Annotated in this window: 51 protein-coding genes (1 of these 51 running past the window's edge); 23 read left to right on the forward strand and 28 right to left on the reverse strand. The window is 64.6% G+C overall.

The genetic code is table 11. The features are described from left to right. Positions 1-100: 100 nt before the first annotated feature. Complete coding sequence (locus V6590_RS18585) at positions 101-943, forward strand: SMP-30/gluconolactonase/LRE family protein (protein ID WP_335425194.1); 843 nt, start codon at positions 101-103, stop codon at positions 941-943. After that, a complete protein-coding gene (locus V6590_RS18590) occupies positions 940-2841 on the forward strand; it encodes a beta-galactosidase (RefSeq protein WP_335425195.1) in 1902 nt (633 codons plus the stop codon). Before V6590_RS18585 ends, V6590_RS18590 begins: the two co-directional genes overlap by 4 nt. Here V6590_RS18590 and ruvA read toward each other — a convergent pair whose 3' ends face one another. Both ruvA and ruvC read right to left on the reverse strand, forming a co-directional pair. Further along, positions 2842-3528 carry a Holliday junction branch migration protein RuvA gene (gene ruvA / locus V6590_RS18595; protein WP_335425196.1) on the reverse strand — a complete coding sequence of 229 codons (687 nt, stop codon included), beginning with the start codon at positions 3526-3528 and terminating at the stop codon, positions 2842-2844. After that, entirely contained in the window at positions 3525-4043 is a 519-nt protein-coding gene (gene ruvC / locus V6590_RS18600; protein ID WP_335425197.1) for a crossover junction endodeoxyribonuclease RuvC, read from the reverse strand. Before ruvC ends, ruvA begins: the two co-directional genes overlap by 4 nt. 323 nt (positions 4044-4366) lie before the next feature. On the opposite strand from ruvC, the gene V6590_RS18605 reads away from it, so the two are divergent. Next, positions 4367-4579, forward strand: a complete 213-nt coding sequence (locus V6590_RS18605; protein WP_335425198.1) for a DUF1127 domain-containing protein — start codon at positions 4367-4369, stop codon at positions 4577-4579. Between the two features lie 183 nt (positions 4580-4762). Here the strand turns inward: V6590_RS18605 and V6590_RS18610 are convergent, their stop codons facing one another. The 4 genes from V6590_RS18610 to V6590_RS18625 all read right to left on the reverse strand — a co-directional run bounded on the left by V6590_RS18610 (position 4763) and on the right by V6590_RS18625 (position 8119). Beyond that, positions 4763-5104, reverse strand: coding sequence for a hypothetical protein (locus tag V6590_RS18610; protein ID WP_335425199.1), 342 nt, complete (start codon positions 5102-5104; stop codon positions 4763-4765). Between the two features lie 85 nt (positions 5105-5189). Further along, positions 5190-6062, reverse strand: a complete 873-nt coding sequence (locus tag V6590_RS18615; protein WP_335425200.1) for a 50S ribosomal protein L11 methyltransferase — start codon at positions 6060-6062, stop codon at positions 5190-5192. Positions 6063-6152: 90 nt separating this feature from the next. Then, positions 6153-6812 (reverse strand): peptide-methionine (S)-S-oxide reductase MsrA, encoded by a 660-nt coding sequence (gene msrA, locus V6590_RS18620; RefSeq protein ID WP_335425201.1) that lies wholly within the window; start codon positions 6810-6812, stop codon positions 6153-6155. A 53-nt stretch (positions 6813-6865) separates the two neighbouring features. Then, on the reverse strand, positions 6866-8119 hold the full coding sequence (locus V6590_RS18625) for an MFS transporter (protein WP_335425202.1): 1254 nt from the start codon (positions 8117-8119) through the stop codon (positions 6866-6868). Between the two features lie 147 nt (positions 8120-8266). Between V6590_RS18625 and V6590_RS18630 the strand changes: the two genes are divergently transcribed. The 6 genes from V6590_RS18630 (at position 8267) to V6590_RS18655 (ending at position 14774) form a co-directional block, all read left to right on the forward strand. Next, the gene (locus V6590_RS18630) at positions 8267-9169 is read left to right on the forward strand and encodes a LysR family transcriptional regulator (RefSeq protein ID WP_335425203.1); all 903 of its coding nucleotides are present in this window, start codon (positions 8267-8269) and stop codon (positions 9167-9169) included. Positions 9170-9300: 131 nt separating this feature from the next. After that, positions 9301-10461 (forward strand): ABC transporter substrate-binding protein, encoded by a 1161-nt coding sequence (locus V6590_RS18635; RefSeq protein ID WP_335425204.1) that lies wholly within the window; start codon positions 9301-9303, stop codon positions 10459-10461. A gap of 120 nt (positions 10462-10581) precedes the next feature. Continuing rightward, a complete protein-coding gene (locus V6590_RS18640) occupies positions 10582-11586 on the forward strand; it encodes an ABC transporter ATP-binding protein (RefSeq protein ID WP_335425205.1) in 1005 nt (334 codons plus the stop codon). Continuing rightward, on the forward strand, positions 11583-12533 hold the full coding sequence (locus V6590_RS18645; protein ID WP_335425206.1) for an ABC transporter permease: 951 nt from the start codon (positions 11583-11585) through the stop codon (positions 12531-12533). The genes V6590_RS18640 and V6590_RS18645 overlap by 4 nt, the downstream gene beginning before the upstream one ends. After that, positions 12523-13329 (forward strand): ABC transporter permease, encoded by an 807-nt coding sequence (locus V6590_RS18650; protein WP_335425207.1) that lies wholly within the window; start codon positions 12523-12525, stop codon positions 13327-13329. Before V6590_RS18645 ends, V6590_RS18650 begins: the two co-directional genes overlap by 11 nt. Before the next feature lie 20 nt (positions 13330-13349). Beyond that, positions 13350-14774 (forward strand): gamma-aminobutyraldehyde dehydrogenase, encoded by a 1425-nt coding sequence (locus V6590_RS18655; RefSeq protein WP_335425251.1) that lies wholly within the window; start codon positions 13350-13352, stop codon positions 14772-14774. A 39-nt stretch (positions 14775-14813) separates the two neighbouring features. On the opposite strand, the gene hspQ is transcribed toward V6590_RS18655, so the two are convergent. Further along, a complete protein-coding gene (hspQ, locus tag V6590_RS18660; RefSeq protein ID WP_335425208.1) occupies positions 14814-15140 on the reverse strand; it encodes a heat shock protein HspQ in 327 nt (108 codons plus the stop codon). Between the two features lie 207 nt (positions 15141-15347). On the opposite strand from hspQ, the gene V6590_RS18665 reads away from it, so the two are divergent. Next, entirely contained in the window at positions 15348-15935 is a 588-nt protein-coding gene (locus tag V6590_RS18665; protein WP_335425210.1) for a transglycosylase SLT domain-containing protein, read from the forward strand. Here V6590_RS18665 and V6590_RS18670 read toward each other — a convergent pair whose 3' ends face one another. Together V6590_RS18670 and V6590_RS18675 are read right to left on the reverse strand one after the other, a co-directional pair. Then, positions 15936-16535, reverse strand: coding sequence for a LolA family protein (locus tag V6590_RS18670; RefSeq protein WP_335425211.1), 600 nt, complete (start codon positions 16533-16535; stop codon positions 15936-15938). 80 nt (positions 16536-16615) lie between these two features. Then, positions 16616-19210, reverse strand: a complete 2595-nt coding sequence (locus V6590_RS18675) for a response regulator (RefSeq protein WP_335425212.1) — start codon at positions 19208-19210, stop codon at positions 16616-16618. A 158-nt stretch (positions 19211-19368) separates the two neighbouring features. Between V6590_RS18675 and V6590_RS18680 the strand changes: the two genes are divergently transcribed. Both V6590_RS18680 and pbpC read left to right on the forward strand, forming a co-directional pair. Beyond that, entirely contained in the window at positions 19369-24813 is a 5445-nt protein-coding gene (locus V6590_RS18680) for an alpha-2-macroglobulin family protein (protein ID WP_335425213.1), read from the forward strand. Beyond that, a complete protein-coding gene (pbpC, locus tag V6590_RS18685) occupies positions 24810-26855 on the forward strand; it encodes a penicillin-binding protein 1C (RefSeq protein WP_434063285.1) in 2046 nt (681 codons plus the stop codon). Before V6590_RS18680 ends, pbpC begins: the two co-directional genes overlap by 4 nt. Positions 26856-26862: 7 nt before the next feature. On the opposite strand, the gene V6590_RS18690 is transcribed toward pbpC, so the two are convergent. Then, complete coding sequence (locus V6590_RS18690; protein ID WP_335425215.1) at positions 26863-28038, reverse strand: acetyl-CoA C-acyltransferase family protein; 1176 nt, start codon at positions 28036-28038, stop codon at positions 26863-26865. Here V6590_RS18690 and V6590_RS18695 point away from each other — a divergent pair. Beyond that, the gene (locus V6590_RS18695; protein WP_335425216.1) at positions 28028-29293 is read left to right on the forward strand and encodes an MFS transporter; all 1266 of its coding nucleotides are present in this window, start codon (positions 28028-28030) and stop codon (positions 29291-29293) included. The two genes, V6590_RS18690 and V6590_RS18695, sit on opposite strands and share 11 nt — an antisense overlap. Before the next feature lie 21 nt (positions 29294-29314). Here V6590_RS18695 and V6590_RS18700 read toward each other — a convergent pair whose 3' ends face one another. The 8 genes from V6590_RS18700 to V6590_RS18735 all read right to left on the reverse strand — a co-directional run bounded on the left by V6590_RS18700 (position 29315) and on the right by V6590_RS18735 (position 37866). Beyond that, positions 29315-29482: a hypothetical protein gene (locus V6590_RS18700; protein WP_335425217.1), complete on the reverse strand. Its 168-nt coding sequence runs from the start codon at positions 29480-29482 to the stop codon at positions 29315-29317. 143 nt (positions 29483-29625) lie between these two features. Next, positions 29626-30357, reverse strand: a complete 732-nt coding sequence (locus V6590_RS18705) for a metallophosphoesterase (RefSeq protein WP_335425218.1) — start codon at positions 30355-30357, stop codon at positions 29626-29628. Between the two features lie 137 nt (positions 30358-30494). Next, positions 30495-32090 carry a phosphoglycerate dehydrogenase gene (gene serA, locus V6590_RS18710; protein ID WP_335425219.1) on the reverse strand — a complete coding sequence of 532 codons (1596 nt, stop codon included), beginning with the start codon at positions 32088-32090 and terminating at the stop codon, positions 30495-30497. Between the two features lie 101 nt (positions 32091-32191). Beyond that, entirely contained in the window at positions 32192-33337 is a 1146-nt protein-coding gene (locus V6590_RS18715) for a phosphoserine transaminase (protein ID WP_335425220.1), read from the reverse strand. A 128-nt stretch (positions 33338-33465) separates the two neighbouring features. Beyond that, complete coding sequence (locus tag V6590_RS18720; RefSeq protein ID WP_335425221.1) at positions 33466-34719, reverse strand: glycerate kinase type-2 family protein; 1254 nt, start codon at positions 34717-34719, stop codon at positions 33466-33468. A gap of 56 nt (positions 34720-34775) precedes the next feature. Beyond that, positions 34776-35903, reverse strand: a complete 1128-nt coding sequence (locus V6590_RS18725) for an acyl-CoA dehydrogenase family protein (RefSeq protein WP_335425222.1) — start codon at positions 35901-35903, stop codon at positions 34776-34778. Continuing rightward, the gene (locus V6590_RS18730) at positions 35903-37087 is read right to left on the reverse strand and encodes an acetyl-CoA C-acyltransferase (RefSeq protein ID WP_335425223.1); all 1185 of its coding nucleotides are present in this window, start codon (positions 37085-37087) and stop codon (positions 35903-35905) included. The genes V6590_RS18725 and V6590_RS18730 overlap by 1 nt, the downstream gene beginning before the upstream one ends. Before the next feature lie 11 nt (positions 37088-37098). Then, entirely contained in the window at positions 37099-37866 is a 768-nt protein-coding gene (locus V6590_RS18735) for a 3-hydroxyacyl-CoA dehydrogenase (RefSeq protein ID WP_335425224.1), read from the reverse strand. Between the two features lie 99 nt (positions 37867-37965). On the opposite strand from V6590_RS18735, the gene V6590_RS18740 reads away from it, so the two are divergent. The 9 genes from V6590_RS18740 (at position 37966) to V6590_RS18780 (ending at position 47525) form a co-directional block, all read left to right on the forward strand. After that, positions 37966-38982, forward strand: coding sequence for an AraC family transcriptional regulator (locus V6590_RS18740; protein WP_335425225.1), 1017 nt, complete (start codon positions 37966-37968; stop codon positions 38980-38982). Positions 38983-39146: 164 nt separating this feature from the next. Continuing rightward, positions 39147-39317, forward strand: coding sequence for a hypothetical protein (locus V6590_RS18745; protein WP_335425226.1), 171 nt, complete (start codon positions 39147-39149; stop codon positions 39315-39317). A 328-nt stretch (positions 39318-39645) separates the two neighbouring features. After that, positions 39646-40689, forward strand: coding sequence for a hemin-degrading factor (locus tag V6590_RS18750; RefSeq protein ID WP_335425227.1), 1044 nt, complete (start codon positions 39646-39648; stop codon positions 40687-40689). After that, entirely contained in the window at positions 40686-41513 is an 828-nt protein-coding gene (locus tag V6590_RS18755; protein WP_335425228.1) for a heme/hemin ABC transporter substrate-binding protein, read from the forward strand. The genes V6590_RS18750 and V6590_RS18755 overlap by 4 nt, the downstream gene beginning before the upstream one ends. Position 41514: 1 nt before the next feature. Then, positions 41515-42567 carry a FecCD family ABC transporter permease gene (locus V6590_RS18760; RefSeq protein ID WP_335425229.1) on the forward strand — a complete coding sequence of 351 codons (1053 nt, stop codon included), beginning with the start codon at positions 41515-41517 and terminating at the stop codon, positions 42565-42567. Next, the gene (locus tag V6590_RS18765) at positions 42560-43372 is read left to right on the forward strand and encodes a heme ABC transporter ATP-binding protein (RefSeq protein WP_335425230.1); all 813 of its coding nucleotides are present in this window, start codon (positions 42560-42562) and stop codon (positions 43370-43372) included. Before V6590_RS18760 ends, V6590_RS18765 begins: the two co-directional genes overlap by 8 nt. A gap of 107 nt (positions 43373-43479) precedes the next feature. After that, the gene (locus tag V6590_RS18770) at positions 43480-44469 is read left to right on the forward strand and encodes a calcium-binding protein (protein ID WP_335425231.1); all 990 of its coding nucleotides are present in this window, start codon (positions 43480-43482) and stop codon (positions 44467-44469) included. Positions 44470-44530: 61 nt separating this feature from the next. Further along, a complete protein-coding gene (locus V6590_RS18775; RefSeq protein ID WP_335425232.1) occupies positions 44531-46462 on the forward strand; it encodes a TonB-dependent receptor domain-containing protein in 1932 nt (643 codons plus the stop codon). Between the two features lie 19 nt (positions 46463-46481). After that, entirely contained in the window at positions 46482-47525 is a 1044-nt protein-coding gene (locus tag V6590_RS18780) for a calcium-binding protein (RefSeq protein ID WP_335425233.1), read from the forward strand. 24 nt (positions 47526-47549) lie between these two features. Here the strand turns inward: V6590_RS18780 and V6590_RS18785 are convergent, their stop codons facing one another. Genes V6590_RS18785 through V6590_RS18825 form a run of 9 tightly spaced genes read right to left on the reverse strand, consistent with a single transcriptional unit; the run spans position 47550 to position 56602 of the window. Continuing rightward, positions 47550-48317, reverse strand: coding sequence for an aldolase/citrate lyase family protein (locus V6590_RS18785; RefSeq protein ID WP_335425234.1), 768 nt, complete (start codon positions 48315-48317; stop codon positions 47550-47552). A gap of 8 nt (positions 48318-48325) precedes the next feature. Next, positions 48326-49114 (reverse strand): 2-oxo-hept-4-ene-1,7-dioate hydratase, encoded by a 789-nt coding sequence (gene hpaH, locus V6590_RS18790; protein WP_335425236.1) that lies wholly within the window; start codon positions 49112-49114, stop codon positions 48326-48328. Beyond that, positions 49111-49965, reverse strand: coding sequence for a fumarylacetoacetate hydrolase family protein (locus V6590_RS18795; RefSeq protein WP_335425237.1), 855 nt, complete (start codon positions 49963-49965; stop codon positions 49111-49113). Before V6590_RS18795 ends, hpaH begins: the two co-directional genes overlap by 4 nt. Before the next feature lies 1 nt (position 49966). Continuing rightward, the gene (locus V6590_RS18800; protein WP_335425238.1) at positions 49967-51361 is read right to left on the reverse strand and encodes a pyridoxal phosphate-dependent decarboxylase family protein; all 1395 of its coding nucleotides are present in this window, start codon (positions 51359-51361) and stop codon (positions 49967-49969) included. Further along, positions 51361-52815, reverse strand: a complete 1455-nt coding sequence (locus V6590_RS18805) for an NAD-dependent succinate-semialdehyde dehydrogenase (protein ID WP_335425239.1) — start codon at positions 52813-52815, stop codon at positions 51361-51363. The genes V6590_RS18800 and V6590_RS18805 overlap by 1 nt, the downstream gene beginning before the upstream one ends. Before the next feature lie 16 nt (positions 52816-52831). Further along, the gene (gene hpaD, locus V6590_RS18810; protein WP_335425240.1) at positions 52832-53812 is read right to left on the reverse strand and encodes a 3,4-dihydroxyphenylacetate 2,3-dioxygenase; all 981 of its coding nucleotides are present in this window, start codon (positions 53810-53812) and stop codon (positions 52832-52834) included. Positions 53813-53819: 7 nt separating this feature from the next. Then, positions 53820-54674, reverse strand: coding sequence for a 3,4-dihydroxyphenylacetate 2,3-dioxygenase (gene hpaD / locus V6590_RS18815; RefSeq protein WP_335425241.1), 855 nt, complete (start codon positions 54672-54674; stop codon positions 53820-53822). 36 nt (positions 54675-54710) lie between these two features. Beyond that, positions 54711-56216 (reverse strand): 5-carboxymethyl-2-hydroxymuconate semialdehyde dehydrogenase, encoded by a 1506-nt coding sequence (hpaE, locus tag V6590_RS18820; protein WP_335425242.1) that lies wholly within the window; start codon positions 56214-56216, stop codon positions 54711-54713. Further along, complete coding sequence (locus V6590_RS18825) at positions 56213-56602, reverse strand: 5-carboxymethyl-2-hydroxymuconate isomerase (RefSeq protein WP_335425243.1); 390 nt, start codon at positions 56600-56602, stop codon at positions 56213-56215. The genes hpaE and V6590_RS18825 overlap by 4 nt, the downstream gene beginning before the upstream one ends. A gap of 103 nt (positions 56603-56705) precedes the next feature. On the opposite strand from V6590_RS18825, the gene hpaR reads away from it, so the two are divergent. Next, positions 56706-57161 carry a homoprotocatechuate degradation operon regulator HpaR gene (gene hpaR / locus V6590_RS18830; RefSeq protein ID WP_335425244.1) on the forward strand — a complete coding sequence of 152 codons (456 nt, stop codon included), beginning with the start codon at positions 56706-56708 and terminating at the stop codon, positions 57159-57161. A gap of 19 nt (positions 57162-57180) precedes the next feature. Here hpaR and V6590_RS18835 read toward each other — a convergent pair whose 3' ends face one another. Continuing rightward, on the reverse strand, positions 57181-57671 hold the 3' portion of the coding sequence (locus V6590_RS18835; RefSeq protein WP_335425245.1) for an enoyl-CoA hydratase. Its footprint extends 295 nt past the window's final position; the window shows 491 of its 786 coding nt (coding positions 296-786); its start codon lies beyond the right edge, outside the window; its stop codon occupies positions 57181-57183.

Consider the following 57671-nt stretch of genomic DNA (forward strand, 5'->3'; position numbering starts at 1 on the left):
CCCTACCTCCCGTCATCATGTTCTTCACAATGCAAAAACACTTCATCGCAGGACTAACCCTCGGAGCCGTCAAGTGAACCACCCCAGAAAGGGAACAGGCATGATCTTTGATACCCGGCCCTGCCTGCATGGCGAAGGTCCGCTCTGGCATCCGCTGCGCGACCAGTTGTTCTGGTTCGATGTGATGGGCCAAAGCCTCATGTCGCGCGACAAGGACGGGCCGCAGCTCTGGCGCTTTCCCGAAATGGTGTCGGCGGCGGGCTGGGTCAGCCGTGATGTGCTGCTGATCGCCGGGGAGCGCGACCTGTTCCTGTTCGACCTGAACACAGAACAGACCGAGACACTGGTGGAGCTTGAGGCAGACAACCGCGTGACCCGGTCGAATGATGGTCGGGCCGATCCGCAGGGCGGGTTCTGGATCGGCACCATGGGCAAGCGGGCCGAACCGGGGGCGGGGGCGATCTACCGCTGGTATCGCGGTGAATTGCGCTGCCTCTATCCGGGGCTGACCATTCCCAATGCGATCTGCTTCACCCCGGATGGGCGGACGGCACAATTCACCGATACTGTCACCCGCAAGGTCTTGCGCGTGGGGCTGGATGCCGAGGGCTGGCCGTTGGGTGAACCCGAGACCTGGCTTGATCTTGGCCCCGAAGGATTGAATCCCGATGGCGCGGTGATCGATGCGCAGGGGGTGATGTGGCTGGCCGAATGGGGTGCGGGCCGGGTTTCGGCCTATGCGCCCGATGGGCAAAGGCTGCGCAGCCTTGAATTCGATGCGCCGCATACCTCTTGCCCGGCCTTTGGCGGCGATACGCTGTATTGCACCACTTCGTTGCAGGACATGGATGCTGCCGCCCGCGCGGCCTTTCCCGCAGCGGGGCAAACCTTCATGGCTACCGGCACCGCGCCGGGGCAAAAAGAACATCAGGTGATCCTGTGAAACGCACCCTTGGCGTCTGCTATTACCCCGAACACTGGCCCGAAGCGCAATGGGCCGAAGATGCCGCACGCATGGCCGACTTGGGCCTGACATGGGTCAGGATCGGCGAATTTGCCTGGTCGCGGCTGGAGCCCCAACCCGGGCAGCTGACATTCGACTGGCTGGATCGGGCGATTGCCACGCTGGGCGCGGCGGGCTTGAAGGTGGTTCTGGGCACACCCACTGCCACGCCGCCCCGCTGGATGCTGGACCGCCATCCCGACATGCTGGCCCATGACCGCGAGGGTCGCCCGCGTGGCTTCGGGTCGCGGCGCCATTATGATTTCGCGCATGAGGGCTATCGCCGCGAATCTGCGCGCATCGTCACGCTGCTCGCGGAACGCTATGGCCGCAATCCGCATGTTGCAGCCTGGCAGACCGACAATGAATATGCCTGCCACGATACGGTTCTGTCCTATTCGCCCGTGGCGCTGGCCGCCTTTCGCAACTGGCTGGCGCAGCGCTATCAATCGCCTGATGCGCTGAACCGGGCCTGGGGCAATGTCTTCTGGTCGATGGACTATGCCAGCTTTGACGACATCGGCCTGCCCAACCTGACGGTGACCGAGGCGAACCCGGCGCATCAGATGGCCTTTCGCCGCTTTGCCAGCGATATGGTGGTTGCGTTCAACCGGCTGCAGGTAGAGATCATCCGCCGTCATTCCGATGCGCCCATCGCCCATAACTATATGGGAATGATTACAGATTTCGACCATTTCACTGTCGGTGCCGATCTGGACATCGCGTCATGGGATGCCTATCCGCTGGGCTTTCTGTCAGACCGGCTGCCTGCCAGCGCCGATCACAAGCGTCGGTTTGTCCGGCAGGGTGACCCGGATTTTCAGGCCTTTCACCATGATCTGTACCGTGCCGTCGGGCGGGGCCGCTGGTGGATCATGGAACAGCAGCCCGGTCCGGTGAACTGGGCGCCCTGGAATCCTGATCCGCTGCCCGGCATGGCCCGTCTTTGGGCGTGGGAGGCCTTTGCCCATGGGGCCGAGGCGGTGTGCTATTTCCGCTGGCGACAGGCGCCTTTTGCGCAGGAACAGATGCATGCGGGGCTTTTGCGCCCTGACAGCCAGCCTGCCCCCGCCCATGACGAGGCAGCCGATGTGGCCCGTGAATTGGCCGCGATGCCGGATCAGGGCACGGCGCAGGCCGATGTGGCGCTGGTTTTCGATTATGCCAGCGCATGGGCCTGGGAAATCCAGCCGCAGGGCCGCGATTTCAGCTATTTCCGGCTGGTGTTCGAAACCTATTGCGCGCTGCGGCGGCTGGGGCTGAACATCGACATCCTGCCACCCGACGCGGCCGATCTGTCGGCCTATCGCATTGTGCTGGCCCCTGGCGTGGCGGTTCTGTCGCCCAGCTTGCTGTCGGCGCTTGGCCGTTATCAGGGGCTGGCGCTGATCGGTCCGCGCAGCAATGCCAAGACAGAGGAATTTGCGACACCGGTGCCGCTGCCGCCCAATCTGCCGGGGCTGCAGGCCGTTGTGGCGCGGGTGGAAAGCCTGCCGCCCGATGTGCCGGTGCCACTGGAAGGCGGTGGCACGCTGCGGCATTGGCGCGAAAAGGTGGAAACCGGGGCCGAGGTGCTGCGCCGTTGCGATGATGGCTGGCCTGCGCTGATCCGGTCGGGCGGGATGCATTATCTGGCGGGCTGGGCCGACCCTGATACGCTGACCGATCTGCTGGACAGCCTATGCCAATCGGCGGGGATCGAGACTGATCGCCTGCCCGAAGGGTTGCGGCTGCGCGACAGCCAGAGCCATCGGTTCCTGTTCAATTACAACGCGGTTCCGGTGGAATGGGGTGGCCAGACCATCCCGCCTGCGGGCGTGGTCTGGCACAAGCTCTGATCAGGTCCGGGGCATCAGCAGCTTCAGGGCGCGACGGATCAGTTCGGCGGTATCGGCCTCGGGCTGTTCGCTGGCAACGGTGGCCACGGCCTGTACCGCATCCGATTGGCTGTAGCCCAGATTGACCAGCGCCGACAGCGCATCGGCGCTATGTGCCGCCCGGCTGGGGGCGGCGAGCTCCGGGCCGGCCTTGGCCCGTGCGGCGCGCGGTGCGGGGGCGGGTGCAGGGTCATCCGGCACATCGATCACCGGTGCCGCATCCAGCCGGGCCCCCATCGCCATCACGCCCGCAGCCTTGCCCTTCAGCTCCAGCACCACGCGTTGCGCGATCTTCGGCCCGATCCCGGGGGCGGCCTGAATGGCGCGCACATCGCCCAGCGTGATGGCACGGCCCGCGCCTTCCGGTCCCAGGGTGCCCAGAATGGCCATGGCCGCCTTGGCACCCACGCCCTGAACCGTGGTCAGCAACCGGTGCCATTCCTTTTCCAGCATGGTGGGAAAGCCGAACAATTGCAGCAGGTCTTCGCGCACCACCAGTTCGGTATAAAGCGCGCAGGCCTCGCCCACCCCGGGCAGGGCGGCAAGCGTACGGTCATTCACATAGACAATGTAGCCCACGCCGCGCACGTCGATCAGCACATGGTCTGGCCCGCGCCAGTCAATCCGCCCGGAAATCTTGCCAATCATCCCGCCGCCCTCTGCAAGGCGGCCTGCAGACGGCTGCCCGATTGCCAATGATGCGCATGGCAGATGGCAATCGCAAGCGCATCGGCCGCATCCGGCCCCGCGATCTGCACGCCCGGCAGATGCAGGCGCACCATGTGATCGATCTGTTGCTTGGCCGCGTGGCCCACGCCGACCACGGTCTTTTTCACCGCATTGGGCGCATATTCCCCGACGGTCAGCCCGAATTGCGCCGGAACCAGCAGGGCAATGCCGCGCGCTTGCCCCAGCTTCAATGTGGCCACAGCATCCTTGTTGACGAATGTGTGTTCCACCGCGGCCGTTTCGGGCTGATAGGTGCGGATCACCTCGGTCAGTTGGGTATGCAGGCTGCACAGACGCAGCGCCAGATCGCCGTCACCATTCCCGGGGGCCGAGTGGCAGATGCCATTGGCCACGTGGCTTAACCGGGTGCCGCGCACCTCGATCACGCCCCATCCAAGGTTGCGCAACCCCGGATCGATTCCGATCACCCGCATGCCTGCCTCATTTGTTCTGGTTTTGGTCAGGCTAGCACGAAAGGGGAACACCGGTCACGTCGAAAAAAAATCGCTTGCATGGTGCCGCTGGCGGATTATGCAGGTGCAGCAATCGCGGCATTTCGGCGCGCGAATCCGACATCTCGGGCGGGATTGTTTCCGAAATCCTTGAAAATTTGTCAAAATTAAGGCGCGGAGCCATGCGGATTCTGCATGCGCGACATGCTTTGGCGTCAGTTGTTTTGCACATGCAGCAAGAATATGTATCAGCGCGAAGGCAAGGTTGCCTTTGCAGTGAGCAGTTTTGAAACGAGGAACACGCCATGGCCGCTTATGACACGACCCGCACGGCGCCCTTTGGCGCCATCTCCACCTACCGCTTCATCCAGTTCGTGAGCGGCATCTTTGGCGGTCTTGCCGCCTGGAACGATGCCCGCGTGACCCGCAACGCACTGGCCAAGCTGTCGGACCGCGAGCTTGACGATATCGGGCTGTGCCGCGGTGACATCGATCTGATCGGCGCTGGCCGTCTCTGATCTGTCGCCCGCAGCAGGGGGTTCGCGCCCCCGCTTCGTGACGCAAAAGGCCGCACCCGAAAGGGGGGCGGCCTTTCTGTTTGTGCATGGCGTTGCCGGGCGCGCAGCGGCTGCTGTCTCAGTCGCAAATGGCAAAAGCGGGCACCCGCAAGGGCCCCGCTTTCCGCTGCGATCACGCTGTGGTCAGTTCAGATAGGTGCGGATCTGCGCTGACAGCCAAAGGGTGACAGGATCGACCTGCATGATCATGCCGCCAAAGCGTTCAAACCCGTCAGCTGCCTGCATCCGCGCAACCCTGTCGCGATAGGCGGTATCGCCAACCTGATGATGCATGGCCGCCTTCAGCCCGATCAGGCAGGCAGCCATCACCAGCAACGGCCCCATCAGGCGCAGGCGACGAGGTGCAGGTTTGGTATAGTAAGACCGGCCGAGCGTGCCTTCCGCTTCAAAGCCATAGCCTTTGGCGCGCGCCTTTTCGACACGCGCAACCCGTTCGTAAAACTCAGTAAGGTCCTGATCGGCCATATCACACAAAACTCCCGGATACGGCCCCCACCGTGCGACCATGATCGGGCGTAAATAAGGCAGAAATAGGGCAAATGACCTGAAATCAGTCTTTTCTGAGGAGAAGCGCCGTCCATTCGCCCAAATCTTCGCGGCCTTCCAGCGTGAAGCCCTGCGCTTCATAGGCCGCGATGATCGATTCCGCCTGCACCACCAGCAGCCCGGACAGAATCGCCCGCCCACCCTGACCGACATGGGCCGCCATCGGGGCCGCCAGTTCGATCAGCGGACCCTTCAGGATATTGGCGAAGACCAGATCATAGGGGGCCGCCTCGGCCAGACGCGGATGCTGGAACCCGGCGGCCTCCAGACATTCGACGCGGCCCTGCAACCCGTTGATCTCTACATTTGCCTCCGCCACATCCACCGCGACTCGGTCAATATCTGACGCGATGACCTGCGCGTCAGGCAGAACTGCAGCGGCGGCCATGGCCAGCACCGCAGTGCCGCAGCCGATATCGGCCACATTGGCGGGCCGGAACCCGGCTTCGAACAGCCGGTCAAAGGCGCGCAGACAGCCCAGCGTGGTGCCATGGTGGCCGGTGCCAAAAGCCACTGTCGCCTCGATCTGCAGGGCGACGCGATCCGCTGGCACCTTGTCGGCATCATGGCTGCCATAGACGAAGAAGCGCCCGGCCTCGACCGGTGCCAGTTCGCGCCGCACCTTGGCCACCCAGTCGATTTCCGGCAGTTCCGACAGGGCGAAGGGTTTGGCCTCGAAGGCAAGCGCCAGAACCTCCAGCATCACCTCATTCGGCTTTTCGACGAAATAGGCACCCACTTCCCACAGGCCTGAATCGTCCTCGATTTCGAAAACGCCAACACCGACGGGCGCGGGATCAAGCTTTTCCAGCGCCTCGCCAAGGGCCTCGGCTGCGTCTTCCCCCATCAGGGTTGTCAGGGCGGAATAGGTGGTCATTGCGCGGTCTCCGTCGCAGGGTCAGGGTCGCGATAGCCCCGGCTTGCGCGCGGGTCAAGCCGCGACCGGGGCCGCCGCCTTGACGAAGGATCAGACCTGAACGCCCAGACCGATCGGGCAGGTGACCCCTGTGCCGCCCAGACCGCAATAGCCATCGGGATTCTTGGCCAGATATTGCTGGTGATAGTCTTCGGCGAAATAGAAGGTCGGGGCGGGCAATATCTCGGTCGTGATCGTGCCACGCCCGGCCTTGGTCAGCGCATGCTGATACGCAACTTTCGACGCGGCGGCCATTTCGGCCTGTTCGGGCGTATAGGTGTAGATGCCCGACCGGTAAGTGGAGCCAATGTCATTGCCCTGCCGCATACCCTGCGTCGGATCGTGGTTTTCCCAGAAGGTCCGCAGCAGATCGGCATAGGAAATCACCGCCGGGTCAAAGATGATCCGCACGACTTCGTTATGCCCGGTCGCCTGGGTGCAGGTTTCCTTGTAGGTCGGGTTCGGCGTATAACCACCGGCATAGCCGACCATGGTCAGCCATACGCCCGGCAGGCCCCAGAACTTGCGCTCCACCCCCCAGAAACAGCCCATGCCGAACATCGCTTCGGCCATGCCCGCAGGCACAGGCGATTTCAACGGCAGGCCGGACAGGAAATGTGTCTCGGCGGTGGGGATCGGTTCGGGGCGGCCCGGCAGGGCGGCCTCGGGCGTGATCATTTTCATCTTGTCTGCGGAAAACATGCCAAACATCTGCCTCTCCTCATCCATGCCGCCAATATAGGCGTGGGCGCTGCAAGGTCCAATCACTCTGCCGGGATTGCAGCCCATCCCGACCGGTTGCCCAACCGGGTTTCATTGCCCGGCCCCGGGTGGCGCGGCACCAGAAGCGCCAGAAGGAAGGAAACCCCGGCCATGCCCGCCGCCAGCGCAAAGACCGAAGACGGCGCCGTAACCCAGAGATACCCCAGCAGCGCAGGCAGGAACACCGCCGCGATGTGGTTGATGGTGAAGGCCACGGCCGCCGTGGGGGCCATATCAGCCGGATCGCCGATCTTCTGGATATAGGTCTTCTGGCTGAAGGCCATCGCGAAGAACATGTTGTCGATGACATAAAGGGCCGAGGCGACGCCAATCCCCCAGTCATACCAATACAGCCCACCATAGGCGAGAAAGACGAAGAACAGCCCGCCATATTCGATCAGCATGGCGGTCTGTTCACCGAACCGCGACACCAGCCGACCAAGAACTGGCCCGATCACCATGTTCGACACAAAGGTGATGAGCATGAGCGCCGTCACCTCTTCGACGCCAAAGCCGAATTTTTCCACCATCATGAAGGCGGCAAAAACGACGAAAATCTGGCGCCTCGCCCCGGCCATGATCTGCAGTGCATAATACAGCCAATAGCGGCGGCGCAGCACGATGGATTTGCGCTGCGGATGCGGGGCCTCGAAGCGGGGATAGGCGATCAGGCAGAACAGGGCGATCAGTACACACAGCCCGCCCGAGGCCATATAGACCGTGTTATAGGACAGACCGAGGCTTTTCCACGTCAGCACGATGCAGCCATAGGCCAGAAGCGATGCGCCCGAACCGGCGGCCACCAGCCAGCCAAGGGTGCGCGGGGCCCGGCTGCGGTCGATCCATTGCAGTTGCAGCGATTGATTGACCGTTTCGTAATAGTGAAACCCGATGGAGGACAGCAAGGTCACCAGCATGATGCCGGTCAGGCCCGGAAACCAGGCGGTCACGGCAGTGGACGCACCCAGCAGGACCAGCATCCAGCCCGCCACGGCCTGTTCGCGAAACAGCAGCAGAATGGCCAGCACCGCAACGGCCAGCAGGCCCGGAATTTCCCGCACCGTATGCAGCCAGCCGATCTGCACGCCGGTAAATCCCGCCATTTCGATGACGAAATTGTTCAGCAGGGCCGACCATGTGGAAAAGGCCAGCGGCATGGCCACGGCCATCAGGAACAGCAGGCTGACAGGTTGACGCCACAGCGGCAGGCGGGCCGCTTCGGCAAGGGGCAGGGTGCGGGGGTTTTGGCGGGTCATGACGCGGTTTTACGCCCGGGCAAAGGCGGGGGCGAGGGGCTGAATTGTGGCGGGCACAATATTGGTGGGGGTGTTCGTTGCCCTGCGGGCTCTGGACAGCCCGATGCCCGGCATGGCCTAGTGGCGTAACCCAGCACCGGACCACCCATGGCCTTTACCCTGCGCCAGCTTCAGTTCTTTGTGGCCGCCGCCGAGGCGGGCAGCGTGACCGGTGCCGCGCGGGTCCTGTCGATTTCGCAATCTTCGGTCACCGAGGCGATTCGCGCGCTGGAAGAGGATTTGGGCGTCACGCTGTTTGACCGGCAGGCGCGCGGGCTGTTGATCACTCACAAGGGCAGCGCCTTTCTGCGCCATGCGCGGCAGATCCTGTCGGATGTGGCGGCTGCACGCACAGCCTTTCGGGACGAGGCCGATCAGACCACCGGGCGGTTGTCGCTGGGTGTGACGTCGCTGGTGGCAGGCTATGTGCTGTCGGACATTCTGCAACGGTTTCGCCGGGCCTTTCCGCTGGTCGAGTTGAATGTGATCGAGGATAGCGGCGAGTATCTGCAGCACCTGCTGATCGGTGGCGAATTGGATGTGGCGGTGCTGCTGACCTCTTCGGTGCGCGACCGGATGGCGCTGCATGTCGAAACGCTGCTGGTGTCGCCCTACCGGCTGTGGTTGCCGCTTGGGCATCCGTTGGCCTTGCAAGAGGCCATCGCACTGGAAGAACTTGCCGGTCGCCCGATGATTCAGCTGATGGTGGACGAGATCGAGGAATCGACCCGCCGCCTGACAGCCGCCCTGCCGGTGAAGCCGGAAATCGCCTTCCGCACCCGCAGTGTCGAGGCGGTGCGGTCGCTGGTCGCCACCGGGGCCGGGTTGGCGATCCTGCCAAGCCTTGTCTATCGTCCGTGGTCGCTGGAGGGCGACCGGATCGAGATCCGCGATGTTTCGGGCGATCTGCCGACAGTGCAGGTCGGTCTGGCCTGGCGGCGCGGGGCACCGCTGTCTGGACCGGCGCTGAACTTCGTGCGATCCGCCCAGACGGCGATCCCGACGCGGTAGTCCATCGGTTTTTCCGATACCACCCATCCCCCTTTTGCGTTTGCGAAAGCTGCGCGCTGGTTCCACCCTGTCGCCAGACCGGAAAACCGGCATCCCGCGCCCATGTGCGCGCTTTTCAGGGAGCATCCAGAATGACACCAACACTGAAACTGGCCTGCACGACCGCGCTGGCGCTGACCACCGGCCTGACGCCCGCCTTTGCCCAGATGACCGCCGTCGGCCCGGGCGAGGGCGCCTTGTCCATCGTGGCCTGGGCGGGTTATGTCGAACGCGGCGAAACCGACCCGAAGTTTGATTGGGTGACCAAGTTCGAAACGGCCACCGGCTGCAAGGTCAGCGTCAAGACCGCCAATACCAGCGACGAAATGGTGGCGCTGATGAACGAGGGCGGGTTCGACCTGGTCACCGCCAGCGGCGATGCCTCGTTGCGGTTGATCGCGGGCGGACGGGTACAGGAAATCAACACCGCCCTGGTGCCGTCATGGTCCACCATCGACCCGCGCCTACAGGATGCGCCCTGGCATACCGTGGATGGCAAGCATTACGGCGTTCCCTATATGTGGGGGCCCAATGTGTTGATGTACAACACCACTGTGTTCAAGGAGCCGCCGACCAGCTGGAACGTGGTCTTTGAAAAGATGGACCTGCCGGATGGCGCATCGAATGAAGGCCGGGTGCAGGCCTATGATGGCCCGATCCATATTGCCGATGCCGCCCAGTATCTGATGTTCCACAAGCCGGAACTGGGCATCACCGACCCCTATGAACTGAACGATGACCAATACAAGGCCGCGCTCGATCTGCTGCGGGTGCAGCGCACGCTGACCAGCCGCTATTGGCACGACGCCTTTATCCAGATTGACGACTTCAAGAATGAAGGTGTCGTGGCATCCGGGTCTTGGCCGTTTCAGGTCAATCTGCTGAAGGCCGATGGGCAGCCGGTGGCCAGCGTGATCCCGCAGGAAGGCGCGACCGGCTGGGCCGATACGACCATGCTGCATGTGGACAGCAAGAACCCGAATTGCGCCTATATGTGGTTCGAACACCAGCTGTCATCCAACCTGCAATCCGACCTGTCGGTCTGGTTCGGCGCGGTGCCTTCGGTTCCGGCCGCCTGCAGCGACGGGCGCGGGATGCAGACGGCGGAAGGCTGCGATGCCAATGGCCTGAAGGATTTCGACAAGATCCGCTTCTGGCGCACGCCTGTGTCGAATTGCAGCCAGGGTGAAGGGGTCTGCGTGCCCTATTACCGCTGGGTCAGCGATTACATCGGGGTGATCGGCGGCCGCTGATCGGCCCCGACCCTTGCCAAATCCTCTCCCTCTGCCCGGCAGGGGGAGCGATCTTCCATCACTGCCGCCTTCAACATGGGCGCGCGGGATGGGTTTCGTTTCATTCCCGCAGGAAGCCCCATGACCGCTGCCGTCGAATTCCAGTCTGTCACCCGCCATTTCGGCCCCGCCTCTGCCCCGGTTCGGGCGGTGGACGGGGTGGATCTGACCATTGCCGAGGGCAGTTTCTTTGCCATGCTTGGCCCTTCGGGATCAGGCAAGACCACCTGCCTGCGGCTGATTTCGGGCTTTGAAAAGCCGACATCAGGGTCCATCCGCATCTTTGGTCAGGATGTGGGCGATATCCCCCCGAACCGGCGCAATGTGAACACGGTCTTTCAGGATTACGCGCTGTTTCCGCATATGAACGTGCGGGACAACGTGGCTTATGGGTTGATGGTCAAGGGCGTTGACCGGCGCAGCCGCAACGACCGGGCCGAAGAGATGCTCGGGCTGGTGAAACTTGCCGGCTATGGCGACCGCAAGCCGGGCCAATTGTCGGGCGGGCAGCGGCAGCGGGTGGCGTTGGCGCGCGCGCTGGTGAATGAACCCCGCGTCTTGCTGCTGGACGAACCGCTGGGCGCGCTGGACCTGAAGCTGCGCGAGGCGATGCAGGACGAATTGAAGGCCCTGCAGAAACGGCTGGGCCTGACCTTTGTCTTTGTCACCCATGATCAGCACGAGGCGTTGTCGATGGCCGACAATCTGGCTGTGTTCAACGAAGGCCGCATTGCCCAGATCGGCACGCCCGAACAGGTTTATGCCCGGCCCCGCACCCGGTTTGTGGCCGATTTCGTGGGGTCTTCCAATGTCTTGCCACCCGAAGTGACCCAGGCCTTCGGCGGCCCTGCCGCCTGGTCCAGCCTGCGGCCCGAAGCCCTGCGCATCACCCCGGCTGATGGTGTGGCCCTGACGGGCACCGTGGCCGCCAGCCGCTATCTGGGGGCGGGATCGCGCATCACGCTGCACAGCCATGGGTCGGAAATCGCGGCCTTCCTGCCTGCGGGCCAGCCCCTGCCGGAACCCGGCGCGACTGTCGGTCTGGCCTTCGATCCCGCCGCGCTGCATGTGATGGAGGAGGCATGACCTCCGCCGCCAATGCCGCCGCCATCCTGCCCGAACGCGGGCTGGCCGACCGGCTGACCGCCCTGTTCTGGCGCCGACCGCGCCTCTTGCTGATCCTGATGCTCAGCCCGCCGTTGATCTGGCTGGGTCTGGTCTATCTGGGGTCGTTGCTGGCGCTGCTGCTGCAAAGCTTTTACGCAATTGACGAATTTTCCGGCGTGGTGAAGCCGGAACTGACGCTGAAAACCTATGCCGAACTGTTCCGGGCGCAGAATCTGGACATCATCCTGCGCACCCTTGGCATGTCGGCTGCCGTCACGCTGGGTTGCGCGCTGATTGCCTTTCCCATCGCCTATTATGCCGCCCGCTTTGCCCGGGGCCGCTGGAAGGCGCTGTTCTATCTGGGGGTCATGCTGCCCTTGTGGTCATCCTATCTGGTGAAGGTCTATGCGTGGAAGCTGATCCTTGCCAAAGAGGGCATCGTCACCTGGGCCGCCGAAGGCGCGGGCCTGTCGATGATCCTGAATGCGGTGCTGGCCATTCCGGGCCTGGGTGGCAATTCGCTGTCCACCTCGCCGCTGGGCACCTTCATCGTCTTCGTCTATGTCTGGCTGCCCTACATGATCCTGCCGATGCAGGCGGCGCTTGAACGCGTGCCGGTGTCGATGCTGGAAGCCAGCGCCGATCTGGGCGCATCGCGCGGGCAGACCTTCCGCACCGTTGTGCTGCCACTGGCCCTGCCGGGCGTCATTGCCGGATCGATCTTCACCTTTTCGCTGACCATGGGCGATTACATCATTCCGCAGATCGTGGGCACCTCGGCCCGGTTCATCGGCCTTGCGGTGTACCAGTTGCAGGGCACGGCCGGAAACATCCCGCTGGCCGCTGCCTTTGCGGTGGTGCCGATCCTGATCATGCTGGTTTATCTGTGGATTGCCAAACGGATGGGGGCTTTCGATGCACTCTGACCGCGCGTCTTTCGGCCTTCGGATCGCGGCAGGGCTTGGGCTTTTGTTCCTGCATCTGCCGATCCTGCTGATCTTCCTTTACGCCTTCACGACCGAGGAAAAGAGCTATCAGTTCCCGCCGCCGGGGCTGACCGCGAAATGGTTCGGCGTGGCCTGGGACCGGGCGGATATCTGGCCGCCGCTCTGGCTGTCCTTGCAGGTGGCGGCGATTGCCACGGTGATCGCCATGATCCTGGGCACGCTGGTGGCTGCGGCCATGGCGCAATCGCGGTTCTTCGGGCGCGAACAGATCAGCCTGCTGATCCTGCTGCCGATCGCGCTGCCCGGTGTGATCACCGGCATGGCGCTGCGTTCGGCGTTTTCGGTGATGGATATTCCCTATTCGGTCTGGACCATCATTCTGGGCCACGCGACCTTTTGCATCGTCATCGTCTATAACAATGCGGTGGCGCGGTTCCGCCGCCTGTCGGGGGGTATTCTGGAAGCCTCGGCCGATCTGGGCGCCAACGGTTTTCAGACCTTCCGCCATGTGCTGCTGCCCAATCTGGGATCGGCCCTGCTGGCGGGCGGGATGCTGGCCTTCGCCCTGTCGTTTGACGAGGTGATCGTGACCACCTTCACTGCCGGCCGGCAAAGCACCTTGCCGATCTGGATGCTGCAGGAACTGGTTCGCCCGCGGCAGCGGCCCGTCACCAATGTGGTGGCCATCGTGGTCTTTGCCGTGACCTTCCTGCCGATCCTTGCCGCCTATTACCTGACCCGCGACGGCGACCAGACCGCCGGTGCGGGCAAATGAAAGGGAGAGAAATGACCCAGATCGATACCGACTTGCTGATCGGTGCGCGCTTCGAAGCCGGGACCGAAACGCCCGAGCCGATCTTGAACCCGCGCACCGGCGCGCTGATCCTGAACGTGGCCGAAGCCTCGACCGCACAGGTGGATGCGGCGGTGGCCGCCGCGCGCAAGGCCTTTGATGGCTGGAGCCGCACCACGCCCGGCGAAAGATCGGCCCGGTTGCTGCGCATCGCCGACCGGATCGAGGCGGAGGCGGCAGGCTTTGCCGCGCTGGAGGCGCTGAATTGCGGCAAGCCGATCAATGCCGCCACCAATGACGAAATTCCCGCGATCGTGGATTGCTTCCGCTTTTTCGCCGGGGCCGTGCGGACCCAGCACGGGCAGGTGGCGGGGGAATATCTGCCGGGCCATACCAGCATGATCCGCCGCGATGCGGTGGGTGTGATCGCCAGCATCGCGCCGTGGAACTATCCGCTGATGATGATGGCGTGGAAACTGTGTCCGGCCATCGGTGCGGGCAATACGGTGGTGTTCAAGCCCAGCGAACAAACCCCGCTGACCGCGTTGAAACTGGCGCGCATCCTGGCCGAAGAACTGCCCGAAGGCGTGGTGAACGTGATCACCGGACGGGGGCAGACGGTGGGCAACTATCTGATCCACCATCCGGGCGTGGACATGATCAGCCTGACCGGCGATGTGGCAACCGGGCGCAAGATGCTGGATGCCGCGGCCCGCACGGTCAAACGCACCCATCTGGAACTGGGCGGCAAGGCCCCGGTGCTGGTCTTCGATGATGCCGATGTGGCCGAAGTGGTCGAAGGGCTGCGGGCCTTCGGCTATTACAATGCAGGGCAGGATTGCACCGCCGCTTGCCGTATCTATGCGGGCAAGAAGGTGTATGATTCGCTGGTGGCCGATCTGACCTCGGCCGTGTCCAGCATCCAATTGGCCAATGCCGATGATGCGACCAACGAAATCGGCCCGCTGATCAGCCTGCGCCAGCGCGACCGGGTGGCCAGTTTCGTGAACCGGGCCCGCGAATTGAACCATGTTGAAATCACCACGGGCGGCGCGGTGATGGAGGACGGGTTCTATTACCGCCCTACGGTGATCGCCGGGGCACGTCAGGGCGACGAGATCGTGCAGCGCGAGGTCTTTGGCCCGGTTGTTTCGATCACGCCCTTTGATGACGTGGATCAGGCGGTCGCCTGGGCGAATGACAGCGATTATGGTCTGGCCAGCAGCGTCTGGACGCGGGATGTGGGCCGGGCGATGGCGACGGCGGCACGGCTGCGCTATGGCTGCACCTGGATCAACACCCATTTCATGCTGGTCAATGAAATGCCGCATGGCGGGTTGAAGCAATCGGGTTACGGCAAGGATATGTCGGCCTATGCGCTGGAAGATTACAGCGTGGTCCGGCATGTGATGATCAAGCACGGCTGATCCGTGCCATCCGGCACCGCCCCCATCTGGCGGGCGGTGTCAGTTCAGCTGAAACTGCAGCGGATAGCGCCCGTCTTCGAAATCGCCGAACAGATCGTGCAGATCGGGGTGATCGACCGGCTCGCCGGTATCATCGGGCACAAGGTTCTGTTCTGAGACATAGGCGACGTAATAGCTTTGGTCGTTTTCGGCCAGCAGGTGATAGAAGGGCTGGTCGCGATCCGGGCGGCTGTCCTCGGGGATGGCGGCATACCATTCTTCGGTATTGGAGAACATCGCATCGACATCAAACACGACACCACGAAACGGATGCTTGCGATGGCGCAGCACCTGTCCCAGATGGTATTTTGCTTGTGTCTTTAACATCGCACCAGTCCCCCAACCTGTTTACTACAGCTTCAGAAGTTTCTCGTCCACCAGACAAGGCTGATTCGAGGGAAACAGTCTGTCGGTTCGAATCTGACAGTTGGCGCCAATTCTCGCGGAGAAATGACACAAAACCCCCGTGCGGCCCATTTCCCCCCGGGGGGATTTGCCCTATCCTTGCTGCAAAACAAGACACGAGAGGGGCAGATGAGCAGACTTCTCCGTGCGTCGATCCTGTTGTTGCTATTGGCCTCTTGCGGGGGTGGTGGCAGGTTCTCGGCGCCGCGCGACCTTGATGATGCCTGCGCGATCCTGCGCGAGCGTCCGGAATATTACAGCGCGATGAAGCGCACCGAACGCCGCTGGGGCGTGCCGGTGCCCGTGCAGATGGCGACGATCCATCAGGAAAGCAAGTTCATCGGCAATGCGCGCACACCGCACCGTTTTGCCCTGGGCATCATTCCGATGGGGCGGCAAAGCACGGCCTATGGCTATAGCCAGGCGCTGGATGGCACCTGGGAGGAATACCAGAAGGAAACCGGCAACCGTAGGGCCCGGCGCGACCGGATCGACGATGCGACCGATTTCATGGGCTGGTACATGCATGGCAGCGAACAGCGGCTGGGCATTTCAAAATGGGATGCCCGCAGCCAGTATCTGGCCTATCACGAAGGCCGGACCGGGTTTGCCAATGGCAGCTATAATGCGAAAAGCTGGTTGCTGGATGTTTCGGCGCGGGTGCAATCGCGCGCCGAAACCTATGCCGCCCAGCTTTCGGCCTGCGGACGGGGCTGATCAGCCCCGCCGTTCGATTTCAAGCGTGATGTCGAACAGATCGGGGCGGAATCGTTTGCCCTTTTCCATCTCGCCCAGAATGACCGTGGTCTGATTGCCGGAATCATCGGTGATGACCCATTGCCGCAATTCGACCGGGTTGGCGGTGAACACCATTTCGATCGTGCCATATTCCGGATGTTCGGGGTCTTGCGCGGTAACGCGGGTGGTATTGCCATCCTCCCGATGGCCGACAACCATCCGGGCGCGTGCCAGATCGACCTGCTTGGCCAGAATCAGGCTGAGCGGGGTTTTCGACAGCGGATATTGTTCGGGCGGCTGGTTCGATTTGGCATCGAAAATCGCCACATTGCCCGATGTCGCCAGAACGAGCGACTTGTCGGGCGGGGCATATTCAAAGCGCACGCGGCCCGGGCGGCTGATGAAGATCGTTCCGGTGCTGATCGAGCCATCGGCGTTCACCTGGGTGAACCCGGCTTCAACGGTGGTCAGAGCGTTCAGATAGGCAGAGAGCGCCTGCAGCGACACCTTTTCCGCCTGGGCGGGCAGAGACAGCAACAGCAGGACAAGCGGGGCCAGGGCGGCGCGAAGCGTTTTCATGCCGCCAATATAACCAACGGCGCCGATGCTTGCACCCATTGCCGTTTCACGATGCGGTCAACCGGCAAAAGCCTGCGCGTTCAAGCGGCCCCCTGTTGCGGTTCAACGGCCGCTTTGGCCACGGCCCCCGTCTGGCCTGCTGCCTGCCCGGTCACCGGGCGAACATCCGGTGGGCTGAAATCGATCAACGCCTCGCAAATTGCGGTCTTGCGCAGCGGTTTGGTCAGGTAACGGTCCATCCCGGCGGAAAGGATCGCGGCATCGTCACCTTCCATCGCATGTGCTGTCAGTGCGATGATCGGCACATGGCTGCGGCCCGCCTCGATCCGGCGGATCGCCTGCGTGGCCTGACGCCCGTCCATTTCCGGCATGGAAATATCCATGAAGATCAGATCGGGCTGCAGGCTTTGATACAGTTCCACCGCCTCGCGCCCGTTCTGGGCGAAGGTCAGATCGATATCGAGGTCCTTCACCATCTTGCGGAACACAAGCTGGTTGGTGCGATTGTCTTCGGCGGCCAGAACCCGCAGCGCACGGTGGGCCTGTTCGCCACGGGGCGCGGCCTGTGCCAGTTGATCGGCTGGCGGGGCAGACAGGCCTTGCAGCCGCCGGTACAGATCGGACCGCAACAGGGGCTTTTGCAGAAAGCCCGTCACATGGCCGACGGCGTCCAGTTCGCGACCCATGGCCGGATTGGCCGAAAGCAGCAGGATCGGCAGATCGATCCCCTGCCCGCGCAGCGTCGTCGCCAGACCCAGACCATCAGGATCAGACAGATCCTGATCCGCGATGATCACATCGAAACCCCGATCCTGTTCCAGCAATGCCAGCGCTTCGGCAGAGGTGCGCGCCAGCACGGCCTCTACGCCGCAGGTGGTCAGCTGCCGTTCCAGAATGGTGCGGTTGATGAATTGTTCATCGACCACAAGCGCCCGTTTCAGATCGACCGGTGCAGGGTGATCTTCGCCCAGTTCGGCGACCGGCAGCGACAGGCGGAACCCGAAGCACGACCCCCGGCCCAGTTCGCTGTCCACCCAGACTGCGCCGCCCATATGTTCGATCAAGCGGCGGGAAATCGCGAGCCCAAGCCCCGTGCCCTCGAATTTGCGGTTACTGGCGCTTTCGACCTGATTGAACTCGCCAAAGATGTGATCCAGATTTTCAGGCGCAATGCCGATGCCGGTATCTTCCACCGTGACATGCAGTTGCTGCGCGCCTGAACCCGTTTCCAGCCCCACCACGCGGATCAGCACATGGCCCTTGTCGGTAAACTTGACCGCATTGCCGATCAGATTGGTCAGTACCTGCCGCAACCGGCCCGGATCGCCGACAAAGCGGGTGGGCAGGAACATGTCGTAATCAATCAGCATGTCCACACCCTTTGCCCGTGCGCGGGGCTGCAGCAGCATGGAGACTTCGTGAATCACCCGTTCCAGATCAAAGGGTTCCGGATGCAGGGTCAGGCGTTCCGCCTCGATCTTGGAATAATCGAGAATGTCATTGATGATGACCAGCAGCGCCTCGCCCGATGACCGGATCGTGTCGGCAAACAACCGCTGCTCTTCGGAAAGCGGGCTGTCGCACAGCAATTCGGCCATGCCCACCACCCCGTTCATCGGCGTGCGGATCTCGTGGCTCATATTGGCCAGGAAGGCCGATTTCGCGCGAACGGCGGCTTCGGCGGTCTCCCGCGCGGCCTCCAGCGCGGCCTGCTGTTCGCGTTCGCGCGTGATATCGACCCGCAGGCCCACCCGGCCCCCATCCGGGGTTTCCTGATCGATCACCCGTAGCCATCGCCCATCGCCCAGATGCTGTTCGAAATCGGCTGTCTTGCGGCTGCGCTGGCGCAGGCGTTCCTCGATCCATTCTTCTTCGCGACCCTCGGCCTCAGCATATTGGCCGCGTTCCAGACCATAGCGCAGGATCGATTCGAACGTGGCGCCGGGCACCATGGCAGGGGCGCTTTCGGCATAGATGTCGCGATAGCGTTGGTTGCAGACCATCAGCCGGTCCTCTCTGTCATAAAGTACGAATCCATCCGGAATGGCCTCGATCGCCGCCCAGATACGCATCTGTTCCGTGATATCGACGGCAAGGCAGACCATGTCGCCATCACGGGCGCGGCGATCCACCAGCCTGACCCAGGTCCCGGTCACGAATTGCAGCACCATGGGTTCAATCGGATCATCATCCCACCGGGCCAGCATCTGCGCACACCATTCCGCCGGTTCCTTGTCGCCGATATCGATCAGGCCGTTTTCGGCGGCTTCGGTCAGGATGGCGGCATAATCCATGCCAGGGGCGATGGTGTCGGCCTCGAACAAGGCGCGAAAGGCGCTGTTTGCCGCGACAAGGCGGTTGGCAGAATCGAATACGGCAAAGCCGTCGCGGATGGTGTTGATCGAATCCCACAACCGCCGTTCCGCCATCACCGCCGTGGTATGTGCCCGTTCCAGATCGTTGAGAAAGCGGGTGTTCTGGCCTTTCAGCGCCTCGGCCTCGGACAGGGCGGATTTCACCACCTGGCGCTGTTCGACGATCTGTTCCGACAGGGCCCTGGCATGCATGCCCAGCTTTTCGTTGGCGGCATAAAGCTCCCGGCTTTTCTGCTCCAGCAGCCGTTCCGCTGCCAGTCGCGCGCGCCGTTCGATTGCCAGCCGTTCCGCCAGATCCATGCTGCCTGAAGCCCCGAGTCACCGTCACAGGGGCCAAGCTGAGGCAACAAGATGAAACAAGGTTTAACGGGAACATTTCCATCTGATCTTGTGCTGGCAATTGCAGAATGGCGCAGGGCGTGGCAGCATCCGGCCATCCGTTTTCTGGAGGAATTTCGATGCGTGGCTTTCGTCTGGCGGCCCTTGTGGGCTGCGTTCTGGTTGGCCTTGGTCTGGGGGCAGGGGCGCAGGCGCAGGAAACCGTGCCCGCAAAGCGATTTGTGCTGAGCCAGGATGCCGATCTGCCCGGGGGCGATCTGTCCACCCAGCTTGATACCACCATCGAGGCTTGCGCGCGGGCCTGTCTGGCCGACGCCCGCTGCACACATTTCACCTTCAACAGCCGCAATGGATCGTGCTTCCCCAAGGCCAATCCGGGGGCCGAGGCCTTTTATCAGGGGGCATTTTCGGCCCGTCTGGTGATGAATGACCCAAAGATCGTGGCCGCAGCTGCCGATCGCAGGGCCGAACTGACCATGCTGCATGACGGCGATTTCGCGGCGGCGCTGGATCAGGCCAAGGGGCTGGCCAACCGCCACACCAGCGGGAACTGGACAGCCGACGAACATCTGCAATCGGCCCGCCAGATGGAGGCAGAGGGCAGCTATCTTGCCGCGTCAGATTTTGCGGGCGCAGCGGTCAATGCCTCGGACAAGGCGGATGTCTGGGTTGAATATGCGCGGCTGCTGATGTCGGCCGCCACCGCCAATCAGGGCGATCAGAACGATCTGCGCGCCCGCGCTGTCATGGCGGCGACCAATGGCTATTTGCGCGCGCCCAATGCCGCGCAGCGCCACAATGCGCTGGTGCAACTGGCGCTTGGTCTGGAAGCGACGGGCCGCGGATCAGAAATGGTCAAGGCGCTGCGGCTGGCGCAGGCCCAGCAAAGCCGCGACGATACCGAGGCCTTGCTGGCGGATGCGTCCGGAAAATATGGCTTCCGCGTGCTGGAAACCGATGTGCAGGCCGACAATGCCCGCCCGCGCATCTGTGTGAACCTGTCCGAAGATCTGGCGAATACCGGGGTGGATTATGCGCCCTTCGTGCAACTGCCGGACACGGGCCTGACGGTCGCGCCGGGCGGCTGGAGGCAATTGTGCATCGAAGGCGTTCAGCATGGCAGCCGCTATCAGTTCACTCTGCGCGAAGGTCTGCCTGCGGCGGATGGGCAGACCCTCGCGAAATCCGTGCAGCTTTCGGCCTATGTGCGCGACCGTGCGCCGGGCGTGCGCTTCCCGGGCCGCGCCTATGTGCTGCCCAAATCCGACAATGCCGCCCTGCCGGTGCAGACGGTCAACACCGAAAAGCTGAACCTGACGCTGTATCGGGTTTCCGATCGCAACCTGCTGCGGTCGATTCAGAACAGCTATTTCGGTGCGCCGATGGCCGAATATCAGGAAGGTGCCTTTGCGGGCGAAGTGGGCGAGGAATTGTGGAAAGGCACGGCAGACGTGGTGCAGGAGGTGAACAAGGATGTCACCACCCGTCTGTCGATGACAGAAGCGATCAGCGGCCTGCCCGCGGGAATCTATGCCCTGCGCGCAGCCGTGCCGGGGGTGGACCCCTATGCCGTGCCTGCGGCCTGGCAATGGTTCGTGATCTCTGATCTGGGCATGACCACGTTGTCGGGGGTGGACGGGCTGCATGTCATCGTCCGCAGTCTGGCAACTGCCGATGCCAAGCCGGGCGTGACGGTCGAAGTGATCAGCCGTGCCAATGCGGTGCTGGCGACGGCCACGACCGACGATCAGGGCTATGCCCGGTTTGATGCCGGGCTGACGCGCGGCACGGCAGGGGCGGCACCTGCCATGGTGGTGGTGCGCGAAGGTGAGGGCGACATTGCCTTCCTGTCGCTGACCGATCCCGAATTTGATCTGTCGGATCGCGGGGTTGAAGGCCGCGAAGCCGCGCCGCCGATTGATGTGTTCCTGACCACCGATCGCGGGGCCTATCGCGCTGGCGAAACCGTTTATGCCACCGCGCTGACCCGCGATGCGCAGGCGGGGGCCATCGAAGGCCTGCCCCTGATTGCCGTGCTGAAACGCCCGGACGGGGTGGAATATGCCCGCCAGCAGGTGGCGGATGGCGGCAAGGGCGGGCATGTCTTTGCCCTGCCGATTGCCGGATCAGCCCCGCGCGGTGTCTGGCGTCTGGAAGTTCTGGCCGATCCCCAAGCGCCCGCGCTGACGGCGCAAACCTTCCTTGTCGAAGATTTCCTGCCCGAGCGGATCGACTATACGTTGAAACTGGCCGATACGCCGCTGTCGCTGGGCGATGTGGCCGAATTGCAGGTGGATGCCAAATATCTGTTCGGCGCGCCCGGGGCCGATCTGGCCATTGAAGGCGAGGTGCTGCTGCGTGCGGCCAAAGGGCTGCCTGGCTTCCCCGACTATGTCTTCGGTCGCCATGATGCGCCCTTTGATGCCCGCCTGCAGCCCATCGAAAGCGGCGCGCGCACCGATGCCGCAGGTCAGGCCACGGTGTTTGCAGCCTTGCCCGAAGCCGACGATCCGGGCCGCCCGCTGGAGGCGCGCGTGACCCTGCGCATCGCCGAAGGGTCGGGCCGCCCGGTCGAGCGCAAGGTCGAACAGATCCTTGCGCCATCCTCTGACATGATCGGCATCAAGCCCCTGTTCGATGGGGTCGTGCCCGAAAACGGCGAGGCACGGTTCCAGCTGATCGGGGTCGGGGCGGGTGCGGCACCCGTGCCGATGCAGGTCGCGTGGGAACTGACCCGGGTGCAGACCGATTGGCAATGGTATCAGTATTCCGGCAACTGGATGTGGGAGCCGGTCACCACCCGCACCCGCATTGCCGAAGGCCGTGCCGACCTGGGCACCGATCCGATGCAGATTTCCGCCCCGGTGCAATGGGGCGAATATGAACTCGCCGTCAGCCGCGTGGACGGCACACCCGCCGAAAGCTCCACCCTGTTTTATGCGGGTTGGTATGCCCCGGCGGATGCGACCGAAAGCCCGGACACGCTGGAGCTTTCGCTCGACAAACCGGCCTATCGCCCGGGCGAGACCGCCCGGCTGCGTCTGGTGCCGCGCGCGGCGGGCAAGGCGCTGGTCATGGTGATGTCGAACCGGCTGGTGTCGATGCAGGCGGTTGATGTGGCCGAAGGTGAGAACCTGATTGACCTGCCGGTCACCGATGACTGGGGTGCAGGCGTTTATGTGACCGCATCAGTCCTGCGACCGATGGATGTGGCGGCAGGGCGCAACCCGGCGCGGGCGCTTGGTCTGGCCCATGCGGCGATTGATCCGGGCGCGGCCCGCCTGAATGTCGTGGTGCAAGCTCCGTCAGAGGCCGCGCCGCGCGGCCCGCTGGAGATCGCGGTCAAGGTGGATGGCGTGGCCGAAGGCGATACGGCTTTTGTTACCCTTGCGGCGGTGGATGTGGGCATTCTGAACCTGACCGGGTTCAAATCCCCCGATCCGGCGGCGCATTACTTTGGCCAGCGCAAGCTGGGAATGGGTATTCGCGATGTCTATGGCCGCTTGATCGACGGGCTGAACGGGGCCGAAGGGCAGGTGCGTTCGGGCGGCGATGCCGGGGCGCAGGCCCGCCTGCAGGCCCCCCCGCCGACAGAAGAGCTTGTGGCCTATTTCACCGGTCCGGTGCAGGTGGGTGCCGATGGCATGGCCCGCGCCAGCTTTGATCTGCCATCCTTCAATGGCACGGTGAAGGTGATGGCGGTCGCCTGGTCGGGCAAGGGCGTCGGACAGGCCGAGGCCGAGGTTCTGGTGCGCGATCCGGTGGTGGTGACAGCATCCCTGCCGCGCTTCATGGCACCGGGCGATGAAAGCCGGTTGCTGCTGGAAATCGTTCATGCCACCGGCCCGGCGGGCCGCATGGCGCTGGCCGTCGCGGGCGAAGGCGTCACCCTTGGCGCCGCGCCAACCGAAATTGATCTGGGCGAAAAGCAGAAGGTCACGCTGTCGGTGCCGGTTACTGCGGCGGCGGCCGGGTTGCACAAGATCACCGTCACACTGACAACGCCGGATGGCAAGTCGCTGCTCAAGACCCTGGCCCTGCCGGTGCAATCGGGCGAGCCCGAGATTGCGCGCATCTCGCGCCTTGATCTGGAGCCGGGCCAGACCTTCAGCTTTGATGCCAGTGTCTTTGCCGGTCTGACGGCGGGCACGGGTCAGGCCACGCTGGCCATCGGCCCGATTGCGCGGCTGAATGCGCCGGGCGTGCTGGCCGCGCTGGACCGCTATCCCTATGGCTGCACCGAGCAGATCACCTCGCGCGCGCTGCCGCTGGTTTATTTCGATCAGGTGGCCCAGGCGATGCAATTGAAAGGGGCCGATAACATCAGCCTGCGCATCAGCCAGGCCGTGACCGAAGTTCTGCAGAACCAGAACAGCGAAGGGGCCTTCGGCCTGTGGTCGGCTCCCGATTATGCCGGGGGCGACCTGTGGCTGGATGCCTATGTGACCGACTTCCTGTCGCGGGCACGGGCGCAGGGGCATCAGGTGCCCGATCTGGCCTTCCGCAACGCGCTGGACAATCTGCGCAATCAGGTCAACTACCACAGCGATTTCGACAATGGCGGCGAGGCCTTGGCCTATGCCCTGCTGGTGCTGGCGCGCGAAGGGGCGGCGGCGGTGGGCGATCTGCGCTATTATGCCGATGTGAAGGGTGATGCCTTCGCCACGGCCCTGGCACAGGCCCAATTGGGCGCGGCGCTGGCGGCCTATGGCGATCCGGGCCGGGCGGATCAGATGTTCCGCAAGGCCATGGCGCGGCTGGATGCCGAGCCGCCCAGCACGGAACAGATCTATCGTGCCGATTACGGAACCGACCAGCGCGATGCGGCGGCGGTTCTGACGCTGGCCGTTGAATCCGGGTCCGAGGCGGTGAACCGCGATGAGTTGGTGAACCGCATCGCCACGGAAGGTGCGCTTTCCACGCAGGAAAGCGTCTGGACCTTGTTGGCCACAAATGCGCTGATCGATGGTGCGGGCGCGGATGTCACGCTGAATGGCCTGCCGGTCACGGGTCCGCTGGTGCGGGTGGCGACTGATGCCTCGGCCCCGGTCGCGGTGCAGAACAATGGCGCCAAGACCCAGTTGACCGTCACCACCTATGGCGTGCCGTCGGAACCGGTTGCTGCAGGGGGCAACGGCTATGCCATTACCCGCAGCTACTTTACGCTGGATGGCCAGCCTGCCGATGCGACACAGGTGAAGGTGGGAACCCGGCTGGTCACCGTGCTGGAAGTCACGCCCTTTGGCCGGGGTGAAGCGCGGTTGATGGTGGCCGATCCGCTGCCTGCCGGATTCGAGATCGACAACCCGAACCTGATCGGTGGCGGCGCGATTTCGGCGCTGGATTGGCTGGGGCTGGAAACCGATGCCCAGCACAGCGAATTCCGGCAGGACCGGTTCCTGACGGCGATTGATCGGTATGACAACGCGCCCTTCAAGCTGGCCTATGTGGTGCGCGCGGTTTCACCGGGGGTGTTCACCCATCCTTCGGCCTCGGTCGAGGATATGTATCGCCCGGATTACCGTGCCCAGAGCGGGACGGGCCGGGTCACGATTGCCGAGTGATGCCGGGCCGTTTGCTTGGCACCCTGGTCGCTGCCCTTTGGGTGGCGGCCTTTGCCATGGATCGCGGGCGCGATTGGGTTGCTGCAACGGAAATCCCGGCCCTGTCGCTGCCCGTATCGGTCGAGGTGGTGGATCGCAATGGCATCCTGCTGCGGGCCTATACCGTGGCCGACGGGCGCTGGCGCATGGGCGTGGCGCTGGCAGAGGTGGACCCCCGCTATATCGCCATGTTGGTGGGGTATGAGGACAAGAGGTTCTGGTCGCATCCCGGGGTGGATTGGCGGTCGATGCTGCGGGCCATGGGGCAGGCGCTGCGGCATGGCCGTGTCGTGTCGGGCGGATCGACGCTGACCATGCAGGTGGCCCGGCTGCTGGAGGAAAGCGGCACCGGCAAGATGGATGGCAAGCTGCGCCAGATCCGGCTGGCGCTGGCGCTGGAACAGCGGCTGACCAAGGAACAGATCCTGCAGCTTTACCTGCATCTTGCCCCCTTTGGTGGCAATCTTGAAGGCGTGCGGGCTGCGTCTCTGGCCTATTTCGGCAAGGAACCGCGTCGCCTGACACCGGCCGAAGCCGCGCTTCTGGTGGCCATTCCGCAGGCTCCGGAAAGCCGCCGCCCGGATCGCCACCCGGCGCGCGCGACCGATGCGCGGGGCCGCGTGCTGGCCCGTGCCCTGGGTAATGGCGTCATCACCGAAGAGGAAGCCCGCGCCACGCAGGGTGAGGTGGTCCCCGCAGCGCGCAAACCCGTGCCCATGCTGGCGGCGCATCTGGCCGACCGGGTGGTGAAGGCGCAGCCATCAATCCCGCGCCATCAGGTGACACTGGAAGCCGGGCTGCAAAAGGCGCTGGAGGCGCTGGCGAAAGAGGCGGTGGCGGGCAAGGGCGATCAGATGCAGATCGCCATTCTGGCCGCCGATCACCAGTCGGGCGAAGTTCTGGCCTCGGTCGGATCGGCGGGCTTTACCGAAGATCAGCGGCAAGGCTTTGTCGATATGACCCGGGCCTTGCGATCCCCGGGCAGCACGCTGAAACCCTTGGTCTATGCGCTGGCTTTTGATGAAGGGCTGGCCCATCCCGAAACGCTGATCGATGACAAGCCGGTGCAGTTCGGCACCTATGCGCCGCAGAATTTCGACAAGATCTATCGGGGCACCATCCGGCTGCGCGAGGCGCTGCAACTGTCGCTGAACATACCCGTGGTCCGCATGACCGAGGCGCTTGGCCCGGCCAAGCTGATTGCCGCCATGCGCCGCGCGGGCATGCAGCCCGAACTCAAGGGCGATGAACCCGGTCTGGCGATCAGTCTGGGCGGTGTTGGCGTCACGCTGGAGGATATGGTGCAGCTCTACGCGGCGCTGGCCCGGGGTGGGGTGGCCTTGCCGCTGCGCCATGACGGAGCGGCGGGCGAAGGCGCAGATGCGGGGCAAAGGGTGGTTTCGGCGGTGGCGGCCTGGCAGGTGGCGGATATCCTGTCGGGGTTGGCCCCGCCGCCCGGTGCGCCGGAAAACCGTCTGGCCTACAAGACCGGCACCAGTTACGGCCACCGCGATGCCTGGGCCATCGGCTTTGACGGGCGGCATGTGGTGGGGGTCTGGATGGGGCGGGCCGATGGCACGCCGGTTCCGGGGGCCTTTGGTGCCGATACGGCAGCACCGGTGCTGTTTCAGGCGATGGGCCGGATCAGCCGCAGCCTGACCCCGCTGCCGCCCCCGCCGCCCGCCACCCTTCTGGTATCCAATGCCGACCTGCCGCAGCCGTTGCAGCGGTTCCGGTCGCGCAATGCCGCGTTCCAGGCGGCAGATGCGCCGGTGCTGGCCTTCCCGCCCGACGGGGCCGAGGTTGAACGGCTGAACGGGCGCGTGCTGGTCAAATTGCGGGGGGGCACGGCACCCTTCACGGTGATGGCCGACGGGCTGCCGCTGAAAACCAACCTGACCACCCGCGAAACCCTGCTGGAGATGGCCGGCGCAGGCTTTGTCACGCTGAGCGTGATTGATGCGGCGGGCCTTTCGGCCCGCGCGCGGCTGATCATCAGGTGATCCGGGGTCAGAGACGTTCGATCGCCAACGCGATGCCCTGACCACCGCCGATGCACATGGTGGCGATGGCGCGGCGTGCGCCGGTGCGTTCCAGCTCGTACATTGCCTTGACGGTGATGATCGCGCCGGTCGCCCCGACCGGATGGCCAAGCGCGATGGCCCCGCCATTGGGGTTCACCTTTGCCGGGTCCAGCCCAAGGGTTTTGGATACGGCCAGCGCCTGCGCGGCAAAGGCCTCGTTCGATTCGATCACGTCGAAATCGGCCAGGGTCAGGCCTGTGCGCTGCAGCAGAAGTTCCACCGCCGGGATCGGGCCGATGCCCATGACCTGCGGGCGCACCCCGGCCACAGCATAGCCCAGAATGCGCGCGCGCGGCGTCAGCCCCGCCCGGGTGGCGGCATCTGCACGCGCCAGCACCAGCGCGCCCGCACCGTCATTGATGCCCGAGGCATTGCCCGCCGTGACCGTGCCATCCTTCTGGAACACCGGTTTCAGCCCGGCCAAAGCCTCGGCGCTGGTGGGTTTGGGATGTTCGTCGGTGTCAAACACCACGGTGCCCTTGCGCCCCTGGATTTCCAGCGGGGCGATCTGATCGCGGAAATACCCGGCCTCGATGGCGCGGGCCGCCCTGGCCTGGCTTTCCAGCGCGAAAGCATCCTGATCGGCGCGGCTGATGCCATATTCGGCGGCCACATTTTCCGCCGTGATGCCCATATGGCCGGTGCCGAAGGGGCAGGTCAGCGCGCCGGTCATCATGTCCACCGCACGGGTATCGCCCATCTTCTGGCCCCAGCGGGCCGTGGTCAGCGCCATGGGCGAACGGCTCATGCATTCGGCACCGCCCGCCAGCGCGAAATCGGCATCGCCCAGCAACAGCGATTGCGTGGCCGAGACGATGGCCTGGATACCCGATCCGCACAGCCGGTTGACGTTCATCGCCGGGGTGGTTTCGGGCACGCCCGCCTGCATGGCGGCAACGCGCGACAGATACATGTCACGCGGTTCGGTATTGATGACATGCCCAAAGACCGTGGTGCCGATCTGCGCGCCTTCAACCCCGGCCCGTGCCAATGCGGCGCGGGCGGCATGGGTGGCCAGATCAATCGGCGCGATGCCGGCAAGGCTGCCGCCAAAGCCGCCGATGGCCGTGCGCGCGCCGGAAAGGATGACAATGTCGGTCATGATGTGCCCCGCTGAAAACCTGCCCGATGATGGCGCTGTTGCGGGCGGCACTGCCAGCCTTACGTTGCGTTACAAGGGCGCGGGCCAGCCGTTGACTTTGCCACGCGGGCGGATGATGCAAGGCGGGCCAAACCAGAGGTATGCGATGCAGTTTTCCCGGGCCGACCGTCTGCTCCTGCTGGCCGTTGCGGCGGCGACCTTCATGCTGATGGGGGCGGTGCAGGCGATTTACGGCCCTGCGCTTGCGGGCCTGTCGCGCGAAGAGGGCCTGAGCCTTGCGGCGGTGTCATCCCTGATTTCCGTGCATTGGGTGGGCTGCTTTGCCGGGGTGGCGCTGATGTATCTGCTGGGCGACCGGGTGGTGCCGCGCCTGCTGTTGCTGGTTCTGGCAGCGGGGGCCGCCTTGCTGGGCTGGGGGGCCAGTTGGGAAATGACATTGGCCGGGGCTGCGTTGACGGGCCTTGGTCAGGGCTGTGTGTCCGTCTTGTTGAACCCGCGTATCCTTGCGGTTTTTGGCCCGCGCGGTCCGGCGATGCTCAGCCTGATGCATGCGGGCTTCGGGCTGGGGGCCATCGTGGCACCGCTGGTTTTTGTCGTGCTGGATGGTGCGTTCCGCCCGATCTGGCTGGCACTGGCTGTGGTTCTGCTGGGGGTGGCGGCAATTGCGCGCGATACCGGGCGCGTGGCGGCCGAGACCAAGACGGCGGGGTTTCGCCCGGATTGGGCGATCCTTGGCTTTGGCGTGGTGGGCATCGCGCTGGAGGCCGTGCTGATCGGGCTGGGCCCGGCGGCGCTTGTCCGGGCCGGTTCGACCGAATCCGAGGCGGCGCAATGGCTCAGCGGCTTTTTCGTCGCCTTTCTTGGTTTTCGTATCGTGCTGATCTTCGCGGCGCATCTGATTGCGCCTTTCCGGCTCTATACCCTGTCGGTGGCCGGGATCGCGGTCTGCATGGCCGGTGCCCTGGTGACCGGGCCGGGCTGGTGGTTCGTTCTGGCGGGCGGTTTTGCCGGGATGATCTTTCCGGGCTATTTCGTCGAAGCCATCGCCCGCATGGGGCATGACCCGCGGGTGTCGCCGCTGGTCGTGGCGGCCGGATTGATGGGGGGGATCTTCGCGCCCCCGCTTTTGGCCGGGCTGGTGCAGGGCATGGGGCCGCGCGGGTTCTTTGTTCTGGTGGCAGGTTTGTCGGCTGGGGTGCTGCTGGCGGCGCTGTTGCGCCTGATGCAGCGTAACGCATACCGGCAGGGGGCCTGACGCGAGGCCCCCTTGTCAGCCTTAAAGGAAACGGCGATCCGTGGCCGTCATGTCGCGCAGGGCATGCCCGCCTGACAGCAGCTTCCACAAATGCACCATTGTCATCATGTCATCTGCGGTGCCCGAGGCGGCGCGGCTGTGATCGCGCAGTTTCAGGACGCGGATTCCATCAATCATTTCGGTCTTCATTCTGGCACTTCCCATGTTGTCGGTTCGTGCCCCCACGCGGAAAGACTGCCGCGCTGCCCTTAACGGGGCCTTAGCAGCCTGTGGCGGGAATGTGGCGCTTGGTGCGGGCTTTTCGCATTTTCCGGCTTGCGGGGCAGATCCTGTCAGGCCGGGCGTAACGGTTCGCGCCCCTGATCGGTCAGCACAAAGATATCTTGTCCCTCTACCGCGATGGCGGTCAGCGGGCCCCCATAGGCGGCGGAACTGTCGATGTTCACGCGGTTGCCGTAATGGGTGGCGCTGTCCAGCGCGGTATGACCATGGATCACCAGGGCGCCATGATCGCGGTTGTCCGACAGGAAAGGTTCGCGGATCCAGATCAGATCGGTTTCGGTCTGACGATGGAAGGGGATGCCGGGGCGGAAACCCGCATGAACATAAACGCAATCGCCCAGCCAGTGCTGCGTGGGGCGGGCTTCCAGCCAGTCGATCATGTCGGGGGGAACGGCGGCCTGCGCCTCGGCATGAACCGGCGCAACAGGCCTGTCGCCTGCGGCACGAACACCGAACGAAGCCAGTGTTGCCGCACCGCCGATCTTGGGGTGGAGCCAGGACAGATCAGCCCGCAAACCGGGTGTGGGTGCCGCCGGATCGCGCAGGAACCGGGTGAACAGATCATCATGGTTGCCCTTGAGCGTGATCCAATCCGCGCCGTGCGCCTCGGCCTCCATCAGAAAGCGGATGACGCCCTGGCTGTCGGGCCCGCGATCGACCAGATCGCCCAGATGGATCACCGGGGCCGGGCCGTGGCGGGCGATATCGGCGGCGATGCGGTCATGGGCGCGGCGCAGCAGATCAAGGTGGCCGTGGATGTCACCGATGGCATAGGCGCGCATGTGTGGGCCTTTCGCGGGGGAGGCGGGACGGGCCGGGGTTCACAGTCCCTGACCGCTGTGGAGTATTTGGGCAGGGTTCAAAGGGCAAGTATGGATGGAACCGGGCCGGAGGATCGCTCCGGCCCGGTTCTGTGACGTCAGACCACGTCGAATTGCAGCGGCTTGACCTGCTGGAACATGCCGGTCGATTCCAGCGTTTCGACAACCTTGGGGTCGATGGCCTGATCAAGATACAACAGCGCAATCGCATCCTGCCCCACGCCCGACCGGCCAAGGGTGAAGTTGGCGATGTTCACGCCATTCTTGCCCATGGTCATACCCAACAGGCCGATAATGCCCGGCACGTCTTCGTTCGTGGTATAGAGCATATGCGCGCCCACTTCGGCGTCGATATTGATGCCCTTGATCTGGATGAAGCGCGGCTTGCCATCGGCAAAGCAGGTGCCCGCCACCGAGCGTTCGCGTTTGTCAGTGACCATGGTGACCTTGATATAGGCATCAAAGGCGCCGGTCTTGTCCTGCTTGGTGGTCGAGACCTGAATGCCCTTGTCCTTGGCCACGATGGGGGCCGAAACAAGGTTCACATCCGGGTTATGGGCCTTCAGCACGCCTGCGATCACCGATTGGTTCAGTGCGGCCAGGTTCATGTCGGCCACGCGGCCATCATAGAGGATGTTGATCGCCTTGATCGGCTCGTCGGTCATCTGGCCGATGAAGGCCCCCAGATGGCCCGCCAGCTTGATCCACGGCCCCATCACGGCGGCCTGTTCGGCGGTCACGTTGGGCATGTTCAGCGCGTTCTGCACCGCACCGGTCAGCAGGTAGTCCGACATCTGCTCGGCCACCTGCAGCGCCACATTTTCCTGCGCTTCGGTGGTGGAGGCGCCCAGATGCGGGGTCACCACGACATTGGGGTGGTTGAACAGCACGTTCTCGGTGGCCGGTTCCACCTCGAACACGTCCAGCGCCGCACCTGCCACATGGCCGCTATCCAGCGCATCTTTCAGCGCGACCTCGTCGATCAAGCCGCCACGGGCGCAGTTGATGATGCGCACGCCCTTCTTGGTTTTCGCGAGGTTCTCGCGCGACAGGATGTTGCGGGTCTTGTCGGTCAGCGGCACGTGCAGCGTGATGAAATCGGCGCGGGCCAGCAACTCGTCCAGCTCCACCTTGGTCACGCCCAGTTGCTTGGCGCGCTCTTCGCTCAGGAAGGGGTCATAGGCCACAACCTTCATGCGCAGGCCCACCGCGCGGTCGCAGACGATGCCGCCGATATTGCCCGCGCCGATCACGCCGAGGGTCTTGTTGAACAGCTCAACCCCCATGAACTTCGATTTCTCCCACTTCCCGGCATGGGTGGAAACCGAAGCCTCTGGCAGTTGCCGGGCGATGGCGAACATCATGGCGATGGCATGTTCGGCGGTGGTGACCGAGTTGCCGAAAGGCGTGTTCATGACGATCACGCCCTTTTTCGACGCGGCCGGAATATCGACGTTATCCACACCGATCCCGGCGCGGCCCACCACCTTCAGGTTGGTGGCATTTTCCAGCAGCTTTTCGGTGACCTTGGTGGCCGAGCGGATGGCGAGACCATCATATTGGCCGATGATTTCAGCCAGCTTTTCCTTGTCCTTGCCGAGCTTCGGCATGTAATCGACCTCGACGCCACGGTCGCGGAAGATCTGGACGGCGGTTTCGGAAAGTTCGTCAGAAACGAGAACGCGGAGGGCCATGGGCTATCCTTTGCGAATGTCTGTTCACAATGATGCGCGTAGGCCGCGCATCGCGGGGAAGGGGGACTGGGTGCGCAGGGGCCGCGCACCGCAAATGGGGATCAAAGCGCCGCGATCTCGGCGTTGAAGGCGTATTCGATCCAGGGCATCAGGGCCGCTACATCGGATTGTTCCACCGTGGCGCCGCACCAGATGCGCAGGCCCGGAGGGGCATCGCGATAAGCGCCAGCATCCAGAGCGACGCCGTCTTTCTCCAGCCGCTTGGCCACGTTCTTGGCGAAGGTGGCGCCATCGGTGATGCGCGGATCGGTGAATTTCAGGCAAACGCTGGTGCAAGAGGCGATCTCGGGCCGTGCCGCCAGATTGGCGATCCAGTCCTTGCCCGCGATGTAATCGGCGATTGTCCTGGCATTCGCTTCAGACCGCGCGATCAGGCCCTGCAACCCGCCGATGGATTTCGCCCATTTCAGCGCAACAAGGTAATCTTCCACACACAGCATCGACGGCGTGTTGATGGTTTCGCCCAGGAAAATGCCTTCGGAAATCTTGCCCTTGGAGGTCAGGCGGAAGATCTTCGGCAGGGGCCAGACGGGGGTGTAGCTTTCCAGCCGCTCGACCGCGCGGGGCGACAGGATCAGCACGCCATGGCCACCCTCACCGCCCAGCACCTTCTGCCAGGAGAAGGTGGTGACATCGAGCTTGTCCCAAGGCAGATTCATCGCGAAGGCGGCGCTGGTCGCGTCACAAATCGTCAGGCCTGCGCGGTCGGCGGGGATCTCATCGCCATTGGGCAGGCGGCAGCCCGAGGTGGTGCCGTTCCAGGTGAACACCACGTCGGAGTCGAAATCGACGGTGGCGAAATCCACGATCTCACCATAGGGCGCGATCTGCACCTTGGCGTCGAGCTTGAGCTGTTTCACCACATCGGTGACCCAGCCTTCGCCGAAGGATTCCCAGGCCAGCATTTCCACCGGGCGCGCACCCAGCAGGCTCCACATCGCCATTTCCACGGCGCCAGTATCCGAGGCGGGCACGATGCCGATGCGGTAATCCGCAGGCACGCCCAGAATTTCGCGAGTGAGGTCGATCGCCTCTTTCAGCTTCGCCTTGCCCACAGCGGCACGGTGCGAGCGGCCCAAAGGCGCATCAGCAAGCATGTCGAGGGAGAAGCCGGGGATCTTGGCGCAAGGGCCAGAGGAAAAGCGCGGGTTTGCCGGGCGCAGTGCCGGGGCGATCAGATCAGCCATGGTATCCTTCCAGATAAACGCCCCTCGGTGGGGAGGGGTTTCCCGCCGCCGTGGGTAAGGGGAATCACCGGATGGCGCAAGGGGAAATGTCGTTTCCGATAGGAAATCGGTCGTCTTTGACCCGTCGATCACAGGATCAGTATGGCGCGGAAATCGTTTACATTGGTCAGCGTGGGGCCAGTAACGATCTGCGCGCCACATTGGGCAAAGAAACCGTGGGCATCATTGCGCGCCAAAGCGGTGGCGGCCCCGGCCAGCGGCGTATCAGGGCCGATCAGGGCACCGGCCACCTCGGCGGCCCCATCCACGCCATCGGTATCGCAGGCCAGCGCGTGAATGCCGGGGGCATTTTGCAGCGCCAGTGCCAGCGCCAGGCAGAATTCGGCATTGGGGCCACCGATCCCGTCACCACGCCGTGTGACCGTCAATTCCCCACCCGACAGCAGCAACAGCGGTGCGGCATCCCGGCTGCGCCCTGCGGCCAGAGCCAGGGCCTGCGCGCCCATCCTGGCCGCCACATCGCGCGCCTCACCCTCCAGCGCGTCGCCCAGCAGGGTGACCGTGCAACCTGCCGCCTCGGCCATCCGGGCCGCCGCAGAAAGCGATTGGGCTGGGGCGGCGATGACACGGTTTTCGACATGCGACAGGCGCGGGTCATCGGGGGCAAGCACCCGGACGGGTTCGGCCAGCGCCGCCAGAACCGAGGGCGGGGCCACGATCTGCCATTGGTCAAGGATGGCGCGGGCCTCCGCTGGCGTCGTGCCATCGCCGACGGTGGGGCCTGACCCGATGAAGGCAGGATCATCGCCCGGCACATCGGAAATCATCAGAGCCAGCATGCGGGCGGGATAGGCGGCAGCGGCCAGTTGGCCACCCTTCACCCGGCTCAGATGCTTGCGCAGGGTGTTCATGGTCTGAATGGGCGCCCCCGAGGCCAGCAAGGCCGCGTTCACCGCCTGCTTCTCGGCCAGAGTGATCCCGGGTGCCGGGGCACAAAGCAGAGAGGATGCGCCGCCGGAAATCAGCGCCAGCACGAAATCATCGGGGCCAAGACCTGCCAGAAGATCCAGCATCCGCGCGGTTGCAGCCAACCCGGCGCTGTCGGGCACCGGATGGGCCGCTTCGACAATCTCGATCCCCGCGCAGGGGCGGCCATAGCCATAGCGCGTGATGACCAGCCCTTCGCAGGGGCCCCAGATGGTTTCGACCGCTTCGGCCATGCGGGCGCTGGCCTTGCCCGCGCCAACCACCACCACCCGGCCCGGTGGCCGGGGCGGCAGATGCGCGGCCAGATTGCGCATCGGATCGGCCACGGCCACAGCGCGATCGAACAGGGCGCGCAGAAAGGCGGCCGGGGCGGTGATCGGGTCGGGCGTGGTCATGCGGCTCTCCGGGGTGGTTGGGGGCAGCGAAGCGCAATGCAGCCTCGCTGTCCAGCCTAGAGCGCGCGGGCGATCACCAGTTTCTGGATATCGGTGGTGCCTTCGTAAATCTGACAGACCCGCACGTCGCGATAAATCCGTTCCAGCGGATAATCCGCCAGATAACCATAGCCACCCAGCGTCTGGATTGCAGCCGAACACACCTGTTCCGCAGTTTCCGAGGCGAAAAGCTTGGCCATGGATGCTTCGGTCAGGCAGGGTTGGCCCGCCTCGCGCAGGCTGGCGGCATGCAGCACCAACTGTCGTGCAGCCTCAAGCCGGGTGGCCATATCGGCCAGCCGGAAGGCCACCGCCTGATGCTGCATGATCGGCTGGCCAAAGGCGATACGGTCCTTGGCATAGGCGGTGGCGGTTTCCAGCGCCGCGCGGGCCATGCCGACAGATTGCGCCGCAATGCCGATCCGCCCGCCTTCCAGATTGGCCAAGGCGATGCGGTAACCATCACCTTCGGCCCCCAGACGGTTTTCGACCGGAATCCGCATGTCGTTGAACGACAGGGCACAGGTGTCAGACGAATGCTGGCCCAGCTTGCGCTCCACCGATACCACGGTATAGCCCGGCGTATCGGTCGGCACGATGAAGGCCGAAATGCCCTTCTTGCCCGCTGCGGGATCGGTAACCGCAAAGACGATCACCACCGCCGCGTTCTGGCCCGAGGTGATGAACTGCTTGGCCCCGGTGATCACATAGTGATCGCCATCGCGCACCGCCCTTGTACGCAGCGCCGAGGCATCCGATCCGGCCTGCGGTTCGGTCAGTGCGAAGGCCCCGATCCACTCGCCCGCCGCCATGCGGGGCAGGAAGCGGCGCTTCTGATCTTCTGTGCCAAAGCGCAGGATCGGCGCACATCCGACCGAGGAATGGACCGATACGATGGTCGATGCCGCGCCATCGGCGGCGGCGATTTCTTCCAGCGCCAGCGCATAGGCCACCGCACCGATGCCCGCGCCGCCATAGTCATCGGGCACCACCATCCCCATGAAGCCAAGCGCGCCCAGTTCGGCCAGTTCTGCGCGTGGAAAGCGGGCCTCGCGATCCCGGTCTGCCGCGCCGGGGGCCAGCCGATCCTGCGCAAAGGCGCGCACCGTATCGCGGATCAGCTGCTGCTCTTCGGTCAGGATCATCACAGCACCCGTTCGATGGCGATGGCCGTGGCCTCGCCCCCGCCAATGCACAGCGACGCCATGCCCCGCGCCAGCCCATAGCTGTGCAGCGCGGCCAGCAGCGTGACCATGATCCGCGCGCCCGACGCGCCGATGGGATGGCCAAGCGCACAGGCCCCGCCATGCACATTCACCTTGTCCTGCGGCAGGTCCAGATCGCGCATGGCGGCCATGGCGACAACGGCAAAGGCCTCGTTGATTTCGAACAGGTCGATGTCCTTCAGCGCCCAGCCAGTCTTGTCGGCCAGTTTGCGCATCGCGCCGATCGGGGCGGTGGGAAACAGGTTCGGCTCGGCTGCATGGGTGGCATGTCCGATGATCCGCGCCAGCGGGGTCAGCCCACGCGCCTCGGCCTGCGACTGGCGCATCAGCACCAGCGCCGCCGCCCCGTCCGAGATCGAGGATGAATTGGCCGCCGTGACCGTTCCATCCTTGCGGAAAGCCGGTTTCAGGCCGGGGATCTTGTCGGGCCGCGCCTTGCCGGGCTGTTCATCCACCGCGATGCGGGTGGTGGAACGCGCGGTGGTCAGGGTAACCGGGGCAATTTCGCCCGCGAAATGGCCATTGGCGATAGCCCCCTGCGCCCGTGCCAGCGATTGCAGCGCATAGGCATCCTGGGCTTCGCGGCTGAAAGCATAGCTTTGGGCGCAATCTTCGGCAAAGGTGCCCATCAGGCGGCCCTTGTCATAGGCATCTTCCAGACCATCCAGAAACATGTGGTCCAGCACCTGCCCGTGCCCCATGCGATAGCCGCCGCGCGCCTTGGGCAGCAGATAGGGGGCGTTCGACATGCTTTCCATGCCACCCGCGACCATGATGTCTGCCGCCCCGGCCAGGATCAGGTCATAGGCCAGCATGGCGGCCTTCATCCCCGATCCGCACATCTTGTTGATGGTGGTGCAGCCTGCCGAAAGCGGCAGGCCCGCCTTCAGCGCCGCCTGACGGGCGGGGGCCTGCCCCTGCCCTGCGGGCAGCACACAGCCCATGATGACCTCTTCCACCGCGTCAGACGGCAGGGCAGAGCGGGCCAATGCCTCGGCAATTGCCACGGCCCCCAGTTCGGAGGCCGTCAGCGGGGCCAGATCGCCCTGAAACCCACCCATCGGGGTGCGGGCCATGCCGGTGATGACGATAGGGTCTTTCATATGGGCATCCTTTACCGGGGGGCCATGCGCAGCGCGCCATCCAGCCGGATGACCTCGCCGTTCAGCATCTGGTTTTCAACGATATGGCGCACCAGCGCCGCATATTCGGCTGGCTGCCCCAGACGCGGCGGAAAGGGGACCGAGGCGCCAAGGCTGTCCTGCACATCCTGCGGCAGCCCCGCCATCATCGGCGTGGCAAAGATGCCCGGCGCGATAGTGACCACGCGAATCCCGTGGCGGGCCAGTTCGCGGGCGGCGGGCAGGGTCAGCGATGCAACCCCGCCTTTTGAAGCGGCATAGGCTGCCTGTCCGATCTGGCCATCAAACGCGGCGATGGATGCGGTGTTGACAATCACCCCACGCTGGCCGCTGGCATCTGCCGCCTGCCGGGCCATGGCTTCGGACGCCAGACGCAGGATGTTGAAGGTGCCGATCAGGTTGATGCTGACAGCGCGGGCAAAGCGGTCCAGATCATGCGCGCCGTCACGGCCCAGGATCTTTTCGCCCGGGGCCACGCCGGCACAGTTCACTGCGACATCTATCCGACCAAAGCTGGCAAGCGTGGCGGCGATGGCGGCCTGACCTTCGCTGGCGCTGGTCACATCGCACCGGGTGAAGCGCGCCTGTTCGCCCAGCTCTGCGGCCATGGCTTGCCCGGCATCTGCATTCACATCCAGAAGCATGACCCGCGCGCCTGCGCCGGTTGCCATGCGGGCCACTGCGGCCCCAAGCCCCGATCCGCCCCCGGTGACCAGAAAAACGTGGTTCGACAGGTCCATGCGCCCCTCCCTGCAAGACTGCGGCAGGATAACGTGGCCCCTATTGCAAACAATGACGATACTGCGCAGCATGCGTGATCGGATTTGCAAGGATATGCCATGGAACGCCGGATGATCGCGCCGGGCTTTGTGACCGATGCGGCGGATTGCCTGAAAGCGGCGGGGCATGATCCCGCGCCGCTGCTGGCGGGTTTGGGCATCGCGTCGGGGCAGGCGGTCGGGCATCTGGTCTATGGGCAGATGTGGCGGGCGATGGCGGCGGCGATGCAGGACGAGTTCTTTGGCCTTGCCGCCCGCCCCATGCGCCCGGGAAGCTTTGTGCTGATGGCGCAGGCCGCGCTGCCTGCCGGGCGGTTGGATCGGGCCTTGCGCCGGGCTGTCAGTTTTCTGCGGGTGGTGCTGGATGATCCGGCGGGCGAGTTGCGGGTCGTGGGGGGCGAGGCCGAGATCGTGCTGCGCGATGCCGGGCCGCTGCGCCCGGCCTTTGCCTATCGCACCTACTGGTTGGTGCTGATGGGCCTGGCCTGTTGGCTGGTCGGGCGGCGCATCCCCTTGATCCGCGTGGATTTCGCCTGCGCCGCCCCGGAAAACCGCAGCGAATACGGGCAGTTCTTCGGTGCGCCGGTGCAATTTGGTCAACCGGTCAGCCGGCTGCGCTTTGACGCGCGCTATCTGGCGCTGCCTGTCGTGCGGGATGAGGCGGCCCTGGCCGGGTTCCTGCGCGGTGCCCCGGCCAATTTTCTGTTGGGCTACCGGCAGTATCATGGTCTGGCGGCGCGGGTAACGGCGCGGCTGCGCAGCCTGCCCATGGCGGATTGGCCGGGCCCCGAGGCGCTGGCGGCAGAGCTGGGTCTGGCCCCGGCCACGCTGCGCCGAAGGCTCAAGGCCGAAGGGCAAAGCTTTGCCGCCATCCGTGACCGGCTGCGACTGACCCGCGCGCAGGATTTGTTGGCGGGTTCACCGCTAAGCGTGGCAGGGGTGGCAGCCGAGTTGGGCTATAGCGAGCCAAGCGCCTTTCACCGTGCCTTTCTGGGCTGGACCGGCCTGCCCCCGGGGGCCTGGCGCGATCAGGCCAGAAAGAATCTGCGGCTGCGGGGTGAAGGTGCCTTGGGTTGATCGTGCCGGTCGTACGAAATGGACCGGTTGCATTGCGCGTGTCGGATCATCGAAACGGCCCGAAAAATTGCTGCGTTGATGCGGCGAAAGGCCTTGGCACAGGGCAGGTTCACGAAACGTCAACCTTTTTCGGCTGAGACTGAGAAGGTCGAAAGGAGGACGCGATGCCCGACTTGACCCCCGCCGAAGAACTTGCGCTGATCCGTGCTGAAATGCTGCGCCTGAAGGCCCGCGAAGAAACGCTGCTCCGCTTGGTGCCGGATCTGCCGCGCCGGGCGGGCTGGCCGATCCAGCGGATCGTTCCGGCTGAACAGGTACAGCCCGGCCTGCATTGATCTGTCGGGCGTGTGAGCTGGTCGCGCGTGTTGCGATCCGGGTCCGCCTACAAGGGAAGACCCGTCGGCGGCCCCAAATCCGTGCTCTGGTTGCCAACATCCGACGATCCGAAACATGGCCCACCATGCAAATGGGTGATTTTTTCGCTCAGGAATAGCGAAACCTCGGGCTCACCCTCTTGTGCGACAGTCCAATCTGTCGCTATGGCTTCGTAACCGCCCCGCCTTCAGGCGCGGTCGGATCGCCGCCAGCCCGGACACCCCTCCCTTCGTCGTGTCCAGCCAGTCAGGCGCCATCGCTTCAACGCATTGGCAAAGGTTGGCCACCATGACCCCCTCCCAGATCAGGGCCCTTCGGGCCGAATATCCGCAATCCCGCGCCCGCGATTTCGCACAGGCCCATGGCCTGACCGAAGCCGCGCTGGTGGCGGCCTATACCGGGCTGCATGTCACCCGTATCGATGCGCGCCCGCTGGTGCTGGTGCCCCGCCTTGCCGCTCTGGGCGATGTGATGGCGCTGACGCGCAACGCATCGGCCGTCCATGAACGGCGCGGGGTCTATGACGGGTTCAAGGGATCGGAAACCGTGGGCATGGTGCTGGGCGAAGAAATCGACCTGCGCATCTTCCCGGCGCATTGGCACAGCGCCTTTGCCGTGGCCGAACCCGATGGCGATACCGTGAAGTGCAGCCTGCAGGTCTTTGATGCTCATGGCGAGGCGGTTCACAAGGTCGTCCTGAAACCCGAAAGCGATGTCGCGGCGTTTGACGCGCTGGTGGCCGATTTGCGGCTGGACGATCAGGCGCAGGAAGAACCCACCAGCCCCGCCCCCGCCCCCGAAGGGGCCAAGGCCGATCCGGCGCGGCGCGACGCCCTGCTGGCCGATTGGGACCGGATGACCGACACGCATCAGTTCTTTGGGCTGGTGAAGAAACACAAGGCCAACCGGTTGGGCGCCTATCGGCTGGCCGGGGCACCCCATGCGCGGATGCTGGAGCTGGATGCCGTGACACGGGCGCTGGAGCTTTCGGCCGAGGGTGGCTTTCCGATCATGATCTTTGTCGGCAATCGGGGCTGCATCCAGATACATTCCGGCCCGGTGCAGAAGATCGTGCCGATGGGGACATGGATCAACGTGCTGGACCCACGCTTCAATCTGCATCTGCGCAGCGATCACATTGCCGAGGTCTGGCTGGTGGAAAAGCCCACGCGTCGCGGCCCTGCCGTGTCGATCGAGGCCTTTGATGCCGCGGGGGAATTGATCCTGCAGATGTTCCCCAAGCGTGCCAGCGAAGAAAGCCCCGAAGGCGTGGACGAATGGAACGCTATGGCGCGGGGTCTGGCCGGACTCATGGCCGAGGCGGCAGAATGATCCGCGCGGCGCTGCTGGCCATTGTGCTGGCTGGCCCGGCGGGGGCCGAGGGCAGCAGCGATGCTGCGGCCCGGGTCATCGGTCTGGGCGGCACGGTGACGGAAATCGTGGTGGCCCTGGGCGCGGGCGACCGGCTGGTCGGGCGCGATACCACCTCTGGCTATCCCCCATCGGTGCTGGCCTTGCCGGATGTGGGCTATCTGCGGCAATTGTCGGCAGAAGGCGTGCTGTCGCTGTCGCCCGATCTGATGATCGCCGAGGCCGATGCAGGCCCGCCCGAGGTGGTGGCGCAGTTGCAGGCCACGGGGCTGGGCTATGTGACCCTGCCGCAAGACTGGTCGGCAGATGGGGTTGCGGCCCGCATCACCACCGTTGGCGCGGCCTTGGGGCGCGAGGCCGAGGCGGCAAGGCTGGCCCATGAAGTTTCGGCCCGGCTGGCAGAGACGGAGGCCAAGGCACAGGCCCTGCCCGCCCCGCGAAAGCGGGCGATGTTCGTGCTGTCCTTGCAGGGGGGGCGGATCATGGCGGCGGGGCAGGGCACGGCAGCCGATGCAGTGATCACCATGGCCGGGGCGGAAAATGCGCTGCAGGGCTTTGAGGGCTACAAACCCGTCAGCGACGAGGCCGTGCAAGCCGCCGCGCCCGATGTCGTCTTGATGATGGATCGCCCGGCGGCGGAGGTGCTGTCGCTGCCTGCCTTTGCCGGATCGCCCGCCGCGCAAAACGGCGCGCTGTTGCAGATGGATGGCCTGCGGCTTTTGGGCTTTGGCCCCCGCCTGCCGGATGCCTTGGCCGATCTGCAGGCCGCGCTTTCCGGGGGCTGAGATGGTTGCGCTGTCCCCCCCCGCCCGCGCTGTGCCGCTGCCCGGGCTGACGTTTGTGCTGTGGCTTGTGCTGGTGGCGGCGGCGCTTCTGGCGCTGACAGTCGGCCCTTCGGGCGTTTCGCTGCACAACATGCTGGCCGATCTGCTGGCCGGGCGCGAGATCGCGCTGCGCGATTGGGTGGTACTGACCGGCATCCGCCTGCCGCGCCTGCTGGCGGGGATGCTGGTCGGGGCGGGGCTGGCAGTGTCGGGCGCGGTGATGCAGGGATTGTTTCGCAACCCGCTGGCCGATCCGTCGGTGGTGGGGGTCACGATGGGGGCCGGGCTGGGGGCGGTCGCCGCCATCGTTCTGGGCGGGTCGCTGCCCATCGCTGTGGGCGCGGTACTGGGCACGCATCTGGTGCCGGTCGCGGCCTTTCTGGGCGGTTGGGCCGTGGTGCTGATCCTGTCGGCCCTGTCGCGCCGGGGCGGGCAGGTGTCCATTGCCACCATGCTTCTGGCCGGGATTGCGCTGACTGCGCTGGCCGGGGCGCTGACCGGGCTTCTGGTGCAGGCAGCGGATGATGCGCAACTGCGCGATATCACCTTCTGGAACCTTGGATCGCTGTCAGGCATCGGGTGGGACCGGATCGCGCTGGTCGCGCCGTTGATCCTGCCGGTCGTGCTGCTGGCGCCGCGTTTGGGGCAGGGCTTGAACGCCATGGCCCTGGGCGAGGCGGCTGCCCTGCATATGGGGATCGCGGTGGACCGGCTGAAGCGTCAGGCAGTGCTGGCAGTGGCGCTGGCCACGGGCGGCGCGGTGGCCATGGCCGGTGCCATCGGGTTTGTCGGCATCATCGTGCCACATCTGCTGCGGCTGGTATCCGGCCCTGATCACCGACCTCTGCTGCCACGGGCGGCGGTGCTGGGGGCGGCGGTGCTGACGCTGGCCGATGTGCTGGCGCGGATCGCGGTGCTGCCCGCCGAACTGCCCATCGGCATTGTCACCGCCTGTCTGGGGGCGCCGGTTTTCCTCTGGGTCTTGTTGCGCCGGGCGGGGCTGGGCGATGCTTGAAGCCCGGGGTCTGCATTTGCGCCATGGTCCGCGCAGCCTGGTCCGTGATCTGCAGGTCAGCGCCCGACCCGGGCAAGTGACGGCGATCGTCGGCCCGAATGGCGCGGGCAAGACCACTCTGTTGCGGTCGCTGACGGGCGAGCTGGACATGGGCGGCACGGTCACGCTGAACGGCTTGCCCGTGCGGGGCACCCCGCCCGCGCGGATGGCCGCGATGCGGGCGGTGATGCCACAGTCGGTGCGGCTGGCCTTTGCCTTTACCGTGGCCGAGGTGGTGCGAATGGGGGCGGAAGCCGGGTTGAGTGCCACCACGCCCGGCCTGACCGAGGCTGCCTTGCAGGCTGTTGGCCTGCCGGGTTTCGGCCCGCGCGTCGTATCCACCCTGTCGGGGGGCGAACAGGCGCGGGTGCAACTGGCCCGCGCACTGGCGCAGGTCTGGCAGCCGGTTGGCCCTTCGGGGTCGCATTGGCTCATGCTGGATGAACCTGTGGCCAGTCTGGATATCGGGCAGCAATTGCAGGTGATGCGGCTTGCCCGCAGCTTTGCCGACCGGGGCGGCGGCGTGATCGCCGTGCTGCATGACCTGAACCTGACGGCGATGTTTGCCGATCATGTGCTGCTTCTGTCGCCTGCAGGTGCACAGCAGGGCCCTGCGGCGCAAGTGTTGACCGATACCGCGCTGAGCGCGGCCTATGCCTGCCCCCTCCGACTGGGCCGCGCCCCGGCAGAAGGGCTGTTTCTTCTGCCGCAGATGGCAGGTTATGAAATTCCGAATCCAGTTGACAGATTTTGTCAGAAATCTTAATTCCACCCTACGACATGCGCCCGCCCTTCCGCCAGTCAGCATGAGAACCTTGCCCCGAGCGGGCATTTCCCGCGGCCAAGCCGCCCTGTGACTGACTGGACTCCAGCATGACCCAAACGCTTTCCATCGATGCGTCGGCCCTTTCGGGCATCAATCTGCAAACCCATATCGCCACGGCCCTGTCGGGTTTTGCGGCGGCCTCCATGACCTTCTGGGGCGGAGATCCTGACTCTGCCTTTGGCGGCACCTATTACATGAACGGCGATCAGGTTCTGGCCCGCTATTCAGAAGCCGGTGACGGCGGAAATGTGCAGACCGACAGTGTCGCGCTGATTGGTGGCGAAGATCTGGCCTATGACTTCATCCACAACGGGGCCAGCTTTGGCCATGGCATTTCGGGCAGCATCGACAGCCTGACCTTCGGCACCTGGACCGATGCCACCACCGGAACGCAGGGGACCGGGGACGAAGGCCTGATTGCCGGGCTGGATGAAGGGCTGGTGATCGAAGGCTTTGGTCTTTCGGCTGCGCCGGGCGCGGGCAGCGATGTTGCCGTGAACAAGGTGCATGCCCTGTACACCGCACTGCGCACCATGGATGCGGCGGCGATCTATGATCTGATTTCGGGCTATGCGATCGAATTCACCGGGTCAGCCGGTGCCGATACGGTGCGCGGCTATGCGGCGGATGACGTTCTGCTGGGTGGCGCAGGGGCGGATCGCCTGCACGGCATGGCCGGGGATGACCTGCTGCTGGGAGGGCACGGCGCCGACATCTTGCGCGGCTACAAGGGGGCCGATGATCTGCGCGGCGGTGCCGGGGCGGATACTCTGGTCGGCGGCGGTGGCGCGGATGTGCTGACCGGGGGCAGCGGGGCCGATGTCTTCGTCTTCTCCACCGCGCGTGGCACAGATACCGTGACCGATTTCGATGTGACGCAAGACCTGCTGGATCTGACTGCGCTTGGGGCCGATGGCTTGGCCGATCTGACTGTCACCGAAACGGAAACCGGCGTCGATCTGGTGCTGGGTCAGATCACCATCGCGCTGAACGGCGTCGCGGCAGCCGATCTGACTGACGATCTGTTCCTGTTCTGACACACCGATCCCATGGGGCAGCCTGCACCGGGCTGCCCCGATCCCGAGCGGAGCCTGCCTGATGCGCCAGACCCTGATCCCGTTCCTGACCGCCACGACCCTTGTCGCCCAGCCGATTGCCGCGCAGGAAGGTGTGGTTGAGTTTGACCCGATCCTGTTGACGCGGGTGTTGGCCGCAGCGCCGGGTCAGACCCGCCTGACCCCCGAAGGCCCATCTGCCGGGGCAGGGCTGGACCGGCAGTTGCGCGAGGTCGCGGGGGTCACCACGCAGGGGGGCACGCTGGCCGAACCCGAAACAGCCATCAATATCCGCGGCCTGCAGGATCATGGCCGGGTTGCCGTCACGGTCGATGGGATGCGGCAGAACTTTGCCCGTTCGGGCCATGGAGCCAATGGGTCTTTCACACTGGACCCCGACATGCTGCGCGAGGTGACGGTAACGCGCGGCCCCGGTCAGGCGGCGGGGGCGATTGCCGGGGCCGTGGCGCTGCGCATGGTCAGCGCCGAGGATCTGCTGCAGGACGATGCGCCGCAGGGGGGCGAGTTGCGCCTGCGCGGTGGCACCCTGTCAGCCGCGCCCAGCCTGCATGCCGCCTGGGCCTGGCAATGGGAGAACGGGCTTGATCTGATGCTGGCCGGGACCCGGTTCGAAACGGAGCAAACCTACAGGGCAGGGAACGGGGAGAACGTCCATGCGGGTCAACTGGGCCGCAGCGGTCTGGCCCGGATCGGCTGGGATCTGGGCGACGAGGCTGGCAGGTTGCAGCTCTCGGCCGGGCGTCAGGACCGGGACTACATCACCGGCCGTTCGGCCGGCACACCGCGCGATACCGACCTGATCACCCGCAATCTGGCGCTGGATTATCGCCGCGATGCGGGCGATTGGCCGATGGAAGCCACGCTGTATCGCAGCACGACGCGGCTGGCACAGGCCAGCCTTGATCCGACGACCCTGCTGCCCACCGGCGCAACGCGCAGCTATACGACCGAAACCACCGGATTGCGTTTGCAGGCTAGCCATATGGCCGAGGCCTTCGGGCTTCTGCATGATCTGACGCTGGGCGTTGAAGCCTTTCGCGATGTGGTCACCCCCGAAGATGCAGGCGGGCGCAGCCTGACGGCAGGCGGAACCCGGACGCTCTGGTCGCTGTCGGTCGCGGATCGGCTGGAACTGGAGCGCGCGACGGTAACCGCCAGTCTGGCCTTGGGGCAATTCCGGGTGAGCAGCCCCGATGGCGGCGGTTCGGGTGCGGTTGTGGCGCCCCGTCTGGCGCTGGAATTGCCGCTGTCGGATCGGTTTACCCTGCTGGCAGCGGCCGGTTTTGGCCATCGCCCGCCCTCGCTGAACGAGGCGCTGGTGAATGGCCAGCACCCCGAACCGGCCGATTTCGATGTGCGGCCCAATCCGAACCTGCGGCCCGAAAAGGCGCGTTCTGCCGAAATCGGGCTGCGTTACGCGGTGGAAGGGGCCTTTGCCGCCGATGACAGCCTGACAATCACGGCAACCGCGTTCCGCAATGATGTGCGCGATTACATCGGCATGACGCGGGTGGGCGGTGTGTTCAATGGTTATATGCAATATCAGAACATCGGCCATGTCCGCATCGAGGGTGTGGAACTGGAGGCGCGCTATGACAGCGACCGGCTGTTCGCCACCTTGACCGGCCAGCATCTGAACGGCACCGATCTCGCCACCGGGGCCGAGTTGAGCCGCGTGGCCCCCGACCGGCTGGTTCTGACCGGCGGCTGGCGCAGCGCCGATCACGCGCGCGAAATCGGCGCGCGGCTGACCATGGTCGGGGCCAAGACCAGCGGTGATTTTCAATCCGGCAACTGGAAGACACTTGATCTGTTTCTGACGCAGGATGTTGGCCGGTCTGCAGAATTCACACTCTCGCTGAACAACCTGTTCGACGAGACCTATACCCCGCATCTCGAACTCCAGCCTGCGCCAGGGTTCAACGCTGAAGCCCAGTTGTCCCTGCGATTCTGACCGCAGGAAGGAGACCGACATGACCCTGAAGATCACCCTGACTGCCGATCCGACCACCGGGGCCGGCGTGGATTTCAACGCCGGGCTGGAAAGCTATTTCGACGGGTTCACCCCGTTTGAAATGCCCTGGTTTCTGGAACCCACGGGCAGCACGGAAACCACCCAGATCCTGCATCTGGATACGCCCACAGCCGGGACTGAGGCGGAAACCCGTGTCGTGATGCTGGAAGGTCAGGATTTCCTGTACACCTTCTCAAACCATTCGGTCAGCGGCACAATCCAGACGATCCGGCTGGCAACCCTTGGTGCGGGCTGGGATGCGGCGGCCGAAGACCTGGCGCTGGATGGCGGGTTGCTGACCGCTCAGCAGGACTGGATCACCATCGAAGGGCTGAACATCGTGAACCCGGCGGGTGAAAAGGGCGCGGTGCATGACATCGTGTCGGGTCTGATGGGCGGCGGGCTGAACGGCACGGCGGCGGACCCTGATCCGATCCTGAGGCATCTGTTTGCCGAAGGGCATGATGTGACCGGCAGCAGCGGCAATGACCGCTACAGCGGAACCGGCTTTGCCGATACGGTGCAGGGGGGCGCAGGGCGCGATACGCTGGCGGGCGGTGCCGGGGCTGATCGGCTGTTGGGCGGTTCCGGTGCCGATGTGCTGACAGGCGGCGGGGGCAAGGATCACCTGTCGGGCGATGCGGGGGCTGACCGGCTGACGGGCGGGCTGGGCGCGGATGTGCTGACGGGCGGTGGCGGTGCCGACCGGTTCATCTTCACCTCGGCCAAGGCGGCGGCGGGAGACCGGATCACCGATTTCACAGCGGCGCAGGGCGACCGGATCGTGCTGACGCAGATCGATGCCGACAGCAGCCTGCGCGGCAATCAGGCCTTCACCTTTGTGGGTGATGCGGCCTTTTCGGGGGATGCGGGCGAATTGCGGGCCGTGGCCTTTGCGGGCGGGCTGCGGGTTCTGGGTGATCTGGATGGCGACGGGCAGGCCGATTTCCGGTTCACGGTCAGCGGTGCCACCACGCTTGGGGCCGAGGATTTTCTGTTCTGACCCCCTGGCCGGATGCGGGGCCTGTCAGCCCCGCATCTGCGCCGCCAATGCCCGCAACGCGCCCGACAGGATGGTGACATCAATCCCCACCCCAAGGAAATTTGCCCCCGCCTTGCGACATTCGGCGATGAAGCCGGCTTCGGTGGCCAGCACCCCGGCTGCCTTGCCCGACGCGCGGATACGGGTCAGCGCATCGAACACCGCCGCCCGCACGTCGGGATGTGCCGCATGTCCCAGATGGCCCATGTCGGCGGCCAGATCGGCCGGGCCGATGAACACGCCATCCACCCCCGGCAGGGCCAGGATGGCATCCAGCGCGGCAAGCCCCTTCACGCTTTCCACCTGCAGAATCAGGCAGATCTGATCATTTGCCGTGGTCAGGTAATCGGGGATCGCCCCAAAGCGCGAGGCCCGCGCAAGGCTGGACCCGACACCGCGAAATCCCTCGGGCGCATAGCGGGTGGCGCGATAAATGCGTTCGGCCTGTTCGGCACTGTCCACCATCGGGATCAGCAGGCTTTGCGCGCCGATATCCAGCGCCTGCTTGATCTTGACCGGGTCGTCATCGGGCAGACGGATCACCGGCGCGGGGCCCCGGCCATCAATCACCGCCAGTTGTGCCGACAGCGACGGAATATCATTCGGCGCATGTTCCCCGTCGATCAGCAGCCAGTCGAACCCTGCCGTGGCCGCGATTTCGGCGGTGTAGGGATCGGCAAGGCCCAGCCAGATGCCATGCAGAACCTCATCCCCGGACAGGCGTTGCTTCAGGATGTTCAGGGGCGCGGGCATATCGGACCTCAGAAATTCAGGGTTACGCGGCCGAAGGGGCCGAAATCGGCGTCAAAGCGGCTGCCGGGCGGGGCCTCGATCGGGCGGATGAAGCTGCCCGACAGCAGGATTTCGCCCGCCGCGATGCCCTGACCATACGCGGCCAGCCGATGCACAAGCCAGAGGATTCCGGTCACCGGATCATTCAGCACCCCGGCACCCAGACCGGTTTCCTCGACCACCCCGTCACGGGCCACAATCGCCCCGATCCAGCGCAGATCAAAGGCATCGACGGCGTGGCGCTGCGGGCCCAGCACAAGGCCTGCATTGGCGGCATTGTCGCTGACCGTATCCTGAATGACCCGCGCCCGCCCCGTGGCCGGATCGACGCGCAAGATGCGGGTATCCAGGATTTCAAGACTGGGGGCGACATGGTCGGTGGCTGCCAGAACATCGGCCCGCGTCACGCCCATGCCCTGCAGCGGGGCCTTCATCACAAATGCGATTTCGGCCTCGATCCGCGGCTGGATGAATCGCCCGGGCGGGATCGTTGCCCCATCGGCAAAGAGCATATCTTCCAGCAGTACCCCCGAATCCGGGGTGGTGATGTTCAGCGCCTGCTGCATGGCGCGGCTGGTCAGCCCGATCTTCCATCCGATGCGCCGTCTGCCCTTGCGCGCAACCAGCGCCGCCTGCACGGCATAGGCGTCATCCAGCGTCATGGATGTGTATTGCAGCGACAAGAGCCCACATTGGCGGCCGGTCTGTTCGGCCTGAAACAGCGCTTCGGCGGCGGCCTCGATCTGATCCGGGGTCATTCGTCGGCCACCTCGTTGCGCAGGGTGCCGATGCCAGGCACGGTGATTTCGACCACATCGCCCGGGCGCAGCCAGATCGGCGGATCAAAGCGCGCACCCGCGCCGGTGGGTGTGCCGGTCACGATGATGTCGCCCGGAGCCAGCGTGGTGAAGGTGGAGATATAGGCGATCTGCCGCGCGATCGGGAACAGCATCCGCCCGGTGCGATCCTGCTGGCGCATCTCGCCGTTCACCCGCGTGGTGATTTCGACATCGGATATCTGCGACGGATCGGAATAGGGCACCAGCCAGGGCCCGAGCGCGCCCGACGCATCCCAGTTCTTGCCCTGCGTCACGTTGAATTTCGCATGGCGCACCCAATCGCGGATCGTGCCTTCGTTGCACAGGGTCAGCCCGGCGATATGGCTCAGCGCCTGGGCCTCTGCGATCCGGCGACCGCCCTTGCCGATGACGATGGCAATTTCGCCTTCGTAATCCAGTTGCGGGCTTTCGGGCGGTCGGATCAGCGGCTGGCCCGCGCCGGTAAAGCTGCGGGCAAAGCGCGGGAACAAGGACATGTTCGGCGGTGCGTCCTGCCCATCCTTGTATTCGGCGTTGCGGTCGGGAAAGTTCACGCCGACGCAGATGATCTTTTCCGGGTCCGGCACCGGAATGTCATGGGTGAACGTGCCATCCGGGTGGCTCGCGGCGCGACCGGCGCCCGCGGCCAGAACCTCGCCCATGGCCCCGGCGGTGATCACGTTGCGCAGGGTTTTCCACTGCGGAAATTCGGGGCTGAGCGCCAGAACCCCGCCCGGCGCGGTCACGCCCCAGAATTGCTGCCCCGTGGCAGTGAAGGTGACAAGGTTCATCTCAGGCTCCTGCCAATTCGCAGATCACCCGATGGGCGGTGATCATGTCGTCTTCGGTCATGTCGAACTGCCCGGCCTGAAAGCGGATCACGACGCCATCGGCCACCCGGGTCTGGGTCAGATAGATGCGGCCATCGTCATTGATCCGGTTGATGAAGGTGATCTGCGCTGCATCGTCGCCCCCGCGCAGGCGGAAGGTGAACAGCGACAGAACCGGATCGGTGACAATGTCAAACCGGGGATCATGGCGCAGCTTGTCAGCCAGCGCGACCGACCAGCGCACATGGTTGCGGATGCGTCCGCGCAGGCCTTCCAGCCCGTAATGGCGCAAAACGAACCACAGTTTCAGCGCCCGGAACCGCCGCCCCAGCGGGATCGACCATTCGGAATAGTTGATGATGCCATCGGCACCATGGGTTTTCAGGTATTCCGGGCGGATGGCCAGCGTCTGCACCAGACTGTCGGGGTCGCGCAGGAAATGCGCGGCGCAGTCGAACTGCACGCCCAGCCATTTATGCGGGTTGAACACGACCGAATCCGCGCCTTCGATCCCGGCCCAAAGACTGCGGAATTCCGGGCAGATCATGGCCGCACCAGCCCAGGCGGCATCGACATGGGTGTAAAGCCCGTGCTGCCGCGCGACCTCCACCGTGGCCGCGATGTCGTCACAGGCCCCAGTGCCGGTGCCCCCCGTGCAGGCAATCACCCCGCAGGGCAGATGCCCCGCGGCAAGATCGGCACGGATCGCGGCATCCAGTGCGGCGGCATCCATCGCGCGCATTGGCCCCTGCGTGGGGACGCGCACCAGATTTTCGGCCCCGATCCCGGCGATCCAGATGGCCCGGTCGATCGAGCTATGCACTTCGCCCGAACAATAGACCCGCAGGCGCGGCTGGCCGGTCAGCCCCTGACGGTTGCCCGCCCAGTTCAGCGCACGTTCGCGCATCACCAGCACCGCCGCCAGCGTGGCGGAAGAGGCGCTGTCCTGAATCACCCCCTTGAAGCCTTCGGGCAGGCCGATGGATTGACGCAACCAATCCATCATCACGGTTTCCATCTCGGTCGCGGCGGGCGAGGTTTGCCACAGCATGCATTGGGCGGCGACGGTGGTCGCCAGAAACTCTGCCAGCATCGAAGGTGGCGTGGCATTGGCAGGGAAATAGGCAAAGAAGCGCGGGTGCTGCCAATGGGTCATGCCCGGCATCACGATGCGTTCGAAATCCGCGAAGATGGTTTCCATCGCTTCGGGCTGTTCGGGCGGCTGCACGGGCAGGGCAGCGGCAACTTCACCCGGCCGGGTACTGGCGCGGACCGGGCGGTCGCGCAGGCCCAGATGATATTGCGCCCCCCAGTCGGCAATGCGGGCCCCCCAGCGGGCGAAGGTGTTCCAGTCCATCAGGCGATGCCCCCAAGGCAAAGGTATTTCAGTTCCAGATAGTCATCCATCCCATGCCGCGATCCTTCGCGTCCAAGGCCCGAGGATTTGACGCCACCAAACGGGGCCTCGGCGGTGCTGACCAGCCCGGTATTCACCCCGACCATGCCATATTCCAGCGCTTCGGCCACCCGGAAGCTGCGCGCAAGATCGCGGGTGAACAGATAGGAGGCCAGCCCGAATTCGGTATCGTTTGCGGCGGCGATCACCTCGGCTTCGGTGTCAAAGCGGAACAGCGGGGCCACAGGGCCAAAGGTTTCTTCGCGGGCAATTGCCATCCGGGCAGTCACGCCGGTCAGGATCGTGGGTTCCCAGAAAGTGCCACCAAGCGCATGGGGTTTGCCGCCCAGAATGACCGTGGCACCCTTGGCTGTCGCATCGGCGATATGTTCGGCCACCTTGGCCACGGCGGCGCCGTCGATCAGCGGGCCGAAAGTGACGCCGGCATCTATGCCATTGCCGGTTTTCAGCGTGGCCAGCCGTGCTGCCAATTGCGCCGCGAAAGCGTCATGGATGCCGGATTGCACATAGATCCGGTTTGCACAAACGCAGGTCTGCCCGTTGTTGCGGAACTTGGCGATGATCGCACCTTCGACCGCCGCATCCAGATCGGCGTCATCAAAGACGATGAAGGGCGCATTGCCGCCCAGCTCCAGCCCCAGTTTCTTGATGGTGGGTGCGCATTGGGCGTAAAGCTGTGCGCCGACTTCGGTGCTGCCGGTGAAGGTCAGCTTGCGCACCACCGGGCTTGCCGTCAGCACGGCCCCCAGACTGCGGGCCGATCCGGTCAGCACCGAAAACAGGCCCGCCGGCAGGCCGGCGCGTTCCGCCAGTACAGCCAGGGCGATGGCGCTGAACGGGGTCTGGCTGGCAGGTTTCAGCACCATGGCGCAGCCCGCGGCGAAGGCTGGCCCCGCCTTGCGGGTGATCATGGCATTGGGAAAGTTCCATGGCGTGATTGCCGCCACAACGCCGATGGGCTGTTTCAGCACCAATATGCGTTTGTCGGGGGCATGGCCTGGCACGATGTCGCCATAGGCGCGGCGGGCCTCTTCGGCGAACCAGTCGATGAAGCTGGCACCATAGGCAATCTCGCCTCTGGCCTCGGCCAAGGGTTTGCCCTGTTCGGCGGTCAGGATGGCCGCCAGATCGTCCTGATGCGCCATGACCAGATCATACCAGCGCCGCAGTACCTGCCCGCGATCCCGTGCCGTTCGGGCCGCCCAGGCCTTCTGGGCCTGCGCTGCTGCGTCGATGGCAGTTGTGGCTGCTGCGGGCGGCAGGTCGGGCACATGGCCGATCAGCGCGCCCGTGGCCGGATTGCGCACGGCGATGCCGTGCCCGTCTGCCGCGATCCACTCTGTTCCGACCAGGGCCGCCTGCCGCAACAGGCCAGGGTCATTCAGCGTCAGCATCGGATTTCCTTTGCGTTCAGGGGGCGATGATCGGTTGGGCCTTCAGGTCGCTGTCGAGCAACGCGGCCCCGTCGAATACCGATCCCAGTTCGAACCAGCTGCGCGGCGCGGGGGCACCCCAGAGGGTCTGGCGTTGCGGGTCTTTCAGATCCCATCTGATCGGCTCCAGATCGGGATCGCAGGTCTGATAGTCAGAACAGTAAATCTCGGTCCGGTGCCCGTCCCGGTCGCGGATGTAAAGAAAGAAGGCGTTGGAGATGCCATGCCGCCCCGGCCCGCGTTCGATATTGTCCAGATAGCCCGTGGTGGCCATCAGATCGAGCAGGTCGATGATATTGAGCGGGGTCGGCACCCAAAAGGCGGTGTGATGCAGGCGCGGCCCGGTGCCATTGGTAAAGGCGATGTCATGCACGCCACCCTTGCGGTGCATCCAGGCCGCCCAGGTGCGGCCGGTTTCTTCGTCCGCCGTGTATTCGGTGACGCGAAAGCCCATTTCGCCGTAGAACTCCACCGCCGCATCGACATTGGACGAGAACAGGTTGAAATGGTCGATCCGCAGCGGCTTGACCCCGCGATACAGGTTGTACTGCTGATGAATGGGCGGCAGCCGGTCCATGCTGGCGTAAAACTCCAGCGGCACGCCCCAGGGATCGCGCGTGGCCAGAACCCGGCCCATGAACGGGCGTTCGATCCAGTGAACCGGCAGGCCCTTGGCGTGGAACCAGTGTTCGGCGCGGTTCAGATCCTCTTCGGCCCAGACCTTGAACCCCAGCACCCCGACCGAAGGCACATCGGCCTTGCGCAGGATCAGGCAGTGATGCCCGCGTTCCTCCATCGCGCGCAGATACAGGCTGTGTGTATCTTCATGCGTGACCTGCAGGCCCAGCGTATCGACGTAATACCCGCGCGACCATGCCAGATCGGTCACACGCAATTCGGTATGGGACAGGCGAAGAATGTTGAAGGGCGGGAACAGATTGGGGGCGGGAATGGGCATCAGGTCCTCATTGAATGGGAAAGATGACGTTCGTCTGCCCGGTGCCGGACGACGGGAAGTAGGGGGTCACGACTTCGCATCGGGCGGTGTACTGGTCCCAGCCAAGCGCCCCATACAGCATGGCGGTGTCATGCATTGAACCCTCGCCGCAGCAGAACTGGGCATATTCGGGCAGCATTTTCAGGAAGGTTGCATGGTCGCCGCGTTGCCACATGTCGAGAACGTGGAGGTCCATCTGGCGGTTGAATTCGCTGGAAATGGTGAATGTGCCATTGTTTGCGGCGTAATCCCTGTTTGGCCAGATCTTGTGCGAAAGAGAGCCCGATGCGATCAGCAGCACCTTGCTGTTGCTGGCCTCCACCGCCTTGCGGATCGCCTGCCCGATCACGCGGCTTTCGTCATGGCTATGGACGGTGCACCAGGCGGCAATCGAGACCACCTTCATCTTGTGCGCCCGGCTCATGAACCGCATCGGGACGAGCGTGCCATATTCCATTTCGAGACTGTCAAGATGATGGGCAAGCGTATGTACCCCCAGCCCCCTGGCCGCTTCGGAGATGGCATCCCCAAGTTCGGGGTTCCCATCATAGCTGTAGGGCATGTTCTGGATGAACTGGGGAAATTCGTTCGAGGTGAACAAACCTTCGAAACGGGTATTCGCGTTGATGTGGAAGCCCGCATTGATCACCCAATGCGTGTCGCAGATGATCACTGTATCGGCCCCAAGCGCCTTGGCGCGCCGGGCGATTTCAAGGTGGCCGTCGATGGCAGCTTGCCGCTTTCCGTGGATCGGGCCTTCCTGTTCGGACATCAGCATCGTCGGGACATGCGTGCATTTCGCCGCTAGAACGATCTCTCCCAAGGTTTCCTCCCTTTGAGTGATGTGGAAAGGTGGGGGTCAGACGCCCAGCCGCTGTATCTTGTGCTGGCCAAGCGCGAAGGCCACGTTCTTGGTTTCCATGTAGAATTCGAACGACCAGTCGCCGCCGTCGCGCCCGATGCCCGATGCCTTGACCCCGCCGAAAGGCGTGGGCAGGTGGCGGACGTTTTCGCTGTTGACCCAGATCATCCCGGCCTCCAGCTCGTCGGACACCCTCAGCGCGCGCGTCAGGTCATTGGTCCAGACATAGCCGGTCAGACCATAGGCCACGCCATTGGCGATCTGCAGCGCCTCGGCCTCGGTCGTGAAGCGGATCGAGGTCAGGAAGGGGCCGAAAACCTCTTCCTGCGCGATGCGCATGTCGGGGGTGGCATCGGTGAACAGGGTGGGGCGGATGAACCAGCCCTTGTCGCCCTGCCGCATGCCGCCCGCCGCCAGTGTCGCGCCATCGGCCTTGCCGATGTCCACATAAGAGGTGACCTTGTCGAAATGGGTCTGGTGAATCAGCGGCCCGATTTCGGTTTGCGGGTCCAGCGGATGCCCGACGCGGATGGTGTTCACCCGCTGGGTCAGTGCCGCATGGAAGCGATCCGCGATGCTGTCCTGCACCAGCAGGCGGCTGGAAGATGTGCAGCGTTCCCCGTTCAGCGAATAGATCATGAAGATTACCGCATCCAGCGCGCGATCCAGATCGGCATCCTCGAACACGATGACAGGGTTCTTGCCGCCCAGTTCGAAATGCACCCGTTTCAGCGTTTCCGATCCCTGCCGCATGATCATGCTTCCGGTGCGGCTTTCGCCGACAAAGGCAATGGCCTTGATATCCGTGTGTTCGGTCAGCGCCCGGCCCGCGCCTTCGCCCATGCCGTTGACAAGGTTCAACACGCCGGGGGGCAGGCCGGCCTCGTGGCAGATCTCGGCAAGGATGCGGGCAGACAGGGGGCTGAATTCCGCGGGCTTGTGAACCACGGTGCAGCCCGCCGCGAGCGCCGGGGCGATCTTCCAAGTGGACAGCATGAAGGGCGTGTTCCACGGCGTGATCACGCCAACCGGCCCGATCGGGCTGCGCGAGGTGACGTTCAGATGGTCCTTGGTGGGCAGGCTTTGGCCATCCCGCGCACCGGGGGCAAGATCGGCGAAGAAGCGGAAATTCTCGGCCCCGCGCAGGGCGGCCTTGGACATGAAACGCCAAGCCTGACCGGTATCCCAGCATTCGCACAAGGCGATTTCTTCGGCCCGTTCTTCGATCAGGTCGGCAATCCGGTGCAGGATCGCCTTGCGCCGGTCGCCGGGCAGGGCCGCCCATGCCGGAAACGCTGCCTTGGCCGCCTTGGCCGCCGCATCAATGGTGGCCGCATCGCCAAGCGCGACCCGGGCAATCAGGCTTTCATCCACCGGTGACCGGGTTTCGAACCATTGATCCCCGGCCACATCGGCCCCGGCGATCAGGTTCAGGATGCCCTTGTCGCGAAACCGCGCCAGATGGGTTTCAAGCCGGGCCAGATGGGTGGCAAGATCGGTCATTCGCAATCTCCCAGATAGCGGCGGATGGAGGAGGTCTTGGGCGACAGCGCAGGGTCGATGTCGCGCATTTCGAAGCTGAGCATGAAACTGCTGCTGGCCAGCACATCGGCGCAAAAGCGTTCTGCCGCCGCAAAGATATGGGCGGTGGCTTGTGCCTTGGCCTCGGTCGTGCGTCCGCCGCGCAGACGCAGCGAAATGTCAAGAAAGGCGTGATCGGGATGGCCATCGGCAATCACCACATGGGTGCAGGCCGTGGCCCGAACCCGGATGCCCGCCAGTGGCAGGATACCGGTTTCCACCGCCGCATCGCGCAAGGTGCGGCACAGACCCGCAAGATCGAGGCGGCTTTCAAGGTTCGGGGAATAGTCGATCTGGATATGCGGCATCGTGGCCCTCCTGATACTTGCTTTGTTAAGTAAATTGATTGCAGTGTCAACAAATTTCTGCGGCGGGCTTGAGAGGGGCAGCGTTCCGCGCAATAGTCAGGCAATGACCGATGACCCCCCAATCCTGCGCCAGACCCGCCGATCGCTGCCCATCGCCCTGTTGCGGGCGCGCGAAAGCGTCATGGGGCCGATCCGCGAAATGCTGGCGACGTCAGGGGTGAATGAACAGAAATGGCGCGTTTTGCGTGTCTTGCAGGAACAGGGTCCGCTGGAGCTGAGCCAGGTCGCCACGGAGGCCTGCCTGCTGCTGTCCAGCCTGACGCGCATGGTGCGCCCGATGGAGGAAGAGGGGTTGATCGCCCGTCGCACCCCGCCCGAAGACCGGCGCAAGACGATCATCGCCATCACGCCGGCGGGCGAGGCGCTGGTGCGCGCCCACTCCGCCGAAAGTGCGGCCCTGTTTGCCCGGATCGAACAGGAGTTCGGGGCCGAGCGGCTGGAACTGCTGCTTGATCTGCTGGGCGATCTTCAGTCGCTGGATTTGCGTGGGCGTAAATAGGCCCGCACGCGGCGCTCTGTCAGTGCCAGTCGGGTTTGCGCTTTTCGATGAAAGCCTGCACGCCTTCGGCGGTATCGCGCATCATCATGTTTTCGGCCATCACGGCGGCGGTATGGGCATAGGCCGCCGAGAGATCCATCGGCAGTTGGTCATAGAAGGCGCGTTTGCCGATCTTGACTGCCGCCGTCAGCTTGGCCGCGACGGTCTGCGCCAGTGCCAGCGTGCTGTCTGACAGATCGGCCGGTGCGGCGATGCGGTTGACAAGGCCAAGGTCACGCGCGCGCGCAGCATCGATGAATTCGCCGGTGGTCAGCATTTCGAACGCCTGCTTGCGCGGGATGTTGCGGGTCAGGGCCACCATGGGGGTGGAACAGAACAGGCCGATATTCACCCCGTTCACGCCAAAGCGCGTGCCCTCTGCCGCGACGGCCATGTCGCAACTGGCGACAAGCTGGCACCCTGCCGCGGTGGCGATACCATGCACCTCGGCGATCACGGGCTGGGGCAGGG

It is taken from the genome of Gemmobacter denitrificans (assembly GCF_036964905.1).
Taxonomy (GTDB): Bacteria; Pseudomonadota; Alphaproteobacteria; order Rhodobacterales; family Rhodobacteraceae; genus Gemmobacter; species Gemmobacter denitrificans.

Bases quoted from the DNA above. Each gene is read 5' to 3' on its own strand.
- V6590_RS18585 (WP_335425194.1), top strand. From the start codon at position 101: ATGATCTTTGATACCCGGCCCTGCCTGCATGGCGAAGGTCCGCTCTGG.
- V6590_RS18730 (WP_335425223.1), bottom strand. From the start codon at position 37,087: ATGAAAGACCCTATCGTCATCACCGGCATGGCCCGCACCCCGATGGGT.
- V6590_RS18605 (WP_335425198.1), top strand. From the start codon at position 4,367: ATGGCCGCTTATGACACGACCCGCACGGCGCCCTTTGGCGCCATCTCC.
- V6590_RS18675 (WP_335425212.1), bottom strand. From the start codon at position 19,210: ATGGATCTGGCGGAACGGCTGGCAATCGAACGGCGCGCGCGACTGGCA.
- V6590_RS18760 (WP_335425229.1), top strand. From the start codon at position 41,515: ATGGTTGCGCTGTCCCCCCCCGCCCGCGCTGTGCCGCTGCCCGGGCTG.
- V6590_RS18735 (WP_335425224.1), bottom strand. From the start codon at position 37,866: ATGGACCTGTCGAACCACGTTTTTCTGGTCACCGGGGGCGGATCGGGG.
- V6590_RS18695 (WP_335425216.1), top strand. From the start codon at position 28,028: ATGTCGGTCATGATGTGCCCCGCTGAAAACCTGCCCGATGATGGCGCT.
- V6590_RS18800 (WP_335425238.1), bottom strand. From the start codon at position 51,361: ATGGACTGGAACACCTTCGCCCGCTGGGGGGCCCGCATTGCCGACTGG.
- V6590_RS18740 (WP_335425225.1), top strand. From the start codon at position 37,966: ATGGAACGCCGGATGATCGCGCCGGGCTTTGTGACCGATGCGGCGGAT.
- V6590_RS18715 (WP_335425220.1), bottom strand. From the start codon at position 33,337: ATGGCTGATCTGATCGCCCCGGCACTGCGCCCGGCAAACCCGCGCTTT.
- ruvC (WP_335425197.1), bottom strand. From the start codon at position 4,043: ATGCGGGTGATCGGAATCGATCCGGGGTTGCGCAACCTTGGATGGGGC.
- V6590_RS18765 (WP_335425230.1), top strand. From the start codon at position 42,560: ATGCTTGAAGCCCGGGGTCTGCATTTGCGCCATGGTCCGCGCAGCCTG.
- V6590_RS18785 (WP_335425234.1), bottom strand. From the start codon at position 48,317: ATGCCCGCGCCCCTGAACATCCTGAAGCAACGCCTGTCCGGGGATGAG.
- hpaR (WP_335425244.1), top strand. From the start codon at position 56,706: ATGACCGATGACCCCCCAATCCTGCGCCAGACCCGCCGATCGCTGCCC.
- V6590_RS18720 (WP_335425221.1), bottom strand. From the start codon at position 34,719: ATGACCACGCCCGACCCGATCACCGCCCCGGCCGCCTTTCTGCGCGCC.
- V6590_RS18745 (WP_335425226.1), top strand. From the start codon at position 39,147: ATGCCCGACTTGACCCCCGCCGAAGAACTTGCGCTGATCCGTGCTGAA.
- V6590_RS18630 (WP_335425203.1), top strand. From the start codon at position 8,267: ATGGCCTTTACCCTGCGCCAGCTTCAGTTCTTTGTGGCCGCCGCCGAG.
- V6590_RS18645 (WP_335425206.1), top strand. From the start codon at position 11,583: ATGACCTCCGCCGCCAATGCCGCCGCCATCCTGCCCGAACGCGGGCTG.
- serA (WP_335425219.1), bottom strand. From the start codon at position 32,090: ATGGCCCTCCGCGTTCTCGTTTCTGACGAACTTTCCGAAACCGCCGTC.
- V6590_RS18650 (WP_335425207.1), top strand. From the start codon at position 12,523: ATGCACTCTGACCGCGCGTCTTTCGGCCTTCGGATCGCGGCAGGGCTT.
- V6590_RS18705 (WP_335425218.1), bottom strand. From the start codon at position 30,357: ATGCGCGCCTATGCCATCGGTGACATCCACGGCCACCTTGATCTGCTG.
- V6590_RS18750 (WP_335425227.1), top strand. From the start codon at position 39,646: ATGACCCCCTCCCAGATCAGGGCCCTTCGGGCCGAATATCCGCAATCC.
- V6590_RS18775 (WP_335425232.1), top strand. From the start codon at position 44,531: ATGCGCCAGACCCTGATCCCGTTCCTGACCGCCACGACCCTTGTCGCC.
- V6590_RS18635 (WP_335425204.1), top strand. From the start codon at position 9,301: ATGACACCAACACTGAAACTGGCCTGCACGACCGCGCTGGCGCTGACC.
- V6590_RS18780 (WP_335425233.1), top strand. From the start codon at position 46,482: ATGACCCTGAAGATCACCCTGACTGCCGATCCGACCACCGGGGCCGGC.
- msrA (WP_335425201.1), bottom strand. From the start codon at position 6,812: ATGTTTGGCATGTTTTCCGCAGACAAGATGAAAATGATCACGCCCGAG.
- hpaH (WP_335425236.1), bottom strand. From the start codon at position 49,114: ATGACCCCGGATCAGATCGAGGCCGCCGCCGAAGCGCTGTTTCAGGCC.
- V6590_RS18665 (WP_335425210.1), top strand. From the start codon at position 15,348: ATGAGCAGACTTCTCCGTGCGTCGATCCTGTTGTTGCTATTGGCCTCT.
- hspQ (WP_335425208.1), bottom strand. From the start codon at position 15,140: ATGTTAAAGACACAAGCAAAATACCATCTGGGACAGGTGCTGCGCCAT.
- V6590_RS18615 (WP_335425200.1), bottom strand. From the start codon at position 6,062: ATGACCACCTATTCCGCCCTGACAACCCTGATGGGGGAAGACGCAGCC.
- V6590_RS18725 (WP_335425222.1), bottom strand. From the start codon at position 35,903: ATGATCCTGACCGAAGAGCAGCAGCTGATCCGCGATACGGTGCGCGCC.
- V6590_RS18690 (WP_335425215.1), bottom strand. From the start codon at position 28,038: ATGACCGACATTGTCATCCTTTCCGGCGCGCGCACGGCCATCGGCGGC.
- V6590_RS18770 (WP_335425231.1), top strand. From the start codon at position 43,480: ATGACCCAAACGCTTTCCATCGATGCGTCGGCCCTTTCGGGCATCAAT.
- V6590_RS18610 (WP_335425199.1), bottom strand. From the start codon at position 5,104: ATGGCCGATCAGGACCTTACTGAGTTTTACGAACGGGTTGCGCGTGTC.
- V6590_RS18640 (WP_335425205.1), top strand. From the start codon at position 10,582: ATGACCGCTGCCGTCGAATTCCAGTCTGTCACCCGCCATTTCGGCCCC.
- hpaD (WP_335425240.1), bottom strand. From the start codon at position 53,812: ATGCCCATTCCCGCCCCCAATCTGTTCCCGCCCTTCAACATTCTTCGC.
- V6590_RS18670 (WP_335425211.1), bottom strand. From the start codon at position 16,535: ATGAAAACGCTTCGCGCCGCCCTGGCCCCGCTTGTCCTGCTGTTGCTG.
- V6590_RS18625 (WP_335425202.1), bottom strand. From the start codon at position 8,119: ATGACCCGCCAAAACCCCCGCACCCTGCCCCTTGCCGAAGCGGCCCGC.
- ruvA (WP_335425196.1), bottom strand. From the start codon at position 3,528: ATGATTGGCAAGATTTCCGGGCGGATTGACTGGCGCGGGCCAGACCAT.
- V6590_RS18700 (WP_335425217.1), bottom strand. From the start codon at position 29,482: ATGAAGACCGAAATGATTGATGGAATCCGCGTCCTGAAACTGCGCGAT.
- hpaE (WP_335425242.1), bottom strand. From the start codon at position 56,216: ATGACCGATCTTGCCACCCATCTGGCCCGGCTTGAAACCCATCTGGCG.
- V6590_RS18825 (WP_335425243.1), bottom strand. From the start codon at position 56,602: ATGCCGCATATCCAGATCGACTATTCCCCGAACCTTGAAAGCCGCCTC.
- V6590_RS18805 (WP_335425239.1), bottom strand. From the start codon at position 52,815: ATGCTGACGCTGAATGACCCTGGCCTGTTGCGGCAGGCGGCCCTGGTC.
- V6590_RS18680 (WP_335425213.1), top strand. From the start codon at position 19,369: ATGCGTGGCTTTCGTCTGGCGGCCCTTGTGGGCTGCGTTCTGGTTGGC.
- V6590_RS18795 (WP_335425237.1), bottom strand. From the start codon at position 49,965: ATGAACCTTGTCACCTTCACTGCCACGGGGCAGCAATTCTGGGGCGTG.
- V6590_RS18755 (WP_335425228.1), top strand. From the start codon at position 40,686: ATGATCCGCGCGGCGCTGCTGGCCATTGTGCTGGCTGGCCCGGCGGGG.